The sequence below is a fragment of the Pantoea sp. CS_6 genome (genome assembly GCF_041954745.1).
GTDB classification, from domain to species: Bacteria; Pseudomonadota; Gammaproteobacteria; order Enterobacterales; family Enterobacteriaceae; genus Pantoea; species Pantoea stewartii.
Genome location: NZ_JAVAYG010000001.1, coordinates 229,559 through 285,945 on the forward strand (window position 1 = coordinate 229,559; position 56,387 = coordinate 285,945).

At 51.9% G+C, this 56,387-nt stretch carries 60 protein-coding genes and 1 tRNA gene (2 of these 61 running past the window's edge); 30 read left to right on the forward strand and 31 right to left on the reverse strand.

The features are described from left to right. The 14 genes from RAC90_RS00965 to RAC90_RS01030 all read left to right on the forward strand — a co-directional run. Positions 1-2,132, forward strand: the 3' portion of a protein-coding gene (locus RAC90_RS00965; protein ID WP_375123842.1) for an RHS repeat-associated core domain-containing protein. The gene continues 2,275 nt to the left of window position 1, outside the view; only the last 2,132 of its 4,407 coding nucleotides appear in the window; its start codon lies beyond the left edge, outside the window; its stop codon occupies positions 2,130-2,132. Continuing rightward, complete coding sequence (locus RAC90_RS00970; protein ID WP_039338247.1) at positions 2,129-2,392, forward strand: hypothetical protein; 264 nt, start codon at positions 2,129-2,131, stop codon at positions 2,390-2,392. The genes RAC90_RS00965 and RAC90_RS00970 overlap by 4 nt, the downstream gene beginning before the upstream one ends. 1,208 nt (positions 2,393-3,600) lie before the next feature. After that, on the forward strand, positions 3,601-3,726 hold the full coding sequence (locus tag RAC90_RS00975; protein WP_269750923.1) for a hypothetical protein: 126 nt from the start codon (positions 3,601-3,603) through the stop codon (positions 3,724-3,726). 24 nt (positions 3,727-3,750) lie between these two features. Next, complete coding sequence (locus RAC90_RS00980; protein ID WP_283786292.1) at positions 3,751-4,122, forward strand: hypothetical protein; 372 nt, start codon at positions 3,751-3,753, stop codon at positions 4,120-4,122. Positions 4,123-4,358: 236 nt separating this feature from the next. Further along, positions 4,359-4,847, forward strand: coding sequence for an Hsp20 family protein (locus RAC90_RS00985; RefSeq protein WP_033742122.1), 489 nt, complete (start codon positions 4,359-4,361; stop codon positions 4,845-4,847). An 82-nt stretch (positions 4,848-4,929) separates the two neighbouring features. Then, positions 4,930-5,226: a hypothetical protein gene (locus RAC90_RS00990; protein WP_033742120.1), complete on the forward strand. Its 297-nt coding sequence runs from the start codon at positions 4,930-4,932 to the stop codon at positions 5,224-5,226. A 249-nt stretch (positions 5,227-5,475) separates the two neighbouring features. Then, positions 5,476-6,279 carry an ABC transporter ATP-binding protein gene (locus RAC90_RS00995; RefSeq protein ID WP_054687625.1) on the forward strand — a complete coding sequence of 268 codons (804 nt, stop codon included), beginning with the start codon at positions 5,476-5,478 and terminating at the stop codon, positions 6,277-6,279. Between the two features lie 49 nt (positions 6,280-6,328). Then, the gene (locus RAC90_RS01000; protein ID WP_375123926.1) at positions 6,329-7,240 is read left to right on the forward strand and encodes an ABC transporter substrate-binding protein; all 912 of its coding nucleotides are present in this window, start codon (positions 6,329-6,331) and stop codon (positions 7,238-7,240) included. Beyond that, positions 7,237-8,244, forward strand: coding sequence for a FecCD family ABC transporter permease (locus RAC90_RS01005; RefSeq protein ID WP_375123843.1), 1,008 nt, complete (start codon positions 7,237-7,239; stop codon positions 8,242-8,244). The genes RAC90_RS01000 and RAC90_RS01005 overlap by 4 nt, the downstream gene beginning before the upstream one ends. Positions 8,245-8,555: 311 nt before the next feature. Beyond that, positions 8,556-10,769, forward strand: coding sequence for a type VI secretion system Vgr family protein (locus RAC90_RS01010; protein ID WP_375123844.1), 2,214 nt, complete (start codon positions 8,556-8,558; stop codon positions 10,767-10,769). A gap of 12 nt (positions 10,770-10,781) precedes the next feature. Next, a complete protein-coding gene (locus RAC90_RS01015; protein WP_054633588.1) occupies positions 10,782-12,332 on the forward strand; it encodes a hypothetical protein in 1,551 nt (516 codons plus the stop codon). After that, positions 12,329-12,457, forward strand: coding sequence for a hypothetical protein (locus tag RAC90_RS01020; protein WP_096010432.1), 129 nt, complete (start codon positions 12,329-12,331; stop codon positions 12,455-12,457). The genes RAC90_RS01015 and RAC90_RS01020 overlap by 4 nt, the downstream gene beginning before the upstream one ends. Before the next feature lie 10 nt (positions 12,458-12,467). Then, a complete protein-coding gene (locus RAC90_RS01025) occupies positions 12,468-16,580 on the forward strand; it encodes an RHS repeat-associated core domain-containing protein (protein WP_375123845.1) in 4,113 nt (1,370 codons plus the stop codon). Further along, the gene (locus RAC90_RS01030; RefSeq protein WP_054687633.1) at positions 16,574-17,326 is read left to right on the forward strand and encodes a macro domain-containing protein; all 753 of its coding nucleotides are present in this window, start codon (positions 16,574-16,576) and stop codon (positions 17,324-17,326) included. The genes RAC90_RS01025 and RAC90_RS01030 overlap by 7 nt, the downstream gene beginning before the upstream one ends. A gap of 351 nt (positions 17,327-17,677) precedes the next feature. Here the strand turns inward: RAC90_RS01030 and RAC90_RS01035 are convergent, their stop codons facing one another. After that, positions 17,678-18,916 (reverse strand): MFS transporter, encoded by a 1,239-nt coding sequence (locus RAC90_RS01035; RefSeq protein WP_054633591.1) that lies wholly within the window; start codon positions 18,914-18,916, stop codon positions 17,678-17,680. A gap of 671 nt (positions 18,917-19,587) precedes the next feature. On the opposite strand from RAC90_RS01035, the gene hemH reads away from it, so the two are divergent. Further along, on the forward strand, positions 19,588-20,550 hold the full coding sequence (gene hemH / locus RAC90_RS01040; RefSeq protein WP_006119604.1) for a ferrochelatase: 963 nt from the start codon (positions 19,588-19,590) through the stop codon (positions 20,548-20,550). 204 nt (positions 20,551-20,754) lie between these two features. Here hemH and RAC90_RS01045 read toward each other — a convergent pair. The 3 genes from RAC90_RS01045 to RAC90_RS01055 all read right to left on the reverse strand — a co-directional run bounded on the left by RAC90_RS01045 (position 20,755) and on the right by RAC90_RS01055 (position 22,559). Beyond that, a tRNA-Asn gene (locus RAC90_RS01045) sits at positions 20,755-20,830 on the reverse strand. 112 nt (positions 20,831-20,942) lie between these two features. Further along, positions 20,943-21,710 (reverse strand): DgsA anti-repressor MtfA, encoded by a 768-nt coding sequence (mtfA, locus tag RAC90_RS01050; protein WP_205958567.1) that lies wholly within the window; start codon positions 21,708-21,710, stop codon positions 20,943-20,945. A 165-nt stretch (positions 21,711-21,875) separates the two neighbouring features. Next, positions 21,876-22,559: a hypothetical protein gene (locus RAC90_RS01055; protein ID WP_033742103.1), complete on the reverse strand. Its 684-nt coding sequence runs from the start codon at positions 22,557-22,559 to the stop codon at positions 21,876-21,878. 610 nt (positions 22,560-23,169) lie between these two features. Here RAC90_RS01055 and RAC90_RS01060 point away from each other — a divergent pair. Then, entirely contained in the window at positions 23,170-23,874 is a 705-nt protein-coding gene (locus RAC90_RS01060; RefSeq protein ID WP_375123846.1) for a phosphohydrolase, read from the forward strand. Between the two features lie 73 nt (positions 23,875-23,947). Continuing rightward, a complete protein-coding gene (locus RAC90_RS01065) occupies positions 23,948-24,199 on the forward strand; it encodes an Arc family DNA-binding protein (RefSeq protein WP_058708348.1) in 252 nt (83 codons plus the stop codon). Between the two features lie 69 nt (positions 24,200-24,268). Here RAC90_RS01065 and RAC90_RS01070 read toward each other — a convergent pair whose 3' ends face one another. Both RAC90_RS01070 and dcm read right to left on the reverse strand, forming a co-directional pair. Beyond that, a complete protein-coding gene (locus RAC90_RS01070) occupies positions 24,269-25,885 on the reverse strand; it encodes a methyl-accepting chemotaxis protein (protein WP_375123927.1) in 1,617 nt (538 codons plus the stop codon). A 101-nt stretch (positions 25,886-25,986) separates the two neighbouring features. Then, positions 25,987-27,375 (reverse strand): DNA (cytosine-5-)-methyltransferase, encoded by a 1,389-nt coding sequence (dcm, locus tag RAC90_RS01075; RefSeq protein WP_058708346.1) that lies wholly within the window; start codon positions 27,373-27,375, stop codon positions 25,987-25,989. A 232-nt stretch (positions 27,376-27,607) separates the two neighbouring features. Here dcm and RAC90_RS01080 point away from each other — a divergent pair, with 232 nt between their 5' ends. From RAC90_RS01080 to RAC90_RS01100, 5 genes are all read left to right on the forward strand, one after another. Then, positions 27,608-28,087 carry a very short patch repair endonuclease gene (locus RAC90_RS01080; protein WP_006119596.1) on the forward strand — a complete coding sequence of 160 codons (480 nt, stop codon included), beginning with the start codon at positions 27,608-27,610 and terminating at the stop codon, positions 28,085-28,087. A 65-nt stretch (positions 28,088-28,152) separates the two neighbouring features. Then, on the forward strand, positions 28,153-28,428 hold the full coding sequence (locus RAC90_RS01085; RefSeq protein ID WP_006119595.1) for a hypothetical protein: 276 nt from the start codon (positions 28,153-28,155) through the stop codon (positions 28,426-28,428). A gap of 99 nt (positions 28,429-28,527) precedes the next feature. Then, complete coding sequence (locus RAC90_RS01090; protein ID WP_054633597.1) at positions 28,528-29,430, forward strand: DUF808 domain-containing protein; 903 nt, start codon at positions 28,528-28,530, stop codon at positions 29,428-29,430. Between the two features lie 44 nt (positions 29,431-29,474). Continuing rightward, positions 29,475-29,606 carry a hypothetical protein gene (locus RAC90_RS01095; RefSeq protein ID WP_006119592.1) on the forward strand — a complete coding sequence of 44 codons (132 nt, stop codon included), beginning with the start codon at positions 29,475-29,477 and terminating at the stop codon, positions 29,604-29,606. Positions 29,607-29,778: 172 nt separating this feature from the next. Next, on the forward strand, positions 29,779-29,961 hold the full coding sequence (locus RAC90_RS01100) for a YodC family protein (protein ID WP_033742091.1): 183 nt from the start codon (positions 29,779-29,781) through the stop codon (positions 29,959-29,961). 94 nt (positions 29,962-30,055) lie between these two features. Here RAC90_RS01100 and RAC90_RS01105 read toward each other — a convergent pair whose 3' ends face one another. The 3 genes from RAC90_RS01105 to RAC90_RS01115 all read right to left on the reverse strand — a co-directional run bounded on the left by RAC90_RS01105 (position 30,056) and on the right by RAC90_RS01115 (position 32,698). Then, the gene (locus tag RAC90_RS01105; protein WP_033742089.1) at positions 30,056-31,276 is read right to left on the reverse strand and encodes a glycosyl transferase; all 1,221 of its coding nucleotides are present in this window, start codon (positions 31,274-31,276) and stop codon (positions 30,056-30,058) included. Between the two features lie 40 nt (positions 31,277-31,316). After that, the gene (locus RAC90_RS01110; protein WP_058708345.1) at positions 31,317-32,102 is read right to left on the reverse strand and encodes a mannosyl-3-phosphoglycerate phosphatase-related protein; all 786 of its coding nucleotides are present in this window, start codon (positions 32,100-32,102) and stop codon (positions 31,317-31,319) included. A 365-nt stretch (positions 32,103-32,467) separates the two neighbouring features. Next, on the reverse strand, positions 32,468-32,698 hold the full coding sequence (locus tag RAC90_RS01115; RefSeq protein ID WP_058708344.1) for a DUF2525 domain-containing protein: 231 nt from the start codon (positions 32,696-32,698) through the stop codon (positions 32,468-32,470). Between the two features lie 304 nt (positions 32,699-33,002). Here RAC90_RS01115 and RAC90_RS01120 point away from each other — a divergent pair, with 304 nt between their 5' ends. Further along, a complete protein-coding gene (locus tag RAC90_RS01120; protein ID WP_006119587.1) occupies positions 33,003-33,161 on the forward strand; it encodes a YqaE/Pmp3 family membrane protein in 159 nt (52 codons plus the stop codon). A 62-nt stretch (positions 33,162-33,223) separates the two neighbouring features. Next, positions 33,224-33,418, forward strand: coding sequence for a protein DsrB (gene dsrB, locus RAC90_RS01125; protein ID WP_006119586.1), 195 nt, complete (start codon positions 33,224-33,226; stop codon positions 33,416-33,418). A 106-nt stretch (positions 33,419-33,524) separates the two neighbouring features. Here dsrB and RAC90_RS01130 read toward each other — a convergent pair whose 3' ends face one another. The 15 genes from RAC90_RS01130 to fliF form a co-directional block, all read right to left on the reverse strand. Further along, positions 33,525-35,231 (reverse strand): methyl-accepting chemotaxis protein, encoded by a 1,707-nt coding sequence (locus RAC90_RS01130; RefSeq protein WP_039338285.1) that lies wholly within the window; start codon positions 35,229-35,231, stop codon positions 33,525-33,527. A 136-nt stretch (positions 35,232-35,367) separates the two neighbouring features. Beyond that, positions 35,368-36,003: a transcriptional regulator RcsA gene (gene rcsA, locus RAC90_RS01135; protein ID WP_006119584.1), complete on the reverse strand. Its 636-nt coding sequence runs from the start codon at positions 36,001-36,003 to the stop codon at positions 35,368-35,370. Positions 36,004-36,630: 627 nt separating this feature from the next. Further along, on the reverse strand, positions 36,631-37,416 hold the full coding sequence (fliR, locus tag RAC90_RS01140) for a flagellar biosynthetic protein FliR (protein ID WP_006119583.1): 786 nt from the start codon (positions 37,414-37,416) through the stop codon (positions 36,631-36,633). Then, a complete protein-coding gene (gene fliQ / locus RAC90_RS01145) occupies positions 37,416-37,685 on the reverse strand; it encodes a flagellar biosynthesis protein FliQ (protein ID WP_033742083.1) in 270 nt (89 codons plus the stop codon). The genes fliR and fliQ overlap by 1 nt, the downstream gene beginning before the upstream one ends. A gap of 26 nt (positions 37,686-37,711) precedes the next feature. Next, the gene (fliP, locus tag RAC90_RS01150) at positions 37,712-38,443 is read right to left on the reverse strand and encodes a flagellar type III secretion system pore protein FliP (RefSeq protein WP_033742230.1); all 732 of its coding nucleotides are present in this window, start codon (positions 38,441-38,443) and stop codon (positions 37,712-37,714) included. Further along, a complete protein-coding gene (gene fliO, locus RAC90_RS01155; RefSeq protein WP_033742082.1) occupies positions 38,443-38,841 on the reverse strand; it encodes a flagellar biosynthetic protein FliO in 399 nt (132 codons plus the stop codon). Before fliO ends, fliP begins: the two co-directional genes overlap by 1 nt. A gap of 1 nt (position 38,842) precedes the next feature. Next, complete coding sequence (gene fliN, locus RAC90_RS01160) at positions 38,843-39,256, reverse strand: flagellar motor switch protein FliN (protein ID WP_006119577.1); 414 nt, start codon at positions 39,254-39,256, stop codon at positions 38,843-38,845. Then, the gene (gene fliM, locus RAC90_RS01165; RefSeq protein WP_006119575.1) at positions 39,249-40,256 is read right to left on the reverse strand and encodes a flagellar motor switch protein FliM; all 1,008 of its coding nucleotides are present in this window, start codon (positions 40,254-40,256) and stop codon (positions 39,249-39,251) included. Before fliM ends, fliN begins: the two co-directional genes overlap by 8 nt. Positions 40,257-40,260: 4 nt before the next feature. Next, positions 40,261-40,746 carry a flagellar basal body-associated protein FliL gene (fliL, locus tag RAC90_RS01170; protein ID WP_006119574.1) on the reverse strand — a complete coding sequence of 162 codons (486 nt, stop codon included), beginning with the start codon at positions 40,744-40,746 and terminating at the stop codon, positions 40,261-40,263. Between the two features lie 129 nt (positions 40,747-40,875). Continuing rightward, positions 40,876-42,144, reverse strand: a complete 1,269-nt coding sequence (locus RAC90_RS01175) for a flagellar hook-length control protein FliK (RefSeq protein ID WP_033742080.1) — start codon at positions 42,142-42,144, stop codon at positions 40,876-40,878. After that, positions 42,141-42,584 carry a flagellar export protein FliJ gene (gene fliJ, locus RAC90_RS01180; protein WP_033742078.1) on the reverse strand — a complete coding sequence of 148 codons (444 nt, stop codon included), beginning with the start codon at positions 42,582-42,584 and terminating at the stop codon, positions 42,141-42,143. Before fliJ ends, RAC90_RS01175 begins: the two co-directional genes overlap by 4 nt. A gap of 28 nt (positions 42,585-42,612) precedes the next feature. After that, entirely contained in the window at positions 42,613-43,974 is a 1,362-nt protein-coding gene (gene fliI, locus RAC90_RS01185) for a flagellar protein export ATPase FliI (protein ID WP_033742076.1), read from the reverse strand. Further along, positions 43,974-44,669 (reverse strand): flagellar assembly protein FliH, encoded by a 696-nt coding sequence (gene fliH / locus RAC90_RS01190; RefSeq protein ID WP_033742075.1) that lies wholly within the window; start codon positions 44,667-44,669, stop codon positions 43,974-43,976. The genes fliI and fliH overlap by 1 nt, the downstream gene beginning before the upstream one ends. Beyond that, on the reverse strand, positions 44,662-45,654 hold the full coding sequence (gene fliG / locus RAC90_RS01195) for a flagellar motor switch protein FliG (RefSeq protein ID WP_006119564.1): 993 nt from the start codon (positions 45,652-45,654) through the stop codon (positions 44,662-44,664). Before fliG ends, fliH begins: the two co-directional genes overlap by 8 nt. Next, positions 45,651-47,369: a flagellar basal-body MS-ring/collar protein FliF gene (gene fliF, locus RAC90_RS01200; protein ID WP_033742074.1), complete on the reverse strand. Its 1,719-nt coding sequence runs from the start codon at positions 47,367-47,369 to the stop codon at positions 45,651-45,653. The genes fliG and fliF overlap by 4 nt, the downstream gene beginning before the upstream one ends. Positions 47,370-47,602: 233 nt before the next feature. Here fliF and fliE point away from each other — a divergent pair, with 233 nt between their 5' ends. Then, positions 47,603-47,914: a flagellar hook-basal body complex protein FliE gene (fliE, locus tag RAC90_RS01205; RefSeq protein ID WP_006119561.1), complete on the forward strand. Its 312-nt coding sequence runs from the start codon at positions 47,603-47,605 to the stop codon at positions 47,912-47,914. A 758-nt stretch (positions 47,915-48,672) separates the two neighbouring features. Then, entirely contained in the window at positions 48,673-48,963 is a 291-nt protein-coding gene (locus RAC90_RS01210) for a hypothetical protein (RefSeq protein ID WP_324030481.1), read from the forward strand. A 255-nt stretch (positions 48,964-49,218) separates the two neighbouring features. Here RAC90_RS01210 and RAC90_RS01215 read toward each other — a convergent pair whose 3' ends face one another. Continuing rightward, positions 49,219-49,416, reverse strand: coding sequence for a hypothetical protein (locus RAC90_RS01215; protein WP_006119494.1), 198 nt, complete (start codon positions 49,414-49,416; stop codon positions 49,219-49,221). Between the two features lie 249 nt (positions 49,417-49,665). Between RAC90_RS01215 and RAC90_RS01220 the strand changes: the two genes are divergently transcribed. Then, positions 49,666-49,932, forward strand: a complete 267-nt coding sequence (locus tag RAC90_RS01220; protein ID WP_006119493.1) for a hypothetical protein — start codon at positions 49,666-49,668, stop codon at positions 49,930-49,932. A 37-nt stretch (positions 49,933-49,969) separates the two neighbouring features. Here the strand turns inward: RAC90_RS01220 and RAC90_RS01225 are convergent, their stop codons facing one another. Then, complete coding sequence (locus RAC90_RS01225; protein ID WP_033742070.1) at positions 49,970-50,209, reverse strand: DinI-like family protein; 240 nt, start codon at positions 50,207-50,209, stop codon at positions 49,970-49,972. A gap of 175 nt (positions 50,210-50,384) precedes the next feature. Between RAC90_RS01225 and iraP the strand changes: the two genes are divergently transcribed. Further along, entirely contained in the window at positions 50,385-50,681 is a 297-nt protein-coding gene (gene iraP / locus RAC90_RS01230) for an anti-adapter protein IraP (RefSeq protein ID WP_006119490.1), read from the forward strand. 130 nt (positions 50,682-50,811) lie between these two features. On the opposite strand, the gene RAC90_RS01235 is transcribed toward iraP, so the two are convergent. Beyond that, complete coding sequence (locus RAC90_RS01235) at positions 50,812-51,135, reverse strand: DUF6388 family protein (RefSeq protein WP_006119488.1); 324 nt, start codon at positions 51,133-51,135, stop codon at positions 50,812-50,814. 241 nt (positions 51,136-51,376) lie between these two features. Here RAC90_RS01235 and yedD point away from each other — a divergent pair, with 241 nt between their 5' ends. Then, positions 51,377-51,835, forward strand: coding sequence for a lipoprotein YedD (gene yedD, locus RAC90_RS01240; protein ID WP_006119487.1), 459 nt, complete (start codon positions 51,377-51,379; stop codon positions 51,833-51,835). An 82-nt stretch (positions 51,836-51,917) separates the two neighbouring features. Here the strand turns inward: yedD and amyA are convergent, their stop codons facing one another. The 4 genes from amyA to fliD form a co-directional block, all read right to left on the reverse strand. Further along, positions 51,918-53,399 carry an alpha-amylase gene (amyA, locus tag RAC90_RS01245; protein WP_033742066.1) on the reverse strand — a complete coding sequence of 494 codons (1,482 nt, stop codon included), beginning with the start codon at positions 53,397-53,399 and terminating at the stop codon, positions 51,918-51,920. A 104-nt stretch (positions 53,400-53,503) separates the two neighbouring features. Continuing rightward, the gene (fliT, locus tag RAC90_RS01250) at positions 53,504-53,863 is read right to left on the reverse strand and encodes a flagellar protein FliT (protein WP_033742064.1); all 360 of its coding nucleotides are present in this window, start codon (positions 53,861-53,863) and stop codon (positions 53,504-53,506) included. Then, positions 53,863-54,273, reverse strand: coding sequence for a flagellar export chaperone FliS (fliS, locus tag RAC90_RS01255; protein ID WP_033742062.1), 411 nt, complete (start codon positions 54,271-54,273; stop codon positions 53,863-53,865). The genes fliT and fliS overlap by 1 nt, the downstream gene beginning before the upstream one ends. Before the next feature lie 14 nt (positions 54,274-54,287). Beyond that, positions 54,288-55,685, reverse strand: a complete 1,398-nt coding sequence (gene fliD / locus RAC90_RS01260) for a flagellar filament capping protein FliD (protein ID WP_058708341.1) — start codon at positions 55,683-55,685, stop codon at positions 54,288-54,290. A gap of 252 nt (positions 55,686-55,937) precedes the next feature. Between fliD and RAC90_RS01265 the strand changes: the two genes are divergently transcribed. Then, positions 55,938-56,387: the 5' end (the start) of a flagellin gene (locus RAC90_RS01265; RefSeq protein WP_006119482.1), read on the forward strand. Its footprint extends 480 nt past the window's final position; 450 of the gene's 930 nt are visible here — the first part of the coding sequence; its start codon is at positions 55,938-55,940; its stop codon lies off the right edge, out of view.

Here is a 56,387-nt window from a genome sequence, read left to right on the forward strand (position 1 = left end):
GGAGTGACAACGGCCTGCCGCTGGCCCATGAGTCAGCGGATGGCAAACGCAGTGAATTCCGCTATGACAACGTCGGGCGCTTAATCGCGAACCGCAATGCCCAGGGTGAGACGGTTCAACGCAGCTGGGACAGCCGTAGCCGGTTAACGGCGCTGCAAAACGAGAACGGCGAGCAGTATCAGTTCGAATGGGGCGCAGATTCACTGCTGCTGGCCCAGACTGGACTGGACGGCGTGGCTACGCGTTATGAGTATGATGCTGCGGGCCGCACGTTAGCTCGCACTTTTGCCGCCGGGCATCCTCAGGCGATTACCCATCGCTATCACTGGAGTCGGGCCGGACAACTGCTGGCGCGCACGACACCGGAAGGCCAGACGCGCTATCACTACCGTGGTGGTGGTCAGCTAAGTAAAGTGTCACAGCATCTGCCACTGTCTGACTCCGAGTGGAGCCAGCAGGCTGAGCAGGAGATTACGTTTACCTATGATGCGCTGGGCCGCATTGTGAGTGAACAGGGGGAGCAGGGCACACTGGCCTGGGAGTACGACGCGCTGGGTAATTGCACAGCCCTAACCCTGCCGGATGGCCGCAACCTGAAGCAGCTTTACTACGGTAGCGGTCATTTACTGAGCATCGCACTCGATAACCTTCCTGTGACGGAGTTTACCCGTGACACATTGCATCGGGAACTCAGCCGCACGCAGGGCGGTCTGACCACGCGCAGTGAATACGATCGTCTTGGCAGACTGCGCCGCCGTGACGTTTTCAGGGGGGAAGCTCAGCGACCTGCACCGCGCATCTGGTCCCGCCGACGCGACTTTGATTACGGCAACAACCTGATCCGTGAAGAGCGCGACGATAATCCGTTCAGCCAGACATTATGGCACTACGATAACGCTGGTGGTTTGTTGTCCCAGGAAGGCGCGCTGCCTGGTAATGAACACTGGCGCTGGGACGGTGCAGGCAACCCGCTGGATCGCCATGCCGCTTCCCACGTCATGCATAACCGCGTGACCGAACTGAACGGGATTCGCTGGCAGTACGATATCCATGGCCGCACCACTGAGAAGGATGACGGCCAGACCCGCTGGCGCTACCGTTACGATGGTGAGCATCGTCTGACGGATGTCATCAGCGAGCCGCGTGATCGCAATAAGCCACGCAACAAAGTGAGCTTCCGTTACGATCCGCTGGGCCGACGCATCAGTAAAACCTGCCAACAATCGTTACAGGGTAAGCCGTCTGGTCATGCTGTCACAACGCGGTTTGTGTGGGAAGGTTACCGTCTGCTGCAGGAAATCCACGACGATATTCCGCTGACTTATGTCTACAGCGACAGCCAGAGCTATGAGCCACTGGCCCGTATTGATGGCGTGGAAAGTCCGGAGATATTCTGGTTCCACTGCGCGGCTAACGGCACGCCCGAGCTACTGACCGACGTTGAAGGCCAGAAGACATGGGAAGGTGTGAACAGCCCGTGGGGCAAACTGCTGCGCGAATCGAATCAGCGAATTCCGGTGGTAGAGCAGAACCTGCGTATGCAGGGCCAGTACCTGGACCGGGAAACGGGGCTTCACTATAATTTGTTCCGTTATTATGATCCGGACAGTGGCCGGTTTACCCAGCATGACCCGATAGGGCTGGCGGGGGGGATCAACCTTTATCAGTATGCGCCGAATGCGCTGGGATGGGTGGATCCGTGGGGGTTGAGTAGGTGTTCATTAGATAAAACGCCAATAACGCGAAATTCAGCCAGAAAACTATTGAGAAGTCGCGGATTAAATAAGCAAATTCAGCATGACACTATCAATAGTTTTGATGGTCAGATTTATGCATCCAGAGGAAAGTCTGGAGATGTGTTCACTATTACAGAGCATACACCAGGTAGTGCCTCACAAGTATATGTCACAAGAGGAAGTGCAGGTGCCACCCCAGCGGCAAGACGTGCAAACTTGGCTTTGCCACCGAATAACTCAGCAACTTATGAAGGTAAGGTAGCCCTGACCAGACCTCAAGTTCTTCTTGAAGGTAAAGTTGCGCCTCAACTGCAATGGGGGGCAGATAAGGTCGGTGGCGGATGGCAAATAGTAACTGCCGGCGGTAGATATTCAGGAGCGACAGAATCATTATGAATTTAGAAGAAGTTGGCAAAAAAATATGTGATATATTAGCTTCATCTGCTTATCTTGATGAATCTAATGACATTAAAGATCTAATGATTAAAGTTTTAACGTTGGATAAAAATGATCCTTTAAGAATGATGGCGATAGATAGTTTAATATCACGATGTCATCCTAAATGGCTTGGGGACTATTATGTTAACAATATTACTTATAAACAATGGACCGATCTTATTACAGACTTTAAGAATAAGCTAAATAAAGAAAAATAAATTATGGCCGGAAGTGATCCCAGAGATCTCTCCGGTTTTTCTTTTTAGTTGCCCGGTGTCAGGATCAGGCAGCCCTGTCCCACCTTTATGCTGAACCCGGATTAGTTGCACACCAAGCTGCAAGAACGGACATCCTGTCCGTTGGATAACTGATGTAAAATTTTTATAATTGAGAAATTGACTATGAACAAGCATGAGTTAATGGCTGAAATAGATAAGGCATCTTCTTACATAGAGCAAGTTATGAATAACGAAAATAAAGGGGGGTGAAGGTCTTTATTGATGAGTTAAAGTCACTTAAAGTTATAAATAACAGTCTTATGAATAATCCTTTAAGAGGCTTTCCCCGGCGCTATGCTGAGATGTATAACGATTAACTCCATACAATAACGGATGTAATGAACAAGATTGAAAAAGTCTGTCGATGTATATTTGACTAGCAACTAATTCTTGCTTTGGTATTAATGGCGTTGACTTACTGAAAGCGTTAGGCGAACCCTTGGGTTGCGCCTTTTTCTTTTTAGATTGCTGTATACTTAGTGTCGAAATGGTGATTTTAGTTTTACTACAGGTGAAGAGATGAAATTCGTAAGCAGTTATTTAATTTTTGGCAGCGATAATAGAATTGATGCAATTTTATTTAAATAATTCATCGCTTTTAAGGTGGATGATATGATGAATTTCATAAAGGTAAAAAAGCTTGGAAAGTTATTAAAAGCATACGGAATAAAAAGCTACTACAGTTGTCGGGAATTGCTGGGCCAAGTGTCATATCATTTGTCATTGTCTAATACCTGGTAGCTCTGGCACGACGAACTGGCGTGTGAGTATGTTGCGCTGGGCAATTGCACAGCCCTTCCTCGGATGCCAGTCTTTTGCATTTAAAAATCATCAACGCGCTGGCAAGTCAGATTGTCGATGATGATTTCAGGCACGCCTTATTTTCGCTCGAAAACAAGGATGCCCTTTTCCAGTTTATGGTGAAACGAATTCAGTTTTAGGAGGAAGCATGAATATTGTAGGCGTCACATCCTGTATTGCCGGGTTAGCGCATACACCGATGGCAGCGAAATCGATTTAGAAAGCGGGAAGAAAGCTGGGCCATCAGGTGCATATCCAACAGCAAGGGACGATGGAGATGATCGATAAATTCACTCTGGAATATATTACGGAGACAGACTTCGTGCTGATTTCGGCGGATCGCTCAATTGAAGAATGAGGAGCGTTTTGCCGGTAAAACTATCATCCGGGTGAAAATCAGCCAGTGCGTGGGACATGCCGCCGTGGTGACTGCTAAATGTGTGGCGGCTGTCGAGGCGCGCCGTAATCCCTGATATTGGTGACACTATGAAAAAACGATGGTCAATATCAAAAACCATTTAATGACAGGCATCTCTTTTGCTCTGCCCGTCATTACTGCTGGCTCATTAGTAGTTGTGCTGGCCAGGATTATCGGCATCGTGTTAGTTGAGCCTGGCCTGGACAGCTTTGCTCAAAGTCGCTGGCTGAATAAATGGCTACATCTTACGCAGGATATCGGTTTCAAAATCATTGGATTAATGAATTACCTGTCAGGTGTTTACGTTGCCTGTTCGATCTCCGGAAAGCGGTCTGGCGTCGGATTTCTAAGAGTCTTACTGGCTGGGTACGTCAATATTACGCAAGATGCGTATTTTCGATTCTGCCGCCTCGTCCGCACCGCCCATCATTATGCCGTTTATTACCGTTGAGTTGCATGTTGTGGTGATGCTATTGATACACGTGTCCGGTTCAAACACCACTTCAGATCGGCGCTCAGAAAATATCAACGAAAAAGGCAAAACCATGTAGCCACTCACGCCCAAAAAAATTTCATTTTCCTCGCTTGAAATCCCACTAAATGATCCTATAAATGTCTGTGAGCAGCGGGGGAGGTCCCCACGCCGATGAGCTTTTGAATGAACCATTAATTCAGGAGGTTATCACTATGGCATTACGTAATTTTCCCGTATTTCCTTCTATCGCAGATTCTGCCTTTTCAGACCGGTTTAACCGTATCGACAGGCTGTTCAGCCAGTTGACCGGTGATGCGCCCGTGTCGGTTTCTCCCTCTTACGACCTGAAGCAGGTTGATAACGAACACTACGAACTGACCGTCAGCGTGCCGGGCTGGAAAGAAAGTGAGCTTGAAATCGAAGTGGCAGGCGGTCGTCTGACCGTGACCGGACAGAAAGAGGAGGTCAGCGATAACGATACGGAAAAAGAAGGGCAGAACAGCGGTTGGCTGCACCGTGGTATCAGTCGTTCAGACTTCCGTCTGAGCTACAGCGTGCCGGAGCATATGAAAGTGACCACCGCACGCCTGCAGGACGGTTTGCTGCGTGTCGGCCTGCACCATGAGATACCGGAAAGCGAGAAGCCTCGTCGCATTCCGATCGAACACCGTACGGCGGAAGCCATTGAACATCAGGCCTAATGGCAGGTTAACGAAAAGCGGAGGGCGCTGACGGCGTTCTCCGCGCTTTGTCATCAAGGTGCCAGAGAATCAGGAGGCGGTAATGAAAGTCATCAGCGTGCCCGAAGATCGTGCTCTTTATCCCAAACTGGTTGGCGAAACCGTAATGGCGGCAAAGTTACAGTTAGGCCGCACCCGGTTGTCGGTGAATTACAACAAAGTGCCTGGCGGTATCATGCCGGTGCTGGTGGTGGATTTCTACAACGAAAAAGGCAAGCTTTACTCCCTGCGTTACAACCTGCCGCCCGATACGCCAGAGCGCACTGAACGTCGATTGTCGCTGTTAATGCGGCTGATTGAAAAAGAGGCCAGTGAGGAAAAGCTGGCTGAGGCGGTGTAAAACCGATAAGTGCAACCAAAACGAAGAGGAGGTGACGATGCTCAACACACTCATGCTACATACCTCGTTGGGTGCTGGCATGCTAGCGATGACGGCCAGCCTGTTTCACAACCGTTTTAAATAAGCCGTTTTTCGTTTTCTCTCTTCAGGGTGCCGACATCGCGGCACCCTGTTTCATTCGTGCCCGCCGCTTGTCTTTCTGCGCGCCAATTGTTATGTTATAACATATCTATTTGTAGGGTGAAAAACATGCCGTCGTCCAGAGCGTTACCTCAATCCGATTCTGTTTTGCAGGTCAACATTGCGCAGTTGAACCGAACTGATGGCGAACCGCTCTTGCATCACATTCACTTCAGCGTCAGAGGGGGAGAGCGGCTGGTCATCATCGGGCCAAACGGCAGTGGCAAGACGTCATTACTGCGGTCAATGTGCCGTGAGTTATCGTCACCGCCACAGGCGATTCAGCTTAACGGCGCATGTCTGGCAACGTTTTCACGGCAACAGCTTGCCACCTGCATAGCCGTGATGGCGCAGAATGATATGCCCGATCTCAGGCTGTCGGTTGAAGAGTACGTTGCGTTGGGCCGTATTCCGCATCTAGGCGCCTGCCCGGCAGGAGTAAATCAACGGATCGTTCACGAGTCTATTGATGAAACCGGTCTTTCAGCACTAAAAACACGCCCGCTGGCTGCGCTGTCCGGGGGAGAGCGACAACGTGCTGTACTGGCGCGCGTGCTGGCGCAAAAGCCGTTATTGATCTTACTGGATGAACCGACGAACCATCTTGATCCGCTGGCCCGCCAGCAGCTACTGGCACTCATTAAAAACAAAGGGATTACGGCAATAGCGGTACTGCATGACCTGTCCCTGATTGATACGTTTGCCGATCGTGTGCTTATCCTGTCGCAGGGCAAGCAAATTGTGTGTGATCACCCGTCGCGCGCGCTGACGTCGCGCTATCTCCAGCCTGTGTTCGGCTTAAACAGCTTTACCGTAAAACATCCTGCCAGCGGTAAGCGCTTACGTATTTTTGAGGTGCCCGACTGTGCATGATGCATTGAGTAAAATCGGTTTTGCCGCGTTTCTGGCCGTTACGCCAGCCATGTGGGCCAGCGCAAGTGATTTTCCTGTCACCATCGACAGTTGCGGCCAGCCCGTGACGTTCACCTCGCCGCCTGCGCGAGCCGTGATTAACGACCTCAATATGGCAGAAATGGCTTTTGCGTTGCATCTGCAGAACCGCATTGTCGGTCTCACCGGCATCAGTGGCTGGTACAAGATGACGCCGGCCTTTAAGCAGGCCATGGGATCCATCCCTGAGCTGGCACCGAAATATCCCTCACTGGAAACGTTGCTGGCCGCGAGCCCTGATTTCTTTTTTGCTGGCTGGAATTACGGGATGAAAGTGGGCGGTGACGTTACGCCTGCTTCACTGCGTCAGTACGGCATTAAAACCCTGGTGCTGAGTGAAAGCTGCGTCTTTTCACAGAAGGACAAGCAGAAAGCGACGATGGATCTGCTCTATAACGACGAGATTAAACTGGGCAAAATTTTTGGCAAGCGGGCCGAAGCCGAGGCGCTGGTGACGGACTGGAAGCAGCAACTGCAGGCCTTACCTCAGCGTCCGGCTGATACGCAGCCTCGAAAAGTCTTCGTTTATGACTCAGGCGAAGACAAACCGTTCACCAGCGGAAAATATGCCATGCCGACCGCCATCATTGAGGCCGCCGGAGGTAAAAACGCGATGGAAGCGCTGGAGATGAGCTGGGGCACCACCTCCTGGGAGAGCGTGGCGGCCACGCAGCCGGATTTTATTATCTTGCTGGACTATCAGACCGGCAGTGGGGCAGAGGCACTGCGCCACTTCCTGGAAAATCATCCGCTTATGAAGCTGACGCCTGCGGTAAAACACCATCGCTACCTGAAGTTACAGTACGCTGAACTCACACCGGGGCCGGCCAATATTCAGGCCGTAGAGAAGCTGGCTCATGCGCTCTATTCGCCGGATGCGTGAATCGATCGCCGTATCGTTATCCAGCAATAATGAGTGCGTCCTGCCTGCTGCTGGCGATCCTGATGCTGATCAGCACGGCGGAAGGCACCGTGTCATTGTCTTTAACGCAGGTGCTGTCCGCACTCGACATGGCAGACGCGCCTGTCTCTGAAATGATCACGCGAATCGTGATCGACCTACGGTTACCGCGCACGCTGCTGGCCGTGATGACGGGGGCTGGCCTGGCCATCGTCGGGGCATTGTTGCAAACCACCACCCGTAACGATTTAGCCGATCCGTTTTTATTTGGTCTGTCCTCTGGGGCCTCAGCCGGTGCTGTACTGGTGATTACCCGCTTTGGCGATCGGCTGTCGGCGTTAACCTTGCCCGTTGCCGCTTTCGCGGGTGGGCTGTTTTCAGCCGCCGCCGTCATGTTGCTTTTTCATTTCAAAAAGCAACGTTCAGCAGAGCACTTGATTCTCTGCGGGCTGGCCGTGTCATTTCTGTTTGGTGCGGTGACCAGCTATTTGATTTTTTCAGGCGACCAGCGCGCGGCCAGCTCGGTGATGTTCTGGTCACTGGGCGGGCTGGGATTAGCCAGCTGGCATAATCTGCCTTATGCACTGGTAAGTCTGGCATTACTGACAGGGTTTGTAGCGCTGCGCGGGCGGCAGTTGGATGGATTGCTGGCGGGCGAGCAAACCGCACTCTCGCTTGGTATTCACGTCAACCGGTTACGCATCGAGGTGTTTCTGTGCTGTGCGCTGGCAACCGCGTTGCTGGTGGCACTGACCGGCGTCATTGGCTTTGTCGGACTAATGGTGCCGCACCTGTGTCGGCACGTAACGGGTGTGAAACACCGGTTGCTGATCCCACTGTGCGCGCTCTGGGGCGCCATTTTGTTGTGTGCTGGCGATATTGCCAGTCGGACGCTGCTGGCCCCGCAGGAGCTACCCATTGGCATTATCACGGCGGGCATTGGGGGCATGTTTGTGATTGTCCAACTGACGCGCGCCCGACCCTGAATGCTGAAATCCGCCGCTGAGTAAGACCGGTTCACGGTGCCTGACTCAGTAAGGTAATTTCATTATTTCATTCCGAGACAGCTGGCCAATAATGGCGAGCGATCTTCTGCAATCAAGGTATTTCCACCGAGGATTGCCGGATTGCCTGGCTTTATTATGAATGTAATAGCTATTCACACTTCTTTGCATTCGGGTAACATATTAGCCATTGTCTTATTTACTTAAACAATCGATCCGATCCATCCTAAACCTTAAAACAAACGTACTCACGAAGTCCCGCGTGACTTCAGTCTGACGTCAGGGTTCGATTTATGCTCAATCGCATTACTGTTCAGTTACCCGTTGAAGGCTTGCTGTTCTGGAAGCTATCTGGCCGAGAGGCCCTGTCTGAATCGTTTATCTTAACGCTTCAGGTTTTAGGGACCGATGCGCGTATCGAACGCAGCGCGTTGCTGGGTAAAGCCGCTACCGTAGTGGTGCCGACGCAAAGTCTGGCAAATCCACGTTACTTTAATGGCAAGATCACGCGGGTGGCGGTGAGCGCGGTAGAGATGTCAGGCACGCGTTATGCTGTTTACACGTTAACGCTTGAGCCAGATCTGTGGCCGATGAAACGTGACCGGAATCTGCGCATTTTTCAGGAGCAAACCGTTCCACAAATCGTGCAGACGTTACTCAGTGAGTATCAGGTTAACGTGGAAAATAACCTGTCGGGTAGCTATCGCAGCTGGGATTACTGTGTTCAGTATCAGGAAAGCAGTTTTGATTTCATCAACCGACTGATGGAGCTGGAAGGCATTACCTGGCACGTTCGCCATGAGGCCGGTAAGCATACCATCGTGCTCACGGATGCCACTGCGCAGTACACGCCATTTAGTGGCTATGAAGTGATCCCCTATCATCAAACGCCTTCAGGCGGTTCCACCAGTGAAGAAGGGATAAGCCAGTGGGCCCTTACTGACAGCGTGACGCCGGGTTTATACAGTCTGGACGACTACGATTTTCGCAAACCTAACGCCTGGCTCTTCCAGGCACGACAAAATCCAACATCTCCTTCACCCGGCACCATTGATGTGTATGACTGGCCGGGGCGGTTTGTGGAACATGGTCATGGCGAATTTTATGCCCGCATCCGTCAGGAGCGTTGGCAGGTAGAGCATCAACAAACCCACGGCACCGCGACGGCAATGGGGATTGTGCCGGGCAGCACGTTCCAGCTCACCAATGCGGCCTTTTTCAGCGATGTCGGTGAATATCTGGTGACTGCTGCTGACTACCAGTTTGAGGAGAATCGCTACGCCAGTGGCCCGGACAGCCAGACGATTCATCGTACGGAGTTTAGCGTGATACCAGCGGGTGTGGTGTTTCGTCCTGAGCAGAAAACGCCGTGGCCGCGCACGGGCGGCCCGCAAACGGCGAAGGTGGTCGGGCCGAAAGGCGAAAGTATCTGGACCGATCGCTATGGTCGGGTCAAGGTTAAGTTTCACTGGGATCGGCTGGCAAAAGGTGACGATACCAGTTCCTGTTGGGTGCGTGTTTCCAGCGCGTGGGCGGGACAAGGTTTCGGCGGCGTGCAGATTCCACGCGTAGGCGACGAAGTGGTGGTCGACTTTATTAATGGCGACCCTGATCGGCCAATTATCACCGGTCGCGTCTATAACGAGGCCAGCATGCCGCCCTGGGCTTTGCCCGCTGCCGCTACGCAGATGGGATTCATGAGCCGCTCAAAGGATGGATCGCCTGACAATGCCAATGCGCTGCGTTTTGAAGATAAACCCGGCGAAGAGCAGCTCTGGTTGCATGCTGAACGTAACATGGATACCGAGGTTGAAAACGACGAAACCCATGATGTCGGCAGCAATCGCACCAAAACCGTTGGTAAAGACGAAATCAGCCATATCAAGCAGAACCGTACACGGACCGTGGATGGCAATGAAACCATCTCGGTTGGACAGGACCGCAGTAAAACCATCAGCGGCAATGAAACCACCACGGTTCAGCAAAATCGTACGGAAACGGTGAAAGGTAATGAAACGCTCAGCGTTGAGCAAAACCGCGATGAAACCATTACCGGAAACCATACCACGACGGTGAAAAGCAATAACACCGGCACAGTAGAAGGGAAGCAAACGCTAACGGTGATTCAGGATCGGACCCGTACGGTGCAGGGCAATGAAAAGGTTAGCGTGCAGCAAAACCGAACCGTGCAGGTGACGGGTAATCAGACACTCGACGTGACGGGTAATCGTCACGTCAGTGTCAACAGCAATGAGGCCCGTACCATTGCGCAAAAGCAGGATGTGACGATCGGCGCTGGGCGCACGCTCAGTATCACGGGGGGCGATACCCGCTTTACTCAAGGAAGCGTGGCCGACAGTGCCACGGATACGTTTCATATCAACGTTGGTGAGAGCGGGATTTTAATCAGCAATGGCAGCGTGCAAATTACGGCGGGCGGATCGACGATTACCATTAATGCCGCCGGTGTCATGGTGAATGGCAAAAAGATTGAACTCAATGCCTGACAGGGATGAGAAATGAGCACCGCAAAGAATCCCACTGAACGTGTTATGACTGAGCTGGAGCTGAGCTGGTTAACCGCCACGGAAAAGACCGACGCGGGTCTGTTTATCTGGCGCGTTCCAGCCGCAGGCGAATCACTACTTGATGCGTTCATCGCCCTTCAGCAGCATCCGGAGGGGCGTTCCGTACCCGATATATTCCTTGGTCTGTCTACGGCGTTTGAAACCGGTTATGGCTATAGCGATGCACTGTCGCGTGACTTTCTTGAACATTATGACGCCACGCCCGATGCGGCACATTGGGATGGCGATGTGTTGCTGCCCTGCTACACCATTGAACAGCTTTGCGGCCTGTTACAGGACTTCGCCGATCATTTTGCAGAGGATGTACGTTACCTGGTTCTGGTGCTTAAACCCGCTGCCGTAAGTGACGAGAGTGCGTTGATGCGCTGGCTGAAACGCTGGCTGGCTTCCTCCGCGCCTGCGCCGCGTTTACTGCTGATTGATACGCTTGAACAACCGCTTTGGCAGCCACTTCATGACGCGCATCCTGATCGCGTCCAACTGATTGTCGATCAGGTCGATGGCATGAAGGTGATGCATCAAACCGCCCAGCAGCAAAGCGATCCTGATACCGATCGGGCATTGCTGCGGCGTTACCTTGCCGATGCGATGCTCTTGCTGGAAAAAGGGACCGCCCAGCAGGTCGCTGCGCGCGGCAGTCTGGCGTTAGGCATTGCACAGCGGCGAGGCTGGCCTGATCAACAGGCGATGTTGCATAACCTTATTGCGGGCGGCTGGCTGAAAGGCCAGGATCACAATAAGGCCGTCGACCACTATCGTGAGGCGCAAAACGCGTCCAGCAGCGTGGCGGACCCCGTTGTCAAAGGCCAGCTTCGAACGCAGAGTACGTTTGGCGAAGCCGGTGCCTGGTTTTCACATAAAGAGTACGTTCGGGCGGCACAGTGCTACCGGCAGGCCGCGCGTGAGGCAGAGGTAATCCCCCATCCTGTGTTTGCGATTGAGGGCTGGCGCATGACTGGCTTCTGTTTATGGCTCGCCGGACAACGCCCGGCTGCCATGGAAGCCTATGGTAAGGCCGTGCGAGCCGCAGAGAATGTGCCCCTGGCCGAGCGGGGCGAAACCACGCTGCCGCTGGTCTTTCAGGATCTTCTGCGCAGTCACGATAAACGCCGCACAGAGGCGCTTGAAGCCTATGCATCTCGCTGGCAATCCGATAAACAGCGGCTTATTCAGCAGGCCGACGCGAACCTGCCGCCTGTGCCCACCCCATCGCAGGTCCGCCAAACTGACAGCCTGCTGCAACGCCAGCTCGAGGCAACCTTTTTACTTATTCGCGAGGAGCGGGAAACACTCATCCGCAATGGCGATGACAGTTTTCGCCGTGTCATCCACCTGGCCCGTGAAAAACTGCATCCGCAGTGGAATGGCTTACCTGACATCGCCCATCCTTTTGATGCCCCGCCGGGTGAATGGCAAAGCCTGCCTGCGTGGGGAAGCACTGAACCCTTAGCCACACAACCTGCAGGGAGCAACACATTGTGAAAAACCGCATCATCCTTATTGTCGTCGTCACGGTCCTGGCGCTGCTGTTCTTAAGCCTGTCCGATAGCGGTCTGGCGACGGAAGTCAGAACATTTTTGCGCGCGCTGCTGCGAGCCATTTTCTGAGGCCTGATTCATGCATTCCGGTGCGCACTTTGATCCGCAGCTAGGACTGGACATTCACACCTATCCCTGGCCTTTACCGACGCCTCACATCGGTATTGTGTTTGATGTGTTTGACTATCTGCCATTGATTGGCACTACGGTGCATGTTAACAGCATCAAACGGGCCAGCGCGGGAACGGGTGGAATGTCGATACATATCCCCGTTGGCGGCGTTTGGGTGCCGCCGTTGCGTGCGCCCGGCGGCCCACAGATTGAAGATGAGCTGTTTATGGGCAGTAAAACGGTTTCGGTGGATGGTGAACCGTTTTCCCGAATTGGCATGCCGGTACTGAGTTGCAATATTGTCGGTATGATTCCCCCGTTTCGCCTCAAGCGCGTCACTAAACCCAAACCGTTGTCCCTGACGCTACCGCTGACGTTCAACCTGGCCATCCCCAACAATGTCATCGTAGGCGGGCCACCAACAATCAATTTGATGGCGCTGCTGATGCGTGCCGGGTTGAGCGGTCTGGGAAAAGGGCTTAAGAAGTTCCGGAAGTCGGTGAAATGGCAAAATTTCATGAAACGCTTTGGCGACTACAGGCGCAAATTGTTTCGTAATATGGAGCCAGGGGTTCTCAAGTGTAAGGTTCTGCGAGCGGAACCGGTCGATATTCGGGATGGCAGCGTCAGTCTTGAACAGCAGGATTTCCTGTTGCCGGGCCGGCTGCCGCTGGCCTGGCATCGGACGTATTCGTCGGCCAATGTTGAAACGGCAGGACTTTGTGGCTATGGCTGGCTGACACCCGCGGATACCCGGCTGGAAATCCTGACTGAAGAGGGCATTGCGCTCTTTATTCAGCCTGACGGGATGACGCTTTTTGCCGCCCTGCCACAGGAAGACGGACGTAAACATGCTGTCATGGGGTTGCCGGATGGCAGCCGCCTGTGGCGAGACAGCGCCCAGGGCCAGGTGACCTGGTGCGTTGAGCAGGAAGCGGGGATCCTGTGGCATTTCACCGGTGCCGATGGGCGGTTACCGATACAGCAATTATCCGATCGTAACGGAAACGGCTGGGCCTTTGAATGGCAGGACGAGATGCTGATTCGGCTTCGCGAATTCAGCCTTAACGGGTTGACCGGACGAGAGGTCCTTGTCACTCATGATAAGGGCCGCCTGAGTAGCTTACGCCTGCACAATGCGCTGGACGGTGACATCACGCCGCTGACGCGCTACGAATATCATGCCAATGGTCAACTTAGCGCCGAAATTGATGCGCTATCGCATCCCCGGCGTTTTGACTATCAACAGTTTTATCTGGTCAGTCACTTTGACCGAAACGGCCAGGGATTTCATTACCAGTACAATCAGGACTGGCGCGTCATTCACGCCTGGGGTGACGGCGGCGTCTGGGACTACCACTTCGCTTACGAACCGCTGCTCAATGAGGTTGAAGTAACGGATTCACTGGGCCACCTCTCACGTATTACGTTTGATGACAATGGTCTGCCGATCGCCGAAATCGATCCCTGCGGCGGGAATACGGTATTTCGTTACGACGACTTTGGTCGAACGGTAGAAGTGATTGAACCGGATGGCAGCATTCATCAATGGGATTATGATGCGCAGGGCCGCATGGTCGCTGAGCATTTACCCGACGGCAGCATGGTGCAGGCCGTTTACAATGAGGATGGCCTGCCGCTGGCGATCACCGATCAGAAAGGTGCGGTCTGGCACGCCGACTATGACAGCGGTGGCAACCTTATTGCCAGTCGCGATCCGGGCGGTGTGACGGCCCGTTATCAGTTCGATCGGCTTGGCCAACTGACCCAGGCGAATGAGCCGGGTGCACCGCAAACAGAGTATCGGTATGACCGCTTTGGTTTCCTGCTGGTGGTCAGCGTGGCAGGCGCGGGAGAGACGCGTTTCAGGCACAACGTACGTGGGAATTTACTGGAACGTGCTGATGCCAGTAACGGTGTGACCCGTTTTTACTGGGATTCGAAAGATCGCCTCATCGCCACGGTCGACCCGGCGGGTGGCGATGTCCGGATTGAGTATGACCGTGAAGATGAGCCTGTCACATTTACCGATGAAGTGGGGCAGACCACGCGTTTTTACTATAACGGCACAGGCATGCTCACCGCCTGTGAAACGCCTGATGGTGCCCGGCTGGGTTATGAATACGATCCTGAGGACCGCCTGCTGGCCGTGATTAATCAATCTGGTCAACGCTGGCAGATGGAACGAGATGGGCTTGGACGTGTGACGGCCGAGCAGGATTATTGGGGACAAAAAACGCAGTACCGTTGGGACAAAGGAAGCCGCCTGGCCGCACGTTGCGATCCGCTCGGACGTGAGGTGCACTATGGCTACGATAAAGCCGGGCGCCTGAGTGAACGACGTAGCGGTGATACCTTACAGGCAACGTTCCACTATGATCCCTGCGGAAGGCTGGTGCTCTGCCAGAATCCCTGGCGGCGACTCAGCTGGCGCTACGATGACGCGGGACGGTTACTGACAGAAGATCAGGACGGCTTTCAACTTCGCTACCATTATGACGAGCAGGGACGTTTGCACGAGCGTGAAAGCGACAGTGGCCATCGGGTGGTTTATCGGTACGATGCGTATCAACGTTTACGCACCGTGCAACTCAACACTGATTCGCCGATCACCTTTGATTATGATGCCGCGGGACGGTGTATTCATGAACAGTTGTCAGAGGCATTGACGCGCACCCTGAATTACGACCACCAGGGACGGCTTACGTCACAGCAGGTACTACAAAATGATTTACCGCTGTTTGCCAGTGGCTTTGTCTATGACAAAAGCGGAAATATGACTGCGCGTCACGACAGCCAGTGGGGCAACGATCGCTATCGTTATGACCCTGTGGGCAGGCTGACGGCACATATCACCCCTGACGGGGCACTGCGAAAGTTTGTGCAGGATGCAACAGGTAGCCATTTGCAGACGCAAACCCGTGAGGTTAATGACCGCGCGGAAGGTTGGTTCCGGGAGGGCGTGCATCAGGGCGTTCGTTGTGTTTATGATCGTGCCGGTGAGTTACGCCAGCGACGCCGAGTCGCGGGGACCACGGGTGATCAGGATGAAAAAGAAGATTTCCTCTGGGATGAAAATCGACAACTGATTGCGGTGCGTAAAGGGAACCATCAGGTGCGCTATGGCTATGATGGGCTGGGCCGCCGGGTGTTTAAGCAAACCGACAGCGAAACGCGCTGGTTCTACTGGCAGGAGGACGCGCTGGTGGGCGAAACGCTCACCCGCACACATGAACCTCTGGCCGCGCAGAGTATCTTTGATACAGGCAGTCGCCTTAAGCGACAAAAAGCACAGGCTGCTCTGTTCAGCACGATGCGGGAATACGTCTATTATCCCGGCACGTTTCGACCGCTGGCGTTGCTGACGCAACAGGGGGACAGTAAACAAAGCTGGCACTATCACTGCGATCCTAATGGCGCACCAGTCAGACTGACATCCGTTACTGGTGAGATTGTCTGGGCAGAAAAAACCGGTGTCTGGGGTGAAAAAGGCCAAATCTTTGCTGATCAGATCGAAAACCCCCTGCGTTTTCAGGGGCAGTATTTTGATGCCGAGACGGGGTTACATTATAACCGCTATCGGTATTATGACCCTGAGATTGCGGCGTATATCAGTCAGGATCCGATAGGGCTGGCGGGGGGGGTTACTCCCTATCGTTATGCTCCAAATCCATTTGTATGGAGTGATCCACTCGGGCTTACGACGGAGGAAATAAAAACTTTGTTCCATTTCACCGATTTGAAAGGAATGGAGGGTATTAAAAACAGTGGAGTTATCAGGCCTTCCACGGGCGGTGTTCATGCACGTTTTGGAGATGGTCAGTATTTTACTAATGTTCACCCAGATAGGATTGGTGGGCGTACATTAAAAGATTTAGAAGACTCTGGTAAAATATCTTTGGGGCAACTTGCGGCTAACATTTATGGTGATGCAAGAAAGTCTGGTAGTATCACTCATTATATTGAGATTGATGTGACAGGGTTGAATATAACTGAGCCGAGACCGGGTACTTTCTTAGTCAAGAATGACAAAGAACTTGATGTCTCGAACCGAATAGTGAGTAGTGGGAGTTCATGCTAGTGAGTAATAAAAGTTACTACCGTGCGGTTTCAGAATTTTTGAGGGGAGCCGGTGTTGTCTATACTGAATTCATCGGGGAAGTGGCAACCAGACAGATAAGCGTTTTTGAAGGGAATCATTACTCTTCATCTTCTGTCACTGACTGGCATGAAGATATTGGTTACTTACTCTATGATGGCAAAAAAAATGAGTTAGATTTATCTGATTCTGAAGAGATTACAGATGAAAATTTTGAAACCGAATGGAAAAAAACACTCGTCAATGAAGACCAAATAGCCTATATCCATCATCATAGTGGAGATGCATCAATACCATTTAAAGAATCAGTTATTATTTTGCACGTTGTGAATAACCTAGGAAAGTGGGGGAAAGGTTTTGTCCTTTCTTTGTCTAAAAGATATCCGTTAGCAAAAGAAAAATATTTGGCCTCTTCGCGAATTGGGTATAAGATGGGCGATGTGCAATTTATTGAAGTGGATACTCTTAATAGAGTATTTGTAGCAAATATGGTTGCACAGGAAGGAATAAAAAAATCCCAAAGAGACGCTAAAAGATACATTTCATATGAGGCTCTTGAAGAGTGTCTGGAAATTGCAAGTGACTATGCATTGTGCAATAGATTAGAAGTTCAGATGCCAATGATCGGTGCAGGTCTGGGCGGCGGAGATTGGCAAGTTATTATTGATATTATAAAAGATAAACTGACTTATAAAAAAATACCCTGCCATATTCTAACTTTAGACTAGATGGCAAGAAAGGGCTTTTATCAGCCTTTTCTTTTTTCTCGCTTCTTCCTTTTAATTAAGGTTTTTTATGAGGGTTTAGTTTTCCTTTTTCATGTGAAAAAATAATATTACTCTAGTTCATAATGGCGAAATTTTAATAAGTTGTGCTACTTTGCTATGATTTATTCTGTGATAAATTTGCTTTTTTTGGTGAATTAGATAAGTTATATTAAAACTAGAGCTGAAAATTAGATGTTAGATATAAATTGGAAAGAAACCTATAAAAAAATGCCGCTAATGCGGCAATTCTTAATTCTATGAGCATTATTATAAATAAATGTTCGGCTGAGTACACTTAAAATACCCCCTCACTCACACCACCGTCTCATTCTCAAGCTTCTGCCTTTTCCGCAGATTCGGAAAGAGCATCATCCAGAGCCCAACCACCACCAGTGTCCCGACGCCGCCAATGACGGCGGCGGGCACCGCGCCCATCCATGCCGCGAGCAGCCCGGATTCAAACTCACCCAACTGATTTGAGGTATTGATAAAGATAGCGTTAACCGCATTGACGCGGCCGCGCATCGTATCCGGTGTATCCAACTGAACCAGTGCGCCACGGATCACCATGCTCACCATATCGAAACCACCCAGCGCGGCCAGCGCCAGCAGAGAAAGCCACAGTTTTGTTGAGAGCGCAAACAGCAGCGTCGCCAGGCCAAAACCGGCCACGGAACCAAACATAATCATGCCAACATGTTTTTCCAGCTTATGGCGGCTGAGCCAGACACCGACCAACAGGGCACCCACTGACGGCGCACCGCGTAACAGGCCAAGTCCCCATGGCCCGGTATGCAGAATATCCTGGGCGAAGACAGGGAGCAGGGCGGTTGCACCGCCCAGTAACACGGCGAACAGGTCGAGCGATATCACGCCCAGAACATCCTTGCGTTCGCGAATAAAGCGTACGCCCATAAACATGTTCGACAGCGTCATCGGCACACGTTCCTGAGGAGGACGCTCATAACGTAAGCAACTCACCAGTATCAGCGAGAATAAATAAAACAGGGCTGAAACCCCGTAAACCACCTCGGGACCGGCTATATACAGCAGGCCACCCAGCGTTGGCCCGACAATCACCGCCGCCTGACCGCCAACAGAGCTTGCCGCCATGGCGCGCGCCAGAATCGGTGGCGGGACCAGCGCCGGCAACATAGAGGTAATGGCTGGCCATTCCAGCGCTTTCGCCAGCGAAATCAGAAAGACCAGCCCCCAGATTTCAAGTTTGTCTGCCCAGTGCAATAGCGTCAGCGCCACCAGACCGAGCAGCGCTGCCCACTCAATCAGTTGGCCGATAACCACGATACGGCGGCGGTCGAACTGATCGGCCAGATGTCCTGCCGGCAACGCCAGAAGCACTGAGGGCAAAAACTGCATCAGGCCAATCATGCCTAACGCCATCGCGCTGTGGGTTATTGCATAGATTTGCCAACTGACGGCCACGGAAAACATCTGAAAACCAAATGAAGAACAGGTTCGGGCAAGCCAAAACGCCACAAATGACCTGTGTTGCAGCAGCGAGTCTTCGCCTGTTGAAACGCCTGTACGCATCCTGATTCCTGTCCCGAAAAGCCTCGCGGCAAAAGTGATTGCCTCAGTCTGATTGATGACCATGATGCTGTCTGGTTTTTTCTGACTAAAGCATGGTGATGTTACTGCCTGGCGGTCCGCGCGATATTCACGCCATGGACAGCGTCAGTCAGCACAGATAGAGCCCTAAATATTAGCATGCTCAATATTCAATTTAATAAATCAAAATATCGACAAGATGTGATTTTAACCCGCTGAATAATGGGGAGTTGCCGGAATACTTTTTATCATTCACCACAGAAAATGTACGAGCCGATCGGAAGGGACGCGACTTATCAGAGCTATTGGTCTTTCGTCGACGCAGCGATGATAAGATACGAGCCAATGTTTTTTGACCGTCATGCAAAGCCGTGTCAAAAAGCAAATAAAGGCGGGCTCGCAGGGCATAACGCTTTTTACGGCGTAAAAGACGTTACCCGCCCGACTGTTTCATCCATGGTCCGGGCTCATAAGGCGGCGTAAGACGTCAGCAAAGACGTTGGCAGGCTGACTCGACGTCGTCGCAGAAGTCCCCGCCAGGCCTTCGTTTCGCCGTCACTGACGCAAAAGGCGCAGACGGAGGAGATGATGTCCTTGAGTGTGCTACAGTGTTCAGGCACTTTTTTTCCTTGGGTTTTCAGAGGTCCCAGCTAATGACGAATAAACAGGGTGTTTTAATTGTTAACCTTGGAACACCAAAAGAACCCACGACTGCTGCGGTTAAAACATTTTTATCGAAATTTTTGCACGACTACAGAGTGGTCGATTTACCCCGGATCCTGTGGTGCCCGATCCTGCATGGCGTAATTATCCCGCTACGCGCCAAACGCGTCGCCAAATTGTACTCCTCTATCTGGATGGACGAAGGTTCACCGCTGATGGTCTACAGCGTCCGTCAGGCGCGCGCCCTGGAAGCGTTGACGGGCATGCCTGTTGAGCTGGGCATGAGTTATGGCGAGCCGAGCATCGGGGGCGCTATCGACAGGCTGCTGGCGAAAGGTGTCGATAAAATTATCGTTATTCCTTTGTATCCGCAGTTTTCCTCGTCCACCGTGTCATCCGTTTTCGACAGCGTGAGTCGTCACCTGCAGACGATGAAGAACCGCTACACACCGGCGATCAACTTCATCAACGACTATGCCGATCATCCTGCTTATATCGATGCGTTAAAAACGTCCGTGCTTGAATCGTTTGAGGCCAATGGCGTTCCCGATGCCTTACTGGTCTCCTATCACGGTATACCGGTCAGGTTTTCAAACGAAGGCGACAAATATCAGGAGCGTTGTGCGTTAACGACGAAATTACTCACCGACGCCCTGAACATGCCTTCGCTAAAAGTAGTGATGACCTTCCAGTCACGTTTCGGCAGGGAACCCTGGTTAACGCCTTATACCGATGAAACCATTAAAAATCTGCCTGCGGAAGGCGTGAAAAGCCTGCAGGTAATCAGTCCGGGCTTTGCGGCAGACTGTCTGGAAACGCTGGAAGAACTGGATGAGCAGAACAGGGAAATCTTTATGCATGCGGGCGGGACGTCCTTTACCTATATTCCTGCGCTCAATGATAAACCTGTTCATATTGAGATGCTGCGCCAGCTGGCGGAGGGCGCGAAATAGCGTGCTGCGGTCCGTCACTTGTTAAAGACCGGTAGCGACAAAGCCAGAATGCGTTCATTCTGGCTTTGTGTTTTTTATTAACCTGCAGCATTTTATGATGGCAGATTGCTAAATTTGGCCGTAAAGCAATGCGCGGAGAGAAGACAGAGAAAGGCGATCGGCTGAAAAGCAAAAAGCCTGCTCGTAAGCAGGCTTTTTTAATTCTGGCTCCTCTGACTGGACTCGAACCAGTGACATACGGATTAACAGTCCGCCGTTCTACCGACTGAACTACAGAGGAATCGTGTGAACGAGGCGAATAGTAACGAGGTCGGCTCAGGGTGTCAACAGTATAAAAGCGTTTAGCATTCAACTGGCTAGCTTTAAAGCAATGCGTCTGCAAAGCAGGCGATTTAGTCGTGGGCGGCTCCTGTTCTGCTTAACGGGTCCTGCTGATAAAACTGCTGAAGATGACGGTACATGGCCGGGAAACGCTCCGCCAGCAGGGCCGGGGCCGTAAAAAAATACTCGGATAATACCGCGAAGCACTCTGCCGGATCGCTGGCGGCATAAGGATCGATGCTGGCGGCCTGCTCACCGACACTTTCCACTTCATGTTCAATCCCGGCCATCGCGCTACGCAAATCTTTTTCCCATTGGGCAACCTCACGAAGCGGCATCATTGGCACGCCGCTGGTATAACCGCTACCGCGCGCATCCAGTTTGTGCGCCACTTCATGAATGACCAGGTTGTAGCCGGAAAGATCGAAGGAGTCCTGAATATCCAGCCAGTTGAGCACGATTGGCCCTTGCGTCCAGCTTTGCCCGGCATGGACGGCGGGGGCCTGATGGACCAGGCCATGCTCATCCTGCCACAGGTCATCCACATTGAAAGGCTCGGGATAAATGAGCACTTCGTGAAAGCCGTCCAGCCAGTCGAGCCCCAGCTTCAGCACCGGCAGGCAGAACAGCAAAGCAATGCGCACGGTACGCAGCGCATCAAGCTGACAGCCTTCAAGCGGAACCAGTTTTTTTTGCTGCAGAAAATGCTGAGCCATGGCCTGCAGCGACTGACGTTCATCGTGGTTGAGGAGAGTAAAAATCGGCTGTGTCAGCCCGGCCTGCCAGGGCAGGTCAGTCAGATCCGTATTGCTGTGTGTTTTCCATGGCCATTTAAACATCGTTGGTTCCGCACTGAATGCTGCAATTGCAGAACCCTGAGCGACCAGACAGTAAAATGCCAGCATCAAAACGGCATGCTGGCATCGTCAGGCTTCAGGGATGAAGGAGCAATATTCAACCTGTTAGCAAGGAAATTGTCTGTGATTCAGCCCACAAAGCGCAGGCTAAGTTGATTCGCGCGTGGCACGCTCGAACTCAATAACCCAAACCCACGGGTTAACCTGCCAGCTGGTTGCCCCATACTGTTTTTGCCAGGCTTTGCGGTAGGCTTCTTTGGGCAGTTCAGAATTGACGTTCATGGTAAAGAAGTTGTTCAGGAAGTGCGAGTCGGTCTGCACACCTTCCGCCATAATGTCGTCTTCACTAATATCCTGAATCTGCTCTGCACGCACATCCGTAATAATCAGGTCGATGCGGCTTGCCCAGCGCGGCATATGAATGGCTGTTTGCCAGCCAAACTGCTCGGCGTCCGGTCCGCCTGACGTATGTTGGCCCAGTTCATTGCTGTCCGCCCGGTACTGGCAAAAGTCCGGCGAGCGAAACGGGGTGGGATCGCGTTCATAATCCGCCAGCGCATGTTCAGGCACGATGGGGCCACGCCAGGTTTCGCGGACCCAGAGCTTGTCGCCAGGCATGCCGTAAGGACAATGATAACGAATGTCGTTCATGGCCATCATTTTGTCACCGTGCAGGTGATTAGCCTGCACATCAAAGGCATGTACCCCTTCATGATGATCCTGGCCTGGACCAAAAGCCTGCGTTTTCATTATGCGCCGGGTTTGGGTTTGTTGGCCAACCAGCAGGGCTCGGACCCGCTGTTCGGAAAAAAGAATCGGCCGCTCTTTCATGGATTACCTCTTTTTATTAGTCGATCCCGGTTACTGCTGAAACAAAAAGGGCACCTAAATGGTGGCAATATCATAAAAAATATAAATCATTATTCCTGATAATTGGCCACCGTGTGGTTCGCTCAGTTGTGATGATTTTTAATCAACCGGACAGGTGTGGATAAAAAATCATCAGCACTGCTGTTAACGCGTATTACCGGACATCTGATAGTGAGAATACAGTACGTTATATCGGCAAAAATAGGAACCTTTTCAGATTTATCCATCTATAATTTTCGCCGCTTTTATTGTTTTTTACATTTTTATTATGACATTAATTCCCTCACTCTGAGATAAAATAGCGCTGATTAATCATTATTAATATTAAACTATTCATCCTGCCTAAAACTGAATCAGTCAAGGCTGAAAAAGCAGCAAATGGCTGTTTTCCTGGTAGCAAATTGCCATAAAAATGATCAGCGTCTCATTTTTAAGAGGAATTTAAAGGTCCCGACCGGCTTTTTCCTTAGCGATGTAAAGAAAATGTCATTAGCCATTCGTTATGATGACAAAGCCTATACGCGTAACAGGTCGTCAATTGAGACGAAAATAACCCTTACAGGAAAAGATTATGTCACTTGCACTTTGGCAGGCTCGCTATGAAACCTGGTTTGAAAAAAACTGGATTCATGATGATGGCGCACACGATATTGCGCATTTACGTCGGGTCTGGATGAGCGCGCAGCGCATTATGGCAGGTACATCTGCCGACCCCCTGATCGTCCTGACTGCCTGCTACTTTCATGACGTGGTGAACTTACCGAAAAACCATCCTGAACGTCATAAGGCTTCCACTTACGCCGCCAGCGAAACGCAGCGTATCCTGCAGCAGGACTTTACGGATTTTCCTGCCGAATTAATCGGTGGAGTGATGCACGCGGTTCAGGCACACAGTTTTAGCGCGGCCATCACGCCTGAAACCCCTGAAGCGAAAATCGTTCAGGATGCCGATCGGCTGGAATCGCTGGGTGCAATCGGGCTGGCCCGGGTGTTTTACACAGCCGGTACGATGAACCGTCTTCTGTTCAACAGTGAAGACCCGCTGGGGAAAGCGCGTGAACTTAATGATGTGAAATGGACACTGGATCACTTTCAAACCAAGCTGTTACGGTTGCCTGAAACGATGCAAACCGAAGCAGGGCGGAGACTCGCAGAACACAACGCGGACTTCCTGGTACGCTATATGGCCAAGTTGTGTGCTGAGCTGCAGGGTAATCTGGTTAGTCTGGATGAAGCAGTACTTCGTGATTTTAGTCCCTTACACGCTGAATATTAAATTTTTATGACAGTATAGGAATCGATACAGTCATCCGGTAGCGTGGAAGCAATAACAAAAAAGGAGTGAGGAAATGACCGAAACTGTTAATTTGACGATTAAAATTGATCCTGCATTGAAAGAACACATTAAACAGCTGGCGCTTGAAAACCAGGTATCAATGAGTCAGGAGATCGTGCAACGTCTGCAGGCCAGCCTCGAAGCACCTTCTCATCCCGCCATCGACAGTCAGAACACGGAAGAAGGCGCGTCGGATGCTTTAAGTTCCAGCGAAATCAAACAACTGCGTACGCTGCTTAAGAAGCAGAGTAAGAAAAAGAAATAATGGTTATCGGTTGTTCTCGCGATGAAAGCCGCCTTTGATAAAGGCGGCTTTTTTATTCAGAGCGCGTATTCAGACGGCAATGCGAAATTGTTGCACGCTTTCGGCCAGGCGTGAGGCCTGATGTTGTAAGGTATCGGCGGTGCGTACCTGCCGCGCCGTAAGCCCCTCGTTAGTATGCAGTTCCTTGTCCAGCGCCACCACTTCGGCGGCAATGCCAGACACGCGGCGACTTTGTGCTGTGGCGTTTTCCTCCAGTTCTTTTAACTGGGTGACCACGGCGCTGACCGACTGACTGATTTGGTAAAACAAGGCTTCCAGTGACTTCACCTTGTTGAATCCCTCAGAAATATGCAGCTGTGTATTGTTCACCAGCCCGTTAATTTGCTGTGCCGACTCGCCGCTTTTATTCGACAGGGTACCCATCTCTTTTGCCACGACGCTAAAGCTGCGTCCATAAACCCCTGCATGCGCTGATTCAATCGCCGCATTCAACGCCAGCAGACGCGTTTGCAGTGAAAGACCGTCCAGCAGCTCGACAATGCCGGCGATTTCCCCTGAGGAATCGACGATGTGGCGCATCTGCACCTCCATTTCATCGACCTGACTGGCGCACTGCTGCATCAGTTCATCCGCGACATGTGCCTGCTGTGCGGCCTGTTGCGAAAACAGCGTACTGTTTTCAACCTCTTCCGAGACACGATGCAGGCGCTGTGAAATATGACTAAAGCTGCTGTTTTGCACCTTATAGTGCTCGCTTACCTGGTCATTGGTATGCTGCATTTCCCGCGCACCCTCCGCCACGCTGGCGGCTATGGTATTAATTTCTGCCACAATGGTGCGCAGCCCTTGCCGCATATCCGCCACCGCGTTAAACAATCCGGCGGTTTCTAACGATTGCAGACGAGGCGGTTGCGGGCAACTGACTAAGTCGCCAGTGGCAATAGCCTGCAGCTGGCGGCTGGCCAGTCTTAAAGGAATAATCACGCCGCGCAGCAGCAAAACTCCACCCGTCAGCAACAGCGTAAACAGCAGCCCTGTGACCAGCAGCGACAGGTTACGGCTGGTGGTCAGCGTCTCCAGTGTCAGGTTGTTGACGGCAGAAAGCTGTTTGTTGGCCTGGGTGATTTCGTTAAACCAGGCGCTGTTAAACTGCTGTTGATAAGCCTGCATCGGCACCATAAAGAACGCATCGATATTATTGGCTTCCAGGCCTTTAAGCTGCTCTTCAAGGCCCTGGGTTAACATCATGAAACCCTGCTCAAGCTCCCCCTTGGGAACGGCATGGTCCTGAGCAAACAGCTGTTCTGCATGCACGAGTGAGGATTTTGCGGTTTCCGCCAGGCTCTTCCAACTGTCCACCGATCCACTTTTCTGATCTTCCATCAGATAAATGCCTGCCCGGTGACTGTTATCGCTGGCCGTCAGCAGCTCTATGCGAGCGTGATCGAGCAGCGCCAGCCGGTCGCGCATGGCACTCGCCTGCGTCAGGTTCACTTTGGTATGGCTGACCTGCGCGGTCAGCAGAACAATCCCGATGGATTGCAGCAAACAAAACAGCACAACGAACAGCATAAAATTGCCGCGCAGGCTGGTAAGCCAGGTGGGCACCGGGGGCAGTTTGACGCGATAGCGACGCTTCAGACTGCGCAGGGATAACAACGTGAGAGGTGACATCATTCTACCCATCAAGTGAAAAAGCAGCAGTATTCTGGGCTTGTATGACGAGGTTGTGACAATATCGCCTGGCAGCGGGAAAAGAGGAGAAAGGTTGCGCCTAAGCGCAACTTTTAGCGTGTTTTATGCTGTAAATCGTGAATGTAGGGCAGGAGAAGCTGCGCCACGGCGGCAAAAACGGGGACGACAACGGAATTACCAAACTGTTTATACGCTTGCGTGTCGGAGACCGGAATGCGAAAAGGCTCACTGCCGGCATCATCGAAGCCCATGATGCGTGCGCATTCACGGGGCGTAAGACGACGGGGACGATGCGCCATATTGGTGGCATCAAGGAAATCACGCTCGCCTTTATCCGCGTCCCAGCCGCGATCGATCAAAATCTCAGAGCCATCTTTATAGTAGCGGGCAGACAGGGTGCGCACGCAGCACTGCAGATTGCGCGGATCGTTCAGACCAAAGCCAAAGCCATTCCCCAGCGCTTTATGCTTTTTGGCATACTGATACAGATAACGCCACAGCACCGGCGACAGGATGTACTTATCATCAGGTGCGGCTTCCAGCAAACTTTGCAGGCTGGGCACCTGGGCAGGGAAAAAGCGTTTGATGTCGCGCAGGGTAAAATTCTCGCAGCCGGCAATGTCCCGTCGAATGCCCACCAGCACAATACGCTCGCGGTGTTGAGGCAAGAAATGGCGGGCATCAATCACTTTCGGATCCGGTGCACTGGCATCGGCATCCGCGACGGCATAGCCCAGCTCATCCAGCGTGTCCATGATGATGGCAAAGGTCCGGCCTTTGTCATGGCTTTTTAGGTTCTTCACGTTCTCCAGCACGAAGAAGGGCGGTTTTTTGGCGGCAAGAATGCGTGCTACATCAAAAAACAGCGTACCCTGCGCCTGACATTCGAACCCATGCGCCCGACCCAATGCATTCTTCTTACTGACGCCAGCCAGCGAAAAAGGCTGACAAGGAAAGCCTGCCAGCAGCACCTGATGATCGGGGATGGCTGCATCAATGGAGGAGTAGATCGCTGCTTCATCGTTTAGCCCGGCAGGCTGCGTGACCTGGCGGATATCAGTATTGAAGTGGTGCTCAAGCGGATCGCTGTAGTGGTTGGCCCGGTACGTGCGAATCGCCTCTTTATTCCACTCACTGGTAAAGACACATTTTCCACCAATGCGCTCAAATCCGCGACGAATCCCCCCGATGCCGGCGAACAGATCAACAAAACGAAACGCAGGTGCATCATAATGTGCAGGACGAGACGGCAATAAGCGTTCGAACAGATCCCGCTCCGCAGTGCTCAGCACGGGCAGCGTGCTTTTACCCTGACGAATACGGTTGATGAGCGTCGGTGACCAGTGCGCAAAGCCGGCCTGATGCAGTCGGGCAACGATATCCCTGACGGAATAGATCGACAGGACCTGGTGTAACAGATTCAGTTCATCGGAATGCAGAGCTGCAGAAAGAAGAGGTTCAGCGGTTGCGACGGCGTGCATGCAAATATCCTTAACAGTGAAGCGCCTATGCTATCACTCCTTGCCCGATGAGGAAATCCGCCTGACGCGGCGGCGATGGGCTGCAAACACGCGAGTGTAAAAGTCAGGACAGGTAGCACCGGACGCGTGATTACCGTCCGGAAGCGGCAAAAAAATGGCCGCTTTTGTCCAGGTGGCTTTCGCTTTTCAGGACGGCGACTAAAGTTGAAAGAGTAGCCTTTAAGGAGATGCTATGGCCGACGTTCACTCCAGCGAAACGCGCAGCAAAAACATGCGCGCTATTCGCCAGCAGGACACTGCGATTGAGCAACGCATCGCACTATTGCTTAAAGATCGCGGATTCACTTACCGGGTTCAGGACAAAAACCTGCCAGGGCGGCCTGATTTTGTCCTGACCGCTCATCAGGCCATTATCTTTGTGCACGGCTGCTTCTGGCATCGTCATCACTGCTATTTGTTTAAGATACCCGCCACGCGCACCGAGTTCTGGACAGGCAAGATTAACAGCAACGTCGAACGAGACCATCGCTATGTCCGGCAGTTACGTGAGAGCGGCTGGAAGGTTCTCATCATCTGGGAATGTGCACTGCGTGGCAAACTCCGTCTCGACGACGACGCGTTGCTTGAACGACTGGAAGAGTGGTTACTGGTGATGAATGACAGTGCTGAAATCGATCATCAGGGCATTCATCATTATCGTGAGCAGGAATGATCGGGCCTTGCACATCAGTAACATAACATGTTAGATAGACGCTTTTCCGTGACCGGGAGACCGAGATGAGCAGCATAAAACTGACGGTTAAACGTCTCTACCAGATTCGTGATGAGCGCATGGTGAATACCAAAGCCACCGCCAGAATTTATGTGGGCGAAACGCTGGTGGCCACGGAAGAAATTACCGGCATGACGGAAAGCCCGGTCAGTAAATACCTGCATAGCGAAGGACTGGCTGGGCAAGCGGTGCGCGTCGAATGGGATTGTGAGGGCATCGCAGAGATGACGGTAACGGAAATCGAACGATGCCCATGTTGTCAACATAACGAACCGGAATAGTCACAACGCACGCATCGTATGCCGTTGGGCTTCGTCGAGGATGAGGCTTCCACTGTTTGCGATGTAAGTCGTTGTCGATGACCGAATAAGGGACATATTTTGGCAGGAACCAGTTTATTAACGTTGCTGGATGATATCGCCACGCTGCTGGATGATATCTCTGTAATGGGCAAAGTCGCGGCAAAGAAGACGGCGGGCGTTCTGGGTGACGATCTGTCACTGAATGCGCAACAGGTCAGTGGCGTAAAAGCCAATCGCGAACTGCCGGTCGTGTGGGGCGTGGCCAAAGGCTCGTTTCTGAACAAGCTGATTTTGGTGCCGCTGGCGCTGATTATCTCGGCATTTGCGCCGTGGTTAATCACGCCGCTGTTGATGATTGGCGGCGCTTACCTTTGTTATGAAGGTGTCGAGAAAGTGCTGCACAGCCTGCAACACGACAAGCAGCAAAATTCACCGGAGGCCCGTCAGCAGCGTCTGGATAACCTGGCAAAGCAGGACCCGCGTGAATTTGAAAAGAAAAAGGTTAAAGGGGCTGTGCGCACCGATTTCATTTTGTCCGCCGAAATCGTCGCGATTACGCTGGGCATCGTTTCGGAAGCACCGCTGCTGAATCAGGTTCTGATCCTGGCGGGCATTGCCATTCTGGTCACGATTGGCGTTTACGGTATTGTGGCGGGCATCGTGAAAATCGATGATCTGGGATTCTGGTTAAAGCAAAAATCGTCACGGGTGGCCCAGTCAGTTGGTGCCGTGCTGCTGGCTGCGGCACCCTGGCTGATGAAAATATTAACCGTGGTGGGCACGCTGGCCATGTTCCTGGTGGGAGGGGGCATCATTGTTCACGGGATAACGCCTTTGCACCACTTTATTGAAAATGCTATCGCTCCGTTTAGCGGTCTGGTGTCAGGGCTGCTGAGTAACGGCGCTAACCTGGTGATTGGTTTTATCATTGGGTCGATCGTGCTTTTAGTGGTTAACCTTATTGCCAAACTGCGTGGGTAATCGGTATAACAGCGCCTTCTTTTACGCGTTCTGGGGAGAAAACAATGAGCGACGATATGTTTGAATTCGATATAGATGCTCAGTTAGAGCAGGCCGAAGCCAAGGCAGAAAAAAAGGCGGCCGAAGTGCCTGACGACCTGAGTGACGAAGCGGATTGCGAAGGCTGCAAAATCTGATTCATCCTCCCTCTGAAGCGGATAGCCTCTTATCCGCTTTATTCCTTTCCAGGATAACCTTCTACTTTATTCTGAATTTGCCCTTTTTCTGCGCGCCTTAACAGCAGCAACTTTTTTACCATGCTATAAATAAATATTAAGAATTAATGTCAATGGATAAAGAGGGCGCAACATGGTTTTTGCAATCAGTGATGAAGTGCAGCATAAGGACGGCGGGCAAACGATGGTGGTGACCGGTCATGCCAGTGGCATGGTAGAGTGCCGCTGGTATGATGGTTATGCGGTCAGAAGCGAGGCGTTTCGGACAGACGAGCTCAGCCACACTCGTGAGTCACAACCGCAGTTAACGTCCTGATTGCAGATGACCGGGCCGGTGTTGTACACCTGGCCCGTCTGTCTTCCTTCCAGGCATCACGTCACGTGATAGCCTGTCTTCCACCTATGGCATGCTAGACGTTACCGTCATTATCCTCTTCCACCGCCTTGTAAATTCGTTGCAGAATATCCGGGAAGGCAGACTGAACCCGACTCCAGCTTGGGATAAACGGCTTGTCATTTGGGCGTTCTATAAAGGACTGACCCGCATCCAGGATAGCCTGGGTAAACATCTCGACCGCAGCCTCTTCCACGTGCTGATCGAATTTCAGTCCGTTCATGGCGGCCTCATGATTGTAGATTTCCATCATATCTAACGCGTTGCGATAGTAGGTGGCTTTCAGCACGCGGAAGGAGTCGCTGGTGAGCGGCACGCCCATGGTGGCAAGTTTACGTAAAAGCGACTGAACAATATCGTTGCTCATGCGCTTCAGGCCGCCTGTTCCGTCATCCTCTGCCAGCGGCTGATGCTTGTGGTCATAATTATCCGCAATCTCAACCTGGCACGACTGGCGTGTGGTGTAATTGCGATAGATCTCGGAGAGCACGCCAATCTCCAGGCCCCAGTCACCCGGAATTTTAATCCCGTTAAGGACATGAGTACGCATGGCGAACTCGCCGGAGAGCGGGTAACGGAAACTGGAGAGGTAATCAAGGTACTCCGAGTGACCATACACTTTTTGCAGAGAACGCAGCAACGGCCCGACTAATAAACGGCCCACGCGACCATTGAGTTTGCCGTCGGCGACACGCGCATAAAATCCTTTACAAAACTCATACTGAAACGCGGGATTCGCCAGCGGATAAAGCAGACGTGCCAGCATACCGCGCTCATAGGTAACAATATCGCAATCGTGTAGCGCGACACAGCTGGTGCGGTCGGAGGCCAGCGTATAGCCGGTGCAGAACCAGACGTTACGCCCTTTGCCCGGATTCGTCGGCGACAAACCTTCTTTGTCCAGTTCCGCGTCGATCGCCTTCAGGCGGGGACCATCATTCCATAAGATCCGATGGCGCTGCGGCAGGCGAGAAAAGAACTCGCGGGCATGGAGGAACTGATCGCGATCGGCCCGGTCAAGGCCGATGACAATTTCATTCAGATACGGCACTTTCGCCAGTTCATCGACGATTTTGCTCAGTGCCGGTCCTTCCAGCTCAGAAAACAGGGAGGGCAGAATTAACCCCATTTTGCGTTTACGCGCAAAACGCACCATCTCTTTTTCCAGCGATTCGACGCTGCGGTGCGTGAGATTATGAAAGTTAGTAATTACGCCATTCTGAAAGAAATCACTCATTGCATCATCCTTATGGGGTTGCCCGAGGAACCACAGCCGTTCATGGCTGCGTTAAAAAATGGTCCAGACCTTCGCGCCAGCCTTCAGGGCCGTGATGCGTTGTATGATAAACCTGCCCATCATTACGCGTTAACGTGACAGGGTTTTTGCTGAAGCCTTTAATCACGATGGCATAATCGACCGCATCGAGCATAGGTGCATCGTTAGGGCCATCACCCAGTCCAATCGTGATCAAATCCTGATGGCTGTAATGCGACAGTAATTTATGCAGGGCATGGCCTTTTCCGCTTCGGGCCGGCATCACGTGCCAGAAGCGGCCGCCCTGGGTAAGCGTCAAATGGTAGTCAGCCAGCGCATGGCGAAAACGGTCTAACGCCTCGTCGGTATCGCGCCAGACGATAACTTCGGAGGCATCGCGCTGGCGGGCGAGCGCGGCCTCGGCTTCCGGTAAACCTGTCATTGCCGACACGTCGCTGTCGCTAAAATCCTGAAAGCCGCTAAAGCGGAACTGCTGTTTCATCGCGCTAAGAATCCGACAGATGGCGACGTAGTTCAGCTTATCGTCAGGGATACGAACGGGTTTGTCCTCACGGAGATAGAGAACCGCGCCGTTTTCGGCGATAAACGGCGTACCGCTAATCCCGATTTTTCGTTGCAGCGGCAGAATTTCCGCCGCCGTCTTGCTGGAGCAAATCACCACAGGAATCTGATGCTGGCTGAAGGTCTCCAGCCATGCTGTGGCGGCATCCCAGTTGTAGTCGTGGTGGTCAAGCAGCGATCCATCGAGGTCGGTCACGATCATCAGCGATTCATTCAGGTTGGGCATCCAGGTCTCCTCCACACGGCTCACGTTAGCCACGGCATCTGTTTAGTGTAGTTGAGTCCTGAAAAGGCCCGAGGTTCCGTACTCATGCAGACAGAACCAGGAGGATTCTTAAAACCCGATAGGACAAAAAGCGGGAGCGGTCAGAATGTGCACGACGCATGGCGCGCACGCTGCGGCTTGCGTAGGCAGGAGGAGAGCAGGAGCAGAATAAGATGAGCGAAACGTGCATCGCAGAAGCTTGTTTTCATTACCGGAACAGCTACTCTGAGAAAGCAGTATGTCTTCCCTGGTGTAACGATTTTAATACTTGCCTGGCCTGTGCCGGGTATTTTTTTGCCTGCTATTCCGCCCGGCGAGCGATCCCGCTAGCGATTGATCTCACTGTAGCGGCAATCGTGAATGTCCATCTCACACTGCTCCGCAGGTTCACGGCACGGCGCTGTCGGCCCGCCAGCATTTTTTTCAGCCTGCGCAACCTGAGGCGAAAAATAGTCCTGTACCCGTCCTGCCGTGTCACGCTGGATGGCATGAAGAAGCGCATCCATTTCACTGTCCCGATCACTTTGGTTTTCATCTGAAGCGAGAAAATGCGTCATAGTCTGCCTCCAAAGAGCAACGTGAATACTGAGTATAGAACGGCGGGCTGACAGCAGGGAAGGGTAAAAAAAAGCCCGCGCTGCGCGGGCAAAATAATCCTTGTTACTTTGGGTGTGTTGTTTTCCTGGGGTAGGAAAGCAACGCAATGAAGTGTAACGATTCCCGTGTTAAACGTCCGGCTGTGAAGTGTCAGGAAAACGAAAAAAACCCTGACTCAGATTTACCTGACTTTTCCTGTAACCCTTCAGAAAACGGCTATATTGGTAAGCAAAACGGTTTTTCTCAGTACCTAAAGGAATGGTTATGGACTTACTTCGAATTCTTATTGCTATTTTACTTCCACCACTGGGCGTTTTCCTGCAGGTCGGTTTTGGCGGCGCGTTCTGGCTGAACATTTTACTGACCTTGTGCGGCTACATTCCCGGCATCGTCCATGCCGTGTGGGTGATTGCCCGCCGTTAATGCCTGCATTCGTCCTACGCTTCCATTACACTGTTATCAGGAACGTTTCTGGAGAGTAACAGATGAAGGTAGACGATCGCGTAAGCGTTAAAACCGACGGTGGACCCCGGCGAATCGGTACGATCCTGGCGGTAGAACCTTTTAACGAAGGGACGATGTTTTTGGTGGCGCTGGACGATTACCCGCAGGGGATCTGGTTTTTTAACGAGAATAATCACCGGGACGGCGTTTTTGTCGAGCCCTGGGTTCCCGCCTGATTATCGGTCAGTCTGATGAAAACGCCCGCGATGTCTGAGGATGTCGCGGGCGTTTACTTTTATCTGTCCTGTCACGCATGTCACAGGACAGGGGCGTTTGCTTGGGTCAGAACGTTTCCCAGTTTTCATGACCAGAGGTAGTGGCTACCGGACGTAGCACGGGTGAGCTCGCTTTCGGTGCCACGTCTTTAACATCGGGAGTTTTCGCGACCGGTGTGTCGACTAAGCGAAATGCGGAAACCGCTTTCGTCAGTTTACCCGCCTGATCTTCCAGTGATGCCGCCGCCGCTGAGGCTTCTTCAACCAGCGAGGCGTTCTGCTGGGTCACGTTATCCATTTCCGTTACCGCCTGGCTCACCTGCTGAATACCGCGGCTTTGTTCATCCGAGGCGGCAGCAATCTCAGACATGATATCGGTCACGCGACGCACCGCTTCGACAATTTCACCCATCGTACTGCCGGCCTCGCCAACCTGATGCGAGCCACTGCTGACTAACTTCACAGACTCGGCAATCAGGGATTCAATTTCCTTCGCGGCCTGGGCGCTGCGTTGTGCCAGACTACGGACTTCACTCGCAACAACCGCAAAGCCACGTCCTTGCTCCCCTGCGCGCGCCGCTTCGACGGCGGCGTTCAGCGCCAGAATATTGGTCTGGAAAGCGATGCTGTTAATCACATTGGTGATCTCAGCAATTTTCTTCGAGCTGCCAGAAATATCGTTCATGGTTTTCACTACACCACTGACCATGTCGCCACCGTTGCGTGCTTTATCTGATGCATCGGCTGCGAGTTGGCTGGCATGGTGCGCGTTATCGGCGTTCTGTTTCACCGTCGCCGTCAACTGCTCCATGCTGGCTGCGGTCTGCTCAAGGGCGGCGGCTTGCTGCTCCGTCCGCGAGGAGAGGTCGGTGTTACCGGCTGAAATTTCACTGGAGCCTTGATAAATGGCGATAGCGCCTTCACGCACCGTACCGACCGTTTTGACTAACGATTCCTGCATGCGCTGCAGATTATCCAGCAGTAAGCCGATTTCGTTACGACCGTGCGGTACTGAAGGGGCGGTTAAGTCACCCTGAGCGATACGCTCGATATGGGCAACCGATTTGCGTAAAGGCGTGATCACGACCCGACGGAGAAAAACAAAGGTCAGCAGCACCAGCACCAGCGCAGCCACAAACGCACCACCCATGGAAATAAAACCAATACGTGACTGTTCGGCAGCCTTGGCGTTAATGAAATCAGAACGGATATCCCGAAGTTTGATCGCCTTGACCAGCACAGCGTTATAAGCGTTATCCAGTTTACGCGTGGTGTCGGTTTCCTGGGCAATGATGCTTTCGAAACTGCCCTGTTTACCGGCATCAATCATCGGCTTCAGGCCTTTTTGAACATACTCTTTGAAGCGAGTAGTGAGCTCTTCGTCCAGCCTGACGTCTTCGGGGGTTTTATTCTTGCGGTTCAGGTAGACGTTGAGGCCATTTTCAGCCTGCTTAATACGCTCATCCGTTGCGGCAAGGTTGGCATTGAAATCATCCATCTCACCAATACGCGCGGCCGCACCGGCCTGGATGATATTCAGTCGGGCAGAGCGGAGGTTTGAGGAGCTGTCGATCAGACCGTTGCGGACCTGAATTTCCTCAGTCGCATCTTTCAACGACTGATTACTCAGGATGAGGAAGTAGCTGGAAATGCCTATACAGAGTGCGAACAAAAATAATATCCCGCCGAAAATCAAACTAAACAGCGGGACCAGTCTGAGATTTTGCCAAAAACTGACGTTGTGATGTCCTTCATTAATCAGCGTTGTGTTCATTTCCTTGCTCTCTTAAGGGGGCCTGATGAAAAAAACATCGGCAGGAGCAGGAAAAGGTTTATGCTGAAAATTGAGATCTTGATCGCTAATCACTAAAAAAAACCGGCCTTTTGGGCCAGTTCTGTGAGGCGGCAAACTATCTTACGTTAACGTAAATACCAGAGGTCACGTTATCGGTTAAGCGCACGACATGGTAAATAACCTGCTTGTTGTGCGTTTTAATTTTCCGCTTAATGTTTCCTTTATGGGAAGAGACCGTCTTCGCTTTAATTTGCATTTTGTCGGATATCTGAATGGTATCATGACCCGACATCCACATTTTCAGCATATTTGACTCAGTCTGGCTCAACGTCAGAGGGTGAACGTCCAGCCCTGAGGAAATACGCGGAGACATGTTAAGTTTCTTTTGCAAATACGTGCTAAGGAGAGAATCCAGCGTTGAAGGTTTAATGGCTTTCGACGTAATAATTAAATTTTTTCGGACATACAGATATTCTTCAAAATGAATATTACTGATGGCCATAAAAATAAAAAACAGTGTTTCGGGATGCTGATTAATAATGCTGCGAATGCGCTCGCTAGAGTCGGTTTCGTGAATGAAACAGTCTTCATTAATAAACACAACACCTGGTTTCAACTGCTCACATCTTTGCTGTAATTGCTCAATATCGGAGACAGAAGTAATATTTTTCTTCTTCACTCCTTTAGAAGACATATAGTCCGATAATCCCAGGCGTGTGTAGTTGCAGGAATCCATAATAATCGTTGGCATGTTAGCGACCCTCACCAATTTGTTATCCGTTTAAATCAACGATGAATTACGCGTTGCGGTACGAGAAGATTTCCAAAGCGCTTTTTTTTATTCTGCTGATGCAGCGTGGCAACGGGCAAACGCCCGTAAAAGTCTTCTTCCTTGACCCGTTCTGCAAAATTTTTTCTTACTCTGGCCCCACACCTGGCGTCGAATCCACATCGGGTATTGATGTAAAGTCGTACCGGCGCGAAACACCGTTTTTGGGAGCAATGTCACTATCGCTGAAAACCCAGAGTTTTCTGATAGGACAAGTCTTAAAAACATTTGTTTCACGAAAGTGTAAGGTTGAAGAGTGAGTTGACAATGCCGGAAAAAACATTTTCTGACAAGAAAAATCACACAATATTTTTTCTTGTTTAATTTCAATGCATTGCCGATTTTATCACCAAAACAACCCTGTCGATGACTCTGTGTACCGCCCGACTAAAATACGCGATGCGCGGTTTAATAAGAATTATTTTAAGACTTATCGCACATTTATCAGAATATCCTTAGTTGATTTCTGGAAAATATGGTTTGAAAAATGCCCGGATAGTTGTGAATTTCTTAAGTATGGAAAAGGAAAAATAGTTAGATACTTAATGTTCAGGAGGGGGACAGTTCGGTGAGGAACTGGGCCAGAAGATCAAATATTTCGCCGAACAGGTGCTCACAGAACGGGGCGAGAAGGGGCATCAGCAGGCTGATCGTCAAAATGCCGACTGATAAGGTAATCGGGAAGCCGATCGCGAAGATTGATAACTGTGGTGAAAGACGGTTTAACAAACCCAGGACCATGTTTAGTGTGAGTAGCAGAACGATCAAGGGTAACGCTAACATCATGCCATTAAGGAAAATCATGCCGCCTGATTTTGCCAGCGCCATAAAAGCATTAGCTTCAAGTGGTGTTCCACCTACAGGAAGTGTATGAAAACTGTCCGCCAACAGTGAGATAAGCCACAAATGACCGTTGAAGGATAAAAACAGTAACATGGCCAGCATGTCGAGAAAACGCGCAAGGACCGGCATATTAAGCCGACTGGCGGGATCAAAAAACGTCGCAAATGACAGACCCATTTGCAAACCAATCAGTTCACCGGCCGCCCGGACAGCTGCAAAGGCAAACTGCATCGTAAAACCAATGGCGATACCAATCAGCATTTGCTGAATCAGCAGCATGAAACCGGCCGGCGAAAACAGGGTGACGTTCACCGGCGGTAACAGCGGGACCAGCAGCCAGGTGATCATGGCCGCCAGGCCGATTTTCACCCGTTTGCTGATGGCGCGCTCACTCAATACCGGCGCTGTCGCAATCAGCGCCAGAATGCGCACCATCGGCCAGAAAAACTGGCTTATCCAGTGAACAAGCTGGCTGCTGTCGAGCGTAATCATCAGCCGATGATATAGGGCAGGTTAGAAAAAACGGTGCGGATATAATCCAGCAAGACGTTTAACATCCAGGGACCGGCAACGACGCCCGTGGCCGCCACCGCAATAATCTTAGGAATGAAAGACAGCGTTTGTTCATTAATCTGGGTCGCTGCCTGTAGCAAGCTCACCAGTAAACCGCTGACCAGGGCGGCCAGCAGCATCGGAGCGGCCAGCAGCAACGCGACGCGCATCGCCTCCTGGCCCATTACCATTACCGATTCAGGTGTCATGAATATCTCCTGTGCCACTCACAAGATCAGGAATAGAAACTTTGTGCCAGCGATCCAACCAGCAACTGCCAGCCATCTACCAGAACAAATAACATTAATTTAAAGGGCAGGGCGATGGTTGCCGGCGGCACCATCATCATACCCAGCGCCATTAATACGCTGGCCACGACAAGGTCAATAATTAAAAAAGGAATAAAGACGGTAAATCCAATCTGGAAGGCGGTCTTTAATTCACTGGTCACATAAGCAGGTAATAAAATACGCATCGGCACGGCTTCCGGCCCGACAATCGGAGGCGTATTTGCCAGACGGGCAAATAACGCTAAATCAGCTTCACGCGTTTGACGCAGCATAAATTCACGCAGGGGTTGTGCGCCTTTATCAATGGCCACATCCATACTGATTTTATCCTGACTGAAAGGCAGATAGGCATCCTGATAAATTTTATCAAAGGTAGGTGCCATAATAAAAAAAGTTAAAAAGAGCGTCAGGCCCAGTAATACCTGATTGGGCGGCGCAGAGGGCGTGCCCAGCGCATTACGCAGCAGACCAAAAACAATAATGATGCGGGTGAAGCTGGTCATCATTAACAGAATGGCCGGCAGAAACGTCAATGAGGTAATAAATACCAGCGTTTGTACCGGAAGTGACCAGCTCTGGCCACCATTGGCTAATGGCTGGCTTACCAGGCCTGGTAACTGGGCGTGAGCAACCGGTGCCAGCAACAGCAGCGGCAGAAGAGGGAGCAGTCGACGCATCATGGGTTTTTTCCGGGACGTTTAACCAGATTCTGTAATAACTGACGAAAATCCTGCGGTGCTGCCTTTTCCGCGGTGTCTACATCGGGTGAACCCGGTGGCAACGTATGCAGGTGGGTAATTTGCTGTGCCGTTACGCCCAGTACCAGACGGGCATCTGGCGTATCAACGATGACGACGCGCTCGCGCTGACCGACCTGGACACTGGCCGTGAGCGTCAGCTCACGGCTGCCGACTTTTTTCGGCGCAAAGCCCATACGACGGGCCAGCCAGGCGCATGCCAGAATCAACAGGATAATAACAACCAGAACACCACTTACCTGAGTCAGTACAGAGCCCGCTGAGATGGCGGGCGTCTGCGGCGTAGCCGGTTGGACAGTATGATTCTGGTTATTCATATTAACGGCTCAGACGGCGCATACGTTCTGAAGGCGTAATGATGTCGGTGATACGCACACCATATTTGTCGTTAACGACCACGACTTCACCCTGCGCAATCAGGTAACCGTTAATCAGGATATCCAGCGGCTCGCCTGCGAGACCATCCAGTGAGACCACAGAACCCTGTGTCAGACGCAGCAGTTCTTTGATGGTCATCTTGGTGCGGCCCAGTTCCACAGTCAGTTTTACCGGGATATCCATAATCAGGTCAATATCCTGCAATGAGCCTGAAGTGTTGCTGCTTTCAAACGATTTGAAAACGTCATCACTTTGTGAGGTGCTGGCACCAGAGCCCACCTGCTCATTCATTGCTTCAGCCCACAGATCGTCCGCAGAGATGGTGTCATCGGACGGTTTCTTGCTGTCAGTCATGGGGCTGTTCCTCGTTAAGCGAATTCAAAATCGGGTTAATCAAATGTTCTACACGCAGCGCATACTGACCGTTAAGTGTACCGTACTGGCTGGTTAAAACAGGCACACCGTCCACGTGGGCAATAATGCGCTCGGGTTTTTCAATCGGCAGGACATCGCCGGGTTTCAGCTGCAACACGCGTGACAGACGCAACGACGTTTCAGCAAAATGGGCAATCAGTTCCAGTTCAGAATGCTGAACCTGCTTCACCAGATTGTCCCGCCAGTGTGTATCTTCTGACCGCGAGTTTTCCAGCGGCGGATTCACCAGCATTTCACGCAAAGGTTCAATCATCGAAAACGGAATACAGATGTTGAACTCACCGACAAGGTTGCCAATCTCGACCTGGAACGGCGTGTTGACGACGATATCGTTAGGCGATGTGGTGATGTTGGTGAACTTCACCTGCATTTCCGAACGGACGTACTCGACATCCAGAGGATAAATCGCTTTCCACGCATCGCTGTAGCCATCAAGCGCCAGTTTCAGCATACGACGAATGACGCGTTGCTCGGTATGCGTGAACTCACGTCCTTCTACTTTAGTCGGAAAACGCCCATCTCCGCCAAAAAGGTTATCAACGGCAATAAACACAAGGCTCGGTGAAAACACGACCAGAGCCGTGCCGCGCAGCGGCTTCAGGTGGATCAGGTTCAGGTTCGTTGGCACCGGCAGGTTGCGGGCAAACTCATGGTATGGCTGAATCTTGATCGCGCCCACGCTGATATCCGGGCTACGGCGCAGCAGGTTAAACAGCGCCATACGGAAATGACGGGCAAAACGCTCGTTAATAATTTCCAGCGCCTGTAAACGCTCGCGCACCACGCGGCGCTGGGTATTGGGATCATAAGGGCGAATATCGCCCTCTGGCCCGTTTTGTTTCTTTTCTTCTTCCGCGCTGCCACTGTCGCCGTTTAATAGCGCGTCAATTTCAGCCTGGGAGAGAATGCTGTCGCCCATTGATTCACCTCAAAATGAAGGCGGTAAACAGTACGTCGTCTACGACCTGCGGAGGTTGACCTTTCACCAGCGGTGGTGCCAGCGCCTGTTTGATTTGCTCAACAAGCGCTTGCTTTCCTTGCTCTGTCGCCAGCGCAGCAGCGCTCTGGCGAGAAAGCAGCAGTAACAGACGACTGCGAACCTCAGGCAGATAGTCACTCATCCGACGACGCGTTTCTTCATCCGGCAGACGCAGAGTAAACCCTACGTACAGTACACGGTCTGGATCGTTGTCGGGATTGACCAGGTTAACCGTAAATGTATCAAGTGCAAAAAAGACCGGGGCGGGAGGCGGTTCAACTTTCGCGACCTCCGGCTTATCGCCCTCATGTTTATTCATTATTCGCCAGACTGCATAGCCTGCCACGCTGCAAGCGGCCAGCGTTACGATCAGCAACACTGGAATCAGGATTTTACGTTTGCGACCTTTAGCTTTCGCGTTATCAGACATTTTAGCAGTTACTTCCTGTGAATTATGGGCGAGCCTCTCGGCTCACCTGAACAGATTATCGCGTGTCTTAAGTCAAACAATGGCAAGAAAAGACACGGGTTTTACGCTTACCTTCAGCGTTTGTCGCTGTCAGGCAAAGGTGTCGACGGCGCCCTTACCGTTTAACCGGGCCTGAAGAGCCTGCGGTACGGCAATCGGCGTGATGTCGTTATCACTGTCCTGGGTCAGAGAGAAGCTGCCGTGCTGTCCGTCGCGACGCGCCTCCTGCTGATGCTGGAAGCTTTGCCCTTGCGCGAAACTGTCACTGCTGACCTGACTCTCACCCAGGTTAATACCATTTTCAGCCAGCGCAGTGCGCAGCTGAGGAAGCGCGGCTTCCAGTGCAGCCCTGACATGGCTGTGACCTGAAACCATATTTAACTGTGCCTGATCGTTATTCAGTTTCAGGCTGATCTGGATCGCACCGAGATCTTCTGGATGCAGGCGTAACTCCGCATTCTGCTGGCCGTTACGACTGAACATCACAATTTGTTGACTCAGGGCCTGCTGCCATTCATTGCTACCCAGGTGGGCATTCAGCATCGGCGTAGACGGCGTGTTCATCGACGCAGAGGCCGTGAAGGGTTGCATAACGCTGCTGGCGCTGGTAATCGGCGCGGCAATCATCGTCTGATTATCGCTAGCTGCAGCGTTTATCGGACGCTCATCCTGCTTGTTGACGCTGCTCAGTATCTGCTGAAAACTGGCGTCTGTCGTCAACTGTGCCGGTGTCGATGCGGTTTGCGTCGTGGCTGCGGGCGTTACCCCACGGCTGGCCTGGTCAACGTTACTGGCCAGGCGACCGCCATCCTGCACCTTGCTGTTTTTCGCGTCTTTGTCATCACCGCTCAGAGCCGTGGTCACCGCCTGCGTCAGTGCCGATAAGGCCGAACGCGGTCCGGCATCGCGTTGCATATCCACGTCACGCGTCGTCGTGCTGTCTTTCACGGCCTGTTGCAAGCCGGTTGCCGGTAACATGGCAAACAGCGCCTGAATATTTTGCATATCGCTGCTGTTCAGCGCGGCCTCTTTCGCGTCACCCTTATCATCGGCTGATTTTGTACCGGCTTTAATATTTTCCGGTTTAAACAGCGCACTGAGTGCAGTCGGGTTTTCCAGCGAAGAGATCAATGCATTCAACGACGTGGCAACCTTGCTGTCGTCATCAGCGACGCTATTTTTTTCTGCTGCAACCGTGGTTTTACTGTGCAGTTTCGCCAGGGAAAGCAACTGATTTCCCAGCGTAGTGATAAAGTCCTTCGGTAGCGCCTCGCCACCGCTCAGCAGATCGGTAGTCCCCGATGTTTCAGCGGTGCCGGTTGTTTTCGTTGTCAACGCAATGTTTGGCAGCGTAATCATTCGCCTTTCCTCAGTGCAGCCCGTTGGGCAAATTCATCCATCCGTTTCTGGTCGAGACGGTTTTCTTGTCGTAATGCATTTTCTTCTGCCCGGGTAATCAGCGTCTGATAGGCATTGAGGCGTTGTTGTTTTTCACGCCAGTTAACCAGTGCCTGTTCAAGTCGTTGATTCCATTGCTGCAACTGACTGCGGTGTTGCTCAATGGCTTTTTCCAGCGTCTGAATGAACTGGTGATAGTTCGTCCAGCGGTTGCTGGCAATACCGCTGGACATGTCGCTGTTCAGCTTGTTGCGGTATTCATCCTGATAGTCAAGCAACATACTGAGCTGCTCGTTTGCAGCCTGCTGGCCACGCCGCATATCGCCTAACAGCACGGCGGCGCGTTCAAGATCCTGTTCCGCCAGGTCACGCAAAGTGTCAATGGCATTGACTGTTTTCATTACGATGTCCTCATATCAAACGCGCGAATTAACCGAACAATGCATGTAAATGCAGGCAGGCATCGTCGTACTCACTGCGCTCAAAAATGCCTTGTTGCAGGAAGGCTTCCATCTGCGGATAAAGCTGAATGGCTTTGTCCAGCATCGGATCGCTACCGGCGGCATAGGCACCGACGCTGACCAGATCCCGGTTGCGCTGGAAACTCGAGAGCAACTGTTTGAACTGGCGCACGCGTGCATAATGGTTTTCATCAATCAGTGACGTCATGGCACGACTGATTGAGGCTTCAATATCAATCGCCGGATAATGGCCGGCTTCGGCCAGACGACGTGACAGCACAATGTGGCCGTCAAGGATGGCACGCGCAGAGTCAGCAATCGGGTCCTGCTGATCGTCGCCTTCGGTCAGCACGGTATAAAACGCCGTGATCGAGCCGCCGCCATCGATGCCGTTACCCGCGCGTTCAACCAGGGCGGGCAGTTTGGCAAATACGGAAGGTGGATAACCTTTGGTGGCCGGCGGCTCACCAATCGCCAGCGCGATTTCACGTTGCGCCATGGCATAACGTGTCAGCGAATCCATGATTAATAAAACATGTTTACCGCGATCGCGGAAATCTTCCGCAATGCGCGTGGCGTAAGCGGCACCCTGCAGACGCAGTAGCGGTGAGACATCTGCCGGCGCGGCGATGACGACCGAACGGGCGCGGCCTTCAGCACCTAAGATGTTTTCAATAAAGTCTTTAACTTCACGGCCACGTTCACCGATTAAGCCCACCACGATCACATCGGCCTGGGTATAGCGCGCCATCATGCCGAGCAGCACACTTTTACCCACGCCTGATCCGGCGAACAAGCCCATACGTTGTCCCCGGCCAACGGTGAGCAGGGCGTTAATCGCCCGAACGCCGGTGTCCAGCACATCGGTAATGGGGGTGCGCTGTAAAGGGTTAAACGGCGGTGTGTTCAATGGGGCACGGTAGCCCGTTTCCGGGGAAGGCAAGCCATCCAGTGGGCGGCCGCTGCCATCAAGCACCCGGCCTAACAGCTGTGGCCCCAGCAGCAGCTGTTTACCTGAATGAGGGTTATCGCCGGTGGTACGGGCATAAACGCGCGCGCCGGGCAGGATGCCGTCCACTTCTTCCAGCGGCATCATCAACAGTTTCTGACCGTTGAAGCCCACGACTTCGCTTTCAATTTCGCTAATCGTTTTACCGTCATTACGTTCAATCACACAGGTCGAACCGAGCGGCAACTGCAGGCCGGTTGCTTCGAGAACCAGGCCGGTGGCACGCGTCAGCCGTCCATAGCGACGAACAGGTTGCACCTGCGCAATACGACTTTCGAAGGCATCAAGCGAGCCCAGCCAGCGGTTCAGACGAGTGGTCATTAAAACTCTCCAGGTGCGGCAAGACGGCACAGTTCCTGCCAGCGGGTTGCCACGCTCGCGTCAAGATCGCCGTCTTCGGCACTGAGCTTGCAGCCGCCGGGGTGCAGTGTATTGTCAGCCAGTAAACGCCAGCCGTGCAGATCAAGCGTTGGCCCCAGTGTTTGTTCAATCCTCAGCAGGTCATCAGGATGCACCCGAAGCTGCGGCTTACCGCTAAACATGGGCTCCTGCTGCAGTAAGCCCTGAATCTGGCGCAGCAACGCACTGCCATCCACCGTGGTGGCCTGACCAATCACCGAACGCGCGGCTTCCAGAGCCAGCTGCATCAGGCGGGCAGCAATGACGCTGTCCAGCGATTCCAGCGTATTTTGAAATTCCGTCACCAGCTGCTGCATTCGCGCCTGTAAGGGAGCCTGCTGTTGCTGCGCATCAGCAAGGCCTTGCTGAAAGCCCGCGTCATAGCCGGCTTTCTGACCTTCATTAAACCCCTGCTGATGGCCTTCGCTGTAGCCTTGACCGTGGGCTTCTTTACGCAACTGCTGCTGCATCTGCTCAAACTGCTGTTGCTGTTCGTCTTCTTCTGATTCGAAGAATTCGATTTCGGGTTCAGCCTGAATCGTCGCGGGCTCTTCAGGACGCCCCAGTTCTACAGGCTGCCACAGTTGCCAGGGGCGGGCGGAAAATGCATCAGACATAGGTTTCCTCGCCGCCACCGATTACCATCTCGCCGGACTCTGCCAGACGACGCACCACCAGCAGGATCGCTTTCTGTTCGTTCTCTACTGCAGACATACGTACCGGACCACGGTTGGCCAGATCGTCGCGCAGGATATCGGCCGCACGGGCTGACATGTTTTTGAGGAACTTCTCGCGCAGCGGCTGCTCGGCACCTTTCAGGGCGATCAGCAACTGCTCGGATTCCACTTCCTGCAACAGACGCTGGATACTGCGGTCGTCCACTTCCACCAGGTTTTCGAACAGGAACATCTCGTCGATAATTTTCTGTGCCAGTTCGCCATCGAAGTCGCGTACCGCTTCGATAACCGCTTCTTCCTGCTGCGTTTTCATCAGGTTGATAATTTCGGCCGCTGTTCTCACGCCGCCCATCTTCGCACGCTTGAGGTTGGTACCGTCGAGCAGGCTGTTCAGGACTTCGGTCAGTTCTGCCAGCGCTGCCGGCTGCACACCACCGAAGGTAGCAATACGCAGCATGACGTCATGACGCAGGCGCTCATCAAACAAGGCCAGAATATCGGCAGCCTGACCCCGTTTCAGGTGGACCAGGATAGTCGCGATGATCTGTGGATGCTCGTCGCGAATCAGATCGGCTGCGGCCTGCGGTTCCATGAAGTTGAGCGTTTCCATACCACTGGTGGTATCGCGGGTTTCAAGGATATCTTCCAGCAGGCTTGACGCACGCTCTTCACCCAACGCCCGGGTCAGCACGGAGCGCAGGTAATCGTTCGAGTTGAGGCTCAGTGCCGCGAACTGCTCGGCATCGCCTTCAAACTCACGCAGCACTTCGGTCAGTTGCTTATGCGAGACCTGACGCATGCTGGCCATCGCGGCACTCAGATGCTGAACCTCACGCTGGTTCAGGTGCTTAAAGACTTCCGCCGCGCGTTCTTCACCAATGGTCATCATCAGAATGGCGCTTTTTTCAGTACCGGTCAGACTCATAGTTCGTTACTCATCCATTCGCGAATCACCAGCGCAACAACGCGCGGATCGTTTTCAGACATGTCGCGGATACGCTGGCTCATGACTTCAGCGCTCATGCGGTTATTAGATTTACGTTCCTGCTCAAGTTCATCTTTGCTGAGCTGGACGCTGTAAGCTTCCTGATCGTTCTGCTGAGCAGCACGGGCAGCCTGAGCTTCTGCAGCGGCCTGCTCTGCGGCTTTCTTACGCAGAACATGCGGACGCACCATTTTGCGATACAGGATGAACGCCACCAGCGCAACCAACAGCCATTTACCTGCATTAATCAGCTGATCAAAGAACGACTGCTGTTGCCAGAAGGGCAGTTCAGTTGATACAGGCTCGGTGGTATTAAACTGCGAGTTCACCACGTTGACAGTGTCGCCACGTGTCTGTGAATAGCCCATGGCTTCGCGCGTCAGGTCTTCAATCTGCTTCAGCTGCTGCTCATTCAGCGCAATCGCTTTGCCTTTATCGTCTTCGCGATAGTTCACCACCACGGCAACAGACAGGCGCTGCACGTCACCCACATTCATCTTGGTATGACGAATGGTACGATCCAGCTCATAGTTCACCGTATCATCACGGCGCGAGTTGGTCGGTACACTGCTGGTAGAGGCTGTGCTGGTCCGTTGACCATTGGCCGCATTGTTCTGACCATTGGCATTCTGGCCATTGGCCGCATTGTTATTGGCCGTATTGATCGGGGCCGTATTGGCTGGCGCAGGCTGGTTAGACAGTGCGCCCGGTACGCCGCCCGGATAAGGGCTGCCCGTCTGCTCGCTGGTGCTGGTCTGCTGAGAGCGAATAGACGCGTTTTTCGGATCGCCGTTCGGCTGGTACTTCTCATCCGTCTGTTCACTGGTATCGAAGTTAATCTGTGCCGTCACCTGCGCATGGACATTGCCCTGGCCCAGAATCGGGTTAAGGATCGCTTCGATACGTTGCTGGTAACGCGCTTCGACTTCGGCGGCATATTTCAGCTGTGCATCGTTCAGATCACGGCCTACTGCGTCAGAACGGGTTAACAGATGACCGCTCTGATCGACTACGGTCACGTTCCCCGGCGGTAAACCGGCCACGCTGCTGGAAACCATGTGCGTGATGGCCTGAATCTGACCTTCATCCAGCGCACGGCCCGGCTGCAGAGTTAACGTCACAGACGCGGAGGGCGCTTTTTGCTCACGTACGAACAGGGTTGGTTTAGGCATCGCCAGATGGACGCGCGCCGTTTTCACCGGCCCCAGAGATTCGATAGTACGTGCCAGCTCGCCTTCCAGTGCGCGCTGGTAGTTCACCTGCTCGCTGAACTGGCTGATACCGAACTTTTCTTTATCCAGCAGTTCAAAACCGACGTTGCCACCTTTAGGCAGGCCCTGTTCAGCCAGACGCAGGCGCAGCTCATGCACCTTATCTTCCGGCACCATTAATGCACCGCCGTTATCCGCGAAACGATAAGGGACATTCATTTGCGTCAACTGCGTGACAATGGCACCCCCGTCCTCATTGGACAGGTTGCTGAACAATACGCTGTAGTTCGGTGTTTTGGCCCAGAGCACCAACGCAAAAACCACAGCGATAGCGGCTGCGGCTGCGACGATTAACGGAATACGTGGATTGGCACGCAGGCGAGCGAGAAGGTCACCAAAGCCTTTCGTTTCTTCATTTTGTGTGGCGGCTGCACTCGCATTCATGACCGATTCCTGCCTGACGTAATTGACCGGGTTAGTTGTGATGGCAAAACAGACTCCCTGACCTGCTTAAATAAAATTTCTACTTCAATGCCTGGCATTATTTGATGAAACGCAAAATTCGATGGGTGAATAAGCCACGGTTTTTAGCGTCATTTAGCGGCTTTGTCTTATTGACAATGTGTTAACTTCTCCCCACGTCAAAAATCTTCATCTTTTTTAATGAGGTAGCAACCATGTCAATTCAGGCAATCGACGGTGTTTTACAGCAGTTACAGATGACCTCGCTTCAGGCCAATAACAAAAGCGATGAGGTCAACAGCCATATCGATTTTGGCGCGACCATGAAGGCCGCTCTGGACAAAATCAGCGAAACCCAGACCACCGCCCGTAGCCAGGCGCAGGCGTTCGAAATGGGGAAACCCGGTGTCGCTTTAAACGATGTGATGGTCGATCTGCAAAAATCGTCTATCTCCATGCAGATGGGGATTCAGGTCAGGAACAAGCTGGTTTCGGCCTATACCGACATCATGAACATGCAGGTGTAGTCGGGAAAACGGGTCTTTATTATCAGGTATATGCCTGGCGACGTTGAGTTGGGACAAGAGCGACACAGAATGTGGCTTTACCAAAAGCGCCTTCTTGTTGCTTTATACGTGTTCAACGATGCAATCGTACACCTGATAACCTTTCCTGATGCGTTCAGGCCATGCCAGCCGCGCGCGGTAGCCGAGTTGGGCCTGTCAGGGCCGCGTCTGAGACGCGATTATCGCACCACAACCTGCCTCATCATCCCTTTACTTCAGACATCTACCTGTCGGTGTTTATTCTCCTTTTCTTGCCGAAAGAAAATATATCCTGCATCTTTATCCTTCGCTTCCGTGCAGGCGTTCACTATGACATTTTCGCTGTGCCGGTTACGGCTGCATGACGCCATCCGCTAAAGTATTTTCAGCACGGTTCCTGCGTCAAAAAATATCATTTCTAATGTTGTAATTTTTCTACGACTTTTAAAAGCAAAATTAGTTAGCTTAATAACTAAAAATATCCCTGAAGGTGGGAAGTAAAAAATGAAATACTGAAAGCAAAAGATGTAATCTGGTATGTATTCGTAAGCCAGCAAAACCTGTTTACCTTAACGGCGACGCGGGTTGCGACAGCAGCGTAACAGGCACCACGCGGCTTGCAGCCCCGGTTACACATCAAACGGAAATATTCCTCTTCTAATCTAATTAAAATATTTAACTGTTTAAATCTGTCGCCTGATATTAATGTCAGCATTCATTCTGCTCACGGATATATCAACATGAGATACTTAATTCAAACACTTCTCACGACCTCAAAAAGTGGTGAGCAGATTAAATATGAAGTCTATTCGGAAAACCGGAAGTCAGATTTTATAGATAAAATTCCGGAAGGTTCCTGCACAGTGATTTCTTACAAACTGACTGAGGGGACGATTCAGTTGCTGGATCGGGATGTGAATCTGCAACCGTTATTTGATGCCCATCGACCGGCGCAGGATGTTTTTTATCCAGACGGCCCTCACCGGATCAATCTTGAGATGCTGGTCGATTATTTAAATCAGCAAGCCTGATCACGTGCAGAGGGGGCCGGCTCCCGTATCCGGCGGTTTTCTGCGCCTGCGATCCGTGTGAATAAAGGGCCAAAGCCTGTTGCCCGCCCGTCCCTGAAAGTTGCCAGGCGAGCAGCCCACATGCCAGGCCAGCTGGGTTAACGAGCAGGGAGGCATGGCTTCTCATCCTGCTGGCCTTAAAATAATGGCTGCACCGGCTTCAAAGCATGGTGCAGATCACCGTCTGCCCCGGTTAAGTGGGCAGACGGTGACATGTCATGATGCTTTGAAAGGATCCTTTTTATCATCCTGACTGTCATCATTTTTTCTGGGCACTTCACCGTGATCTTTCGGTGCATCGTTTGCGGGATGATCATCTTCCTCGTAGGCATTTCCCGCATTAGGTGCGGCTTCGGGTAATCCTTTGCTGACATCGCCTTCATGTTTACGTTTATCGTTACTTTGGTTGTGCATCGTTTGCTCCTCTTTGTCGTCCTCTAAGTCTAGACCAGCACAACAAAGCTGTGAGCGGAGACCCGTCAGTACATTTATCATCACGTAAGGACGGGGTATGACACTGCCGTTTTCCGCCTGACCACGGCGAGAAGCCATGTCCTGTAAAAGTGACTTCCGATTATTCCTAATGCAAAACCGCTATATTGTCCTACCTTTAAATCTCCAGACGATATTTTCATTGGAAAAACAACCAAAAGGAAACACAGCATGAGTGATTCAATCGAAACCAAAAGCAAAACCGATTATCTGCGTGACGTGGCATCCCAGTTGAAAGAAATGCGCCACTATGCGCAAACGAATACTGAGACGCTTTCCGCCCATTGGTTAGCCTTTGATGCCGGTGAATACAAGGATGAAGGGAATGCGGCCCGTATTGACGCATTACTGAATAAGCAGGGAACGTTGCTGGAAGATCTGGAGAAAGCCATTCAGGATATTGAAATTGAAATCAACCACAGTGAGCAGGAGAGTTAAGGTATCTCCCGCTAACTGAGGGGTGGCGATTAACGGATTAATCCGCCACCAGCCAAAACTCGGCTTCATCAAACATTTCTTCCACCAGACGCGCGACAGTGGCTTTATCATTCTTGCTGAGGTCGGTTTCTATCGCGTTACGTTCCATCGGTTTCACCTTGACCTCGATGTCAGGAAAAACACGATGCACACGCTTTTCAAGCTCTGCCAATATCATGTCGCGCGCCCCTGGCAGGCCCGCGACATTACGCTTATCGTAAATTAACTCTACAAACATAATAACCATCCCTTCAGGGCAAAATCGCGTTGCCATTTTACTGTAAATAAAAACAGTATCAAGCTGATGTTTGCATGAATCCGTTTTTTAGGTCCCGCGTAGAAAAGCATTTTTATCTGGTTTACTCTGAGGGCGCTCTTAACGATATATGCGCTCACTCACCGGGAGAAGTGCAATGCGACAATTGGTTATTGATATTCTGCTTAAACTGGCAAAAATGGATGTCGATGCAAAGGAACTGACTGCTCAGGTCGAAGCGCAGTCATTGCTGGTTGCCGCTTTATTAGTCCAGGCGAAACAAGATAATGCGTTAACGATTTCTGAGACGGTGCAGGATGCCATTGTCACGGCATCGCGTTCCTCATCAGAGTTCATGCAGTCTGATATTGATCTGTTGCTCACGCACCTCAACCGATTACTGGCCGTGGCTAAGTATGTTGAGGTGAGGGGAAAGCTCGAACAAGAAGAGTGATGGCTAACGCTGGCGGCAGAGGGGTTTTCTGCCGCCAGCGAGGCCGTATCAGGGGCATTAACCGTTTGTTGTCACGACGCTGCGCAACGCCATCGCCGTTATTCTTCCTGTCCGCACAGCTGAGGTATAGCTAGAGCTCGTTCTTAATACAAAATTCTTCCCAACTCATTCCCAGAGATTCGGCATGCGATCGGAGATAGGCTTCGATGGCTTCGGCGGCGACGGCTTTATCCGGCTCTGCCAGTTGAATCGAAAAAATCATACCATCAAGATTTTTCTGGCGTAAAAAGGCGGCATAAATGCGTTCGGCGTGCCACTCGCGCAATTCACGCAGGGACATATTGGCGGCACGGGCATCCTGTTCGGTCAGTTCATCGAGTGCGGCCTGAAAATCGGCATGGGCAGTGAAGAACATTTGGCGTGCCTGGGCATAATAAGCTTCTGGAGTTTTCATGACAAATCTCTGAGATGTAATGCAGGGCGACAGTGTAGCCTGTTGTGCCTCCCTTGTCAGGCCGGAGTGGACAGGTTCATTCACAGCGATAAAAGCGGGCAGGGAAGGGAATAAACATCACCCGGTGCGTGATGAATCCAGGAAAAGCGCGCTTTACGTTGATTTCATCCCTCAGATATCTTGCACATCTGGCAGTAAAAATTATAACGTAGCCGCCATTAACCGGATTTAGGGATCAAAGATGAAAAACTGGATGCTGATTGCCACACTGGCGCTGAGTGGCTGCGCACAAATAAACAGTTATCAAAGTGCGGTGCAAACGCCGGCCCCGGCAAATTTACAAGGCAACTGGCAGACGGTTGGGCCGCAGAGTAACCTGATTAGCGACAAGGCGATTGGGAGTCTGATTATCAACGCGGACGGCAGTACGCTGGATTGCCGGCAGTGGCAACGGGTCATTGCGAAGCCAGGCAAATTGACGCAGCTGAATGGCGATTATGTCAATGTTACGCGTCAGTTACGCATCATGACACTGGATCTGGATGGCGGTGAGCTGGATTACGACGGGCTTACGTTGCGTAAGGTCGATCGACCCACGGTGGAATGCCAGAAAGCTTTACAGGAAGCGGCCCAACATCCCGGTGTGGATGTGATTCAGAATATCGAACCTGAGATTATGCGTCCGGTTCTGAACAAATAAATGACGCAAAGCGGTCCACGAGACCGCTTTGCGCTGATGCGCAGGCTGTTACCGCGCCAGAAAAAGCAGCGGACCTGTGGTTTTATGCCTCAACAACCCAGACACTCACGCTGCCTGCATTACAGCGAAACACGGCGCTGCCGGCGTCGTCCGTCGTAACGGTATCGGATTGATGTCCCAGATAGTCATACCATACTTTCCCGGCATATCCTTCTCCCATTGAAATCTGTTTTTCCCCCGCTTCGCCATTCGACATGATCACAATACAGCCCGGCTTTTCAGCGGTTCCGCTGCGGCTGAACGCGACGCAGTTAGGATGGTCGAAGTAATCGGTTTGCGCGCCCCAGCCAAATTGCTGACGGGCACGAATCAGCCCTTCGAGTTCAGGAATGACCGGCATATCGACCTGATGCATTTCACCGTCTCCGCCTTCATCCTCATAGTGGGCACCGAACAGGTCCGGATAAAAAATGGTCGGAACGCCTTGCTCGCGCAACAGAATCAGCGCATAAGCCAGCGGCTTAAACCAGGCTTCAACGGGCGCTTCCAGAGACTGCAGCGGCTGTGTGTCGTGGTTGGCCACGATAGTCACGGCATGCCACGGGTCGGCTAATACCAACGAGTTATCAAAAATTTTGCTCAGGTCATAATCGCTGCCGGCTTTAGACGCCTGATGAAAATTCATATGCAGCGGGGCGTCAAACAGCAGCGTTTTGCCTTCCACCTGATTGATATATTCCTGCAACTTTTCGGTTTCAAAGGACCAGTATTCCGCCACAATAAACAGCGGTTCGTTAGCGACGTCCTGAATATGTTCGATCCAGTCTTTGTAAAACCAGGCCGGGATATGTTTTACCGCGTCCAGACGAAAGCCGGTGCAGGGGACCTGCTCCATGACCCAGCGCGCCCAGTATTTGAGTTCTTCGCTCACCGCCTTATTGCGGAAATCAACATTGGCGCCCATCAGATAATCAAAGTTACCTAACTCGTTATCCACCTGGTCGTTCCAGCCTTCAGCGGTGTAATCGTTGATAATTTTGAACACGCCGTTTTCATCGGGATTTTCAATATGGTCGACCCCGCTAAAACACTTATGATCCCAGATGAATGTCGAGTATTCGCCTGCCCGCGCCGGAAACGTAAACTTTGTCCAGGCTTCGCATTCCACGACCTCGGGATAAATTTCATCACGATTATCCGGGTTAACGCGATTTACGCTCACCTGTTCTTTCTCGTCCGCGCCCATTTTATGGTTGAGAACCACATCCAGCAGCACGCCAATGTTGTGGCTGCGCAGCGCATTGACGGCAGCCAGCAACTGCTGCTTATCACCATATTTGGTGGCGACGCTGCCTTTTTGCTCAAACTCGCCTAAATCGAAGAGATCGTAGCTGTCATAACCCACCGAGTAACCACCGGACTCGCCTTTATAGCAAGGGGGCAGCCAGACCATGTTGATGCCGATGTCATTAAGCAGGGCCGCTTTTTCTGCGACTTCCGGCCACAGCGTGCTGCCATCGGGATAATACCAGTGGAAAAACTGCAAAAGGGTTGGGTTGTGCATGACAAACATCCAGTCAGAGGAGAGGGAACTGGAAGTATGGGATAAGAGTGAAGAAATTACGCGGGTAAACTAAAAAAAGAGTGTTTACCCGCATAAGTCGGCCTTTACTGGTCTTTTGGGTAAAGGATATTACCCGCCATCTTGCCGTAAGAAGAGACAATGTTGTGTTGCTGCGTTGAGGTCGTGACCAGCGAGCGCAGTTCGCTCATACGTTCACCCAGCAACGTCTTCAGCGTGGTTTCATTCTTCAGAATTTGCTCAAGTACCGGGCGAATTTGTGCCCGCTGTAATGCTGACAGCGCACTGGCATCGTTATCACGCGCAACACGCTCGACGCTACTAACGTAAGTTGATTCGCAACTAAGCAACTCATCCCATTGTCCCTGCCGGGCATTTTCCAGCATGGCATTACTGAGCGTGAGTAAGTGTTGATATCCTTTTAGCAGCTCGAGTGGATGACTCATTAAAAGGTATCCTGCTGTGGCTGGTAATTAGGGCCAATCTGTTTCCACGCATCCGCAATATTATTGAGCAAGCCTTCGACTTCCGTAATGGCCTCAAGGTCGTTGTTCAGGTTAGCCTGTAACAGACGACGGGTCATATATTCATACAGATCGTCGAGATTAGCGGAAATTTCACCGCCAACCTCATGGTTCAGGCCTGCGCGCAGCCCGTTAGTAATGATATTAATGGCCTTAGATAAGGCGTTACCTTTACCGGGAATATCGCCTTGCTCAATTAAAATGGCAGCTTTTTTCATGGCGCTCAGGGCGCCATCAAAAAGCAGCACGACCAGCTGATGTGGGCTGGCGCTTAATACGGCGCTTTCCACACCTACCTGCGCATAGGCCTGAATACCGGACTTAGCGTACATGCTTACCACTCCTGTTATAGTTTGGCGAACTGCTGGGTCAAATAGTTACCGGTCTGGGTCATGGAGCTGACCAGGGTAGACAGACTGGTAAACTGTGTTTTGTAACGCGCCATGGTCGCCGCAATCTGGCTGTTTACTTCGTCGTACTGATCGGACAGTTTTTTCAGTGAGGTATTAATGCCGTTAGTGGCATTTTGTACCTGTCCGTCACTGGCCAGTATCTGCGTCAGTTTGTTATTTGCCTGTGTGGCAAACCCGGTTGTTTTACCGTCACCCGTCAGAAAGTTCAGGACATCTGTCGGTTGATTGGTCAGGGCTTTGTCCAGTTTGGTGCTGTCCACAGTCAGCTTGCCGTTAACGTCCTGCGTGATCCCCAGTTGTGACAGACTGGTCAGGTTTCCGCTGGCTTGTGCGCTGGACAGTTGACTGCGCAGGCTGGTCTGGATGTTACGTAAGGTATTATCACCCAACAGATCGCCGTTACCGGAACTTTGCGACTCACCTGCTTTCACCGCCGTGTATTTCGTCTGGTTACCGATAGTGGTTTGCAGGGAGTTGTAGGCATCTACGTAAGCCTGAATTGCCGCCGTCATTGGCTGATTGTCTGTGGCGACGGTCAGCGTTTCCGGTGTATTTGTAGCGGTGGTTTTCGTCAGGTTCAGCGTGACACCTTCAGGCGCGTCCGTGACGGTATTGCTGCTGCGGGTGATGGACACGCCGTTAATTTTTAACTGCGCATCTTTAGCGGCAACCTGTTCGGTCATCGCGTTGCTGCTGCCACCCGAACTGTAATTAATATACTGGGACAGCGTGCCGTCGTCCGTACTGACCGTCATCGCATTCGCTGTGCCACTGTCGCGTGCAGTCAGAGACAGATAATAGGTATTATCGTCTGCTTTAATAATACTGGCGTTTACGCTGCCTTGCTGTTTATTAATCGCATCGCGAATATCAGACAGGCTGGTTTGATCTTTGCTCAGTGTTACCGTGAGCGGCGATTTCTGCCCAGACTGGGAAATCGTAATGGTACGAGATGCCAGGCTCTGATCACCTAAGTCGGTATCTTTACTGCTGGCTGATTTTGACAGCAGCGATTGCGACGAGGCGAGTTGAGTAACCTCAATAGAATAGTTACCGGCGGAGGCTTTGCTCGCCAGCGTGGCAGTGAAAGCGGTATTCGTGCTGGTAACTTTCGTAGCCGCAATCGTCGAGGCATTTTGCAATGCCGCCGCCGCGGTCTGCAATTTTGACAGGCCGGTTTTCACCACGCCCCAGGCGGTAAGCTGAGCGTTATAGGACGCCTGCTGCTTAGTAATAGGCGTCAGTTTAGTCTGCTCAGCGGATTCCAGGCTGCTGTAGAGAGTATTCAGGTCGAGGTTCGTACCAGCACCGAGTGAACTTACACTTGCCATGCTTTAATCCTTTACGAGTTTACGTTAAGTGAAATGGGTATCGGCAGCGAGTGGCAAAAGATTAGCCTGTTTCTGAAAAAATTGATGGCTGAATAAAACCCCTTTCTTTAATTGTCTTCCCGGATTTGGCTGACGAAAAATTACTGAATTTTTTTTCTAAAGGTTGAACGAGGGCTGACGATAATCAGGTTGTCGGTAAGCTAGCCGAATTCAGACGCCTAATATGGCTCAATTTTTTAAAGGAAAAACATCATGGCAGTGATTAACACTAACACCCTGTCGCTGGTTACCCAGAACAACCTGAGCAAGTCACAGTCTTCTCTGGGTACTGCAATTGAGCGCCTGTCTTCTGGCCTGCGTATCAACAGCGCAAAAGACGATGCAGCCGGCGAAGCTATCGCTAACCGCTTCAGCTCTAACATCAACGGCCTGACCGTTGCAGCCCGTAACGCCAACGACGGTATCTCTCTGTCGCAGACGGCTGAAGGCGCCCTGACTGAAGTGAACAACAACCTGCAGCGTGTACGTGACCTGACCGTTCAGGCGCAGAACAGCTCTAACTCAGCATCTGACATCGACTCAATCCAGGCTGAAGTTAACCAGCGTATGCAGGAAATCGACCGCGTCACCAAGCAGACCGATTTCAACGGCATCAAAGTTCTGAACACCGGTTCAGGCAGCACCACTTATAACTTCCAGGTT

What these genes read in the sequence shown, in the direction of transcription:
- RAC90_RS00970 (WP_039338247.1), top strand. Translation starts at nt 2,129, where the DNA reads ATGAATTTAGAAGAAGTTGGCAAAAAAATATGTGATATATTAGCTTCA.
- RAC90_RS00980 (WP_283786292.1), top strand. Translation starts at nt 3,751, where the DNA reads ATGGTCAATATCAAAAACCATTTAATGACAGGCATCTCTTTTGCTCTG.
- RAC90_RS00985 (WP_033742122.1), top strand. Translation starts at nt 4,359, where the DNA reads ATGGCATTACGTAATTTTCCCGTATTTCCTTCTATCGCAGATTCTGCC.
- RAC90_RS00990 (WP_033742120.1), top strand. Translation starts at nt 4,930, where the DNA reads ATGAAAGTCATCAGCGTGCCCGAAGATCGTGCTCTTTATCCCAAACTG.
- RAC90_RS00995 (WP_054687625.1), top strand. Translation starts at nt 5,476, where the DNA reads ATGCCGTCGTCCAGAGCGTTACCTCAATCCGATTCTGTTTTGCAGGTC.
- RAC90_RS01000 (WP_375123926.1), top strand. Translation starts at nt 6,329, where the DNA reads ATGTGGGCCAGCGCAAGTGATTTTCCTGTCACCATCGACAGTTGCGGC.
- RAC90_RS01010 (WP_375123844.1), top strand. Translation starts at nt 8,556, where the DNA reads ATGCTCAATCGCATTACTGTTCAGTTACCCGTTGAAGGCTTGCTGTTC.
- RAC90_RS01015 (WP_054633588.1), top strand. Translation starts at nt 10,782, where the DNA reads ATGAGCACCGCAAAGAATCCCACTGAACGTGTTATGACTGAGCTGGAG.
- RAC90_RS01025 (WP_375123845.1), top strand. Translation starts at nt 12,468, where the DNA reads ATGCATTCCGGTGCGCACTTTGATCCGCAGCTAGGACTGGACATTCAC.
- RAC90_RS01030 (WP_054687633.1), top strand. Translation starts at nt 16,574, where the DNA reads ATGCTAGTGAGTAATAAAAGTTACTACCGTGCGGTTTCAGAATTTTTG.
- RAC90_RS01035 (WP_054633591.1), bottom strand. Translation starts at nt 18,916, where the DNA reads ATGCGTACAGGCGTTTCAACAGGCGAAGACTCGCTGCTGCAACACAGG.
- hemH (WP_006119604.1), top strand. Translation starts at nt 19,588, where the DNA reads ATGACGAATAAACAGGGTGTTTTAATTGTTAACCTTGGAACACCAAAA.
- mtfA (WP_205958567.1), bottom strand. Translation starts at nt 21,710, where the DNA reads ATGTTTAAATGGCCATGGAAAACACACAGCAATACGGATCTGACTGAC.
- RAC90_RS01055 (WP_033742103.1), bottom strand. Translation starts at nt 22,559, where the DNA reads ATGAAAGAGCGGCCGATTCTTTTTTCCGAACAGCGGGTCCGAGCCCTG.
- RAC90_RS01060 (WP_375123846.1), top strand. Translation starts at nt 23,170, where the DNA reads ATGTCACTTGCACTTTGGCAGGCTCGCTATGAAACCTGGTTTGAAAAA.
- RAC90_RS01065 (WP_058708348.1), top strand. Translation starts at nt 23,948, where the DNA reads ATGACCGAAACTGTTAATTTGACGATTAAAATTGATCCTGCATTGAAA.
- RAC90_RS01070 (WP_375123927.1), bottom strand. Translation starts at nt 25,885, where the DNA reads ATGGGTAGAATGATGTCACCTCTCACGTTGTTATCCCTGCGCAGTCTG.
- dcm (WP_058708346.1), bottom strand. Translation starts at nt 27,375, where the DNA reads ATGCACGCCGTCGCAACCGCTGAACCTCTTCTTTCTGCAGCTCTGCAT.
- RAC90_RS01080 (WP_006119596.1), top strand. Translation starts at nt 27,608, where the DNA reads ATGGCCGACGTTCACTCCAGCGAAACGCGCAGCAAAAACATGCGCGCT.
- RAC90_RS01085 (WP_006119595.1), top strand. Translation starts at nt 28,153, where the DNA reads ATGAGCAGCATAAAACTGACGGTTAAACGTCTCTACCAGATTCGTGAT.
- RAC90_RS01095 (WP_006119592.1), top strand. Translation starts at nt 29,475, where the DNA reads ATGAGCGACGATATGTTTGAATTCGATATAGATGCTCAGTTAGAGCAG.
- RAC90_RS01100 (WP_033742091.1), top strand. Translation starts at nt 29,779, where the DNA reads ATGGTTTTTGCAATCAGTGATGAAGTGCAGCATAAGGACGGCGGGCAA.
- RAC90_RS01105 (WP_033742089.1), bottom strand. Translation starts at nt 31,276, where the DNA reads ATGAGTGATTTCTTTCAGAATGGCGTAATTACTAACTTTCATAATCTC.
- RAC90_RS01110 (WP_058708345.1), bottom strand. Translation starts at nt 32,102, where the DNA reads ATGCCCAACCTGAATGAATCGCTGATGATCGTGACCGACCTCGATGGA.
- RAC90_RS01115 (WP_058708344.1), bottom strand. Translation starts at nt 32,698, where the DNA reads ATGACGCATTTTCTCGCTTCAGATGAAAACCAAAGTGATCGGGACAGT.
- RAC90_RS01120 (WP_006119587.1), top strand. Translation starts at nt 33,003, where the DNA reads ATGGACTTACTTCGAATTCTTATTGCTATTTTACTTCCACCACTGGGC.
- dsrB (WP_006119586.1), top strand. Translation starts at nt 33,224, where the DNA reads ATGAAGGTAGACGATCGCGTAAGCGTTAAAACCGACGGTGGACCCCGG.
- RAC90_RS01130 (WP_039338285.1), bottom strand. Translation starts at nt 35,231, where the DNA reads ATGAACACAACGCTGATTAATGAAGGACATCACAACGTCAGTTTTTGG.
- rcsA (WP_006119584.1), bottom strand. Translation starts at nt 36,003, where the DNA reads ATGCCAACGATTATTATGGATTCCTGCAACTACACACGCCTGGGATTA.
- fliR (WP_006119583.1), bottom strand. Translation starts at nt 37,416, where the DNA reads ATGATTACGCTCGACAGCAGCCAGCTTGTTCACTGGATAAGCCAGTTT.
- fliQ (WP_033742083.1), bottom strand. Translation starts at nt 37,685, where the DNA reads ATGACACCTGAATCGGTAATGGTAATGGGCCAGGAGGCGATGCGCGTC.
- fliP (WP_033742230.1), bottom strand. Translation starts at nt 38,443, where the DNA reads ATGCGTCGACTGCTCCCTCTTCTGCCGCTGCTGTTGCTGGCACCGGTT.
- fliO (WP_033742082.1), bottom strand. Translation starts at nt 38,841, where the DNA reads ATGAATAACCAGAATCATACTGTCCAACCGGCTACGCCGCAGACGCCC.
- fliN (WP_006119577.1), bottom strand. Translation starts at nt 39,256, where the DNA reads ATGACTGACAGCAAGAAACCGTCCGATGACACCATCTCTGCGGACGAT.
- fliM (WP_006119575.1), bottom strand. Translation starts at nt 40,256, where the DNA reads ATGGGCGACAGCATTCTCTCCCAGGCTGAAATTGACGCGCTATTAAAC.
- fliL (WP_006119574.1), bottom strand. Translation starts at nt 40,746, where the DNA reads ATGTCTGATAACGCGAAAGCTAAAGGTCGCAAACGTAAAATCCTGATT.
- RAC90_RS01175 (WP_033742080.1), bottom strand. Translation starts at nt 42,144, where the DNA reads ATGATTACGCTGCCAAACATTGCGTTGACAACGAAAACAACCGGCACC.
- fliJ (WP_033742078.1), bottom strand. Translation starts at nt 42,584, where the DNA reads ATGAAAACAGTCAATGCCATTGACACTTTGCGTGACCTGGCGGAACAG.
- fliI (WP_033742076.1), bottom strand. Translation starts at nt 43,974, where the DNA reads ATGACCACTCGTCTGAACCGCTGGCTGGGCTCGCTTGATGCCTTCGAA.
- fliH (WP_033742075.1), bottom strand. Translation starts at nt 44,669, where the DNA reads ATGTCTGATGCATTTTCCGCCCGCCCCTGGCAACTGTGGCAGCCTGTA.
- fliG (WP_006119564.1), bottom strand. Translation starts at nt 45,654, where the DNA reads ATGAGTCTGACCGGTACTGAAAAAAGCGCCATTCTGATGATGACCATT.
- fliF (WP_033742074.1), bottom strand. Translation starts at nt 47,369, where the DNA reads ATGAATGCGAGTGCAGCCGCCACACAAAATGAAGAAACGAAAGGCTTT.
- fliE (WP_006119561.1), top strand. Translation starts at nt 47,603, where the DNA reads ATGTCAATTCAGGCAATCGACGGTGTTTTACAGCAGTTACAGATGACC.
- RAC90_RS01210 (WP_324030481.1), top strand. Translation starts at nt 48,673, where the DNA reads ATGAGATACTTAATTCAAACACTTCTCACGACCTCAAAAAGTGGTGAG.
- RAC90_RS01215 (WP_006119494.1), bottom strand. Translation starts at nt 49,416, where the DNA reads ATGCACAACCAAAGTAACGATAAACGTAAACATGAAGGCGATGTCAGC.
- RAC90_RS01220 (WP_006119493.1), top strand. Translation starts at nt 49,666, where the DNA reads ATGAGTGATTCAATCGAAACCAAAAGCAAAACCGATTATCTGCGTGAC.
- RAC90_RS01225 (WP_033742070.1), bottom strand. Translation starts at nt 50,209, where the DNA reads ATGTTTGTAGAGTTAATTTACGATAAGCGTAATGTCGCGGGCCTGCCA.
- iraP (WP_006119490.1), top strand. Translation starts at nt 50,385, where the DNA reads ATGCGACAATTGGTTATTGATATTCTGCTTAAACTGGCAAAAATGGAT.
- RAC90_RS01235 (WP_006119488.1), bottom strand. Translation starts at nt 51,135, where the DNA reads ATGAAAACTCCAGAAGCTTATTATGCCCAGGCACGCCAAATGTTCTTC.
- yedD (WP_006119487.1), top strand. Translation starts at nt 51,377, where the DNA reads ATGAAAAACTGGATGCTGATTGCCACACTGGCGCTGAGTGGCTGCGCA.
- amyA (WP_033742066.1), bottom strand. Translation starts at nt 53,399, where the DNA reads ATGCACAACCCAACCCTTTTGCAGTTTTTCCACTGGTATTATCCCGAT.
- fliT (WP_033742064.1), bottom strand. Translation starts at nt 53,863, where the DNA reads ATGAGTCATCCACTCGAGCTGCTAAAAGGATATCAACACTTACTCACG.
- fliS (WP_033742062.1), bottom strand. Translation starts at nt 54,273, where the DNA reads ATGTACGCTAAGTCCGGTATTCAGGCCTATGCGCAGGTAGGTGTGGAA.
- fliD (WP_058708341.1), bottom strand. Translation starts at nt 55,685, where the DNA reads ATGGCAAGTGTAAGTTCACTCGGTGCTGGTACGAACCTCGACCTGAAT.